This is a genomic window from Mesorhizobium sp. CO1-1-7, assembly GCF_020164885.1.
GTDB lineage: Bacteria > Pseudomonadota > Alphaproteobacteria > Rhizobiales > Rhizobiaceae > Mesorhizobium > Mesorhizobium australicum.
The window spans coordinates 113762-170360 of the sequence record NZ_JAIUHA010000010.1 but is presented as its reverse complement, the minus strand read 5'-3'; the positions used below and the strand labels follow the sequence as shown (position 1 = coordinate 170360).

The following is a 56599-nucleotide window of genomic DNA, read 5'->3' as shown; positions in this document are numbered from 1 at the left end:
GACAAAGCTCGATGTGAAGATCAGCGAGCCGCCGCCGCGCTCCAGCATGGCCGGTATCTGATACTTCGCGCCGAGAAAGGCGCTGGTCAGATTGGTATCCATCGTCCCGTGCCATGTCTGTGCCGACATGTCGGGGACGGAGCCCATCAATCCGACGGAGCCGGCATTGTTCAACGCGATGTCGAGCCCGCCGAAGCTGCCGACCGCCAACTCGACGAGGGCTTTCGCATAGGTCTCGTCGGTGACATCTCCCGCGAGAACGACGGCCGTGCCGCCGGCGTCCTCGATTTCGACTGCGAGTGCATCAAGCGCCGTTTGGCGGCGAGCGGAAATGACGAGCTTGGCGCCTTCCTCGGCGAACAGCTTTGCCGTGGCGCGGCCGATGCCGGAACTGGCACCGGTGACGATGGCGATCTTGTTGGCGAGTGCGAGCATGTTTGGCATCCTTGTCCTTCGCGCCAGCTTCGCCGGCGATCGGATGCTTGGTCGCAAATCGGCAGAACAGCAGCCACCCGAAAGCTGCAGAGATTCGCGCCACTACCGCCGCAGCAGCCATGCCAGACGATCCAGCGAGAACGCGTAGCTGATGACGATCAGCAAGGCCATGATGATGGCCGTAATGGTATGGCCCGCCAAATGGAAACCCGCGGCGCCGCCGAACAGGACGATGAATTCCAGCGCCAGCCTGACAGCGCCCGGTACAGGCACCGGTGCCCGGCCCGACCGGCTTGGATCGTTGAGGACCGCGAAGATACCCCATGCCGCGGCTGCGGCGAGCGGCAAGGCAATGGCGAGGACCCAACGCCACGCTTCGTCCGAAAGGCTCCAGCCTGCCATGCCGAGGCCGAGCAAGGCGGCAAGCTCCAGCAGGAAGCGCAATGTGAGATTCCACCAGGCGTTGCCCATCATCATCCTCCGAATCCCAGCGCCGAGAAGTGTGACTGAAGGCAATCGTGGGAGCCAGGCCGGATAGCTCTTTTTCAGCGCGGCGCAAAACGGCAAGCGCCGTCGCAAACAGCGCAAGGGTGGCAGCGCTGTTTCGCTAGTGATACACCTCGCGCGCCGGGGCTTGATGATGAACGCCCGGCTGCCATTTGCGAGGCTGGAACGTGAAGAAATATTCGGTATTCGCCATCGCCCGCGAGGCCATGCGCGGCCACAAGGGCTGGGAGGAACAATGGTCCTCGCCGGAGCCGAAGAAGGAATACGACGTTATCATCGTCGGCGCCGGCGGCCATGGGCTGGCAACCGCCTATTACCTCGCGACCGTGCACGGCATCACCAATGTCGCGGTGCTGGAAAAGGGCTGGCTGGGCGGCGGCAATACCGGCCGCAACACCACCATCATCCGTTCCAACTATCTCTATGACGAGAGCGCCGGGATTTATGACCATGCGCTGAAGCTCTGGGACGGGCTCTCCCAGGAGCTCAACTACAACGTCATGTATTCGGCGCGTGGCGTCATGATGCTGGCGCACAATGTGCACGACATCCAGGTGCTGAAGCGCCATGTGCACGCCAACCGGCTCAACGGCATTGACAATGAATGGCTGACACCCGAGCAGGCGAAAGCATTCTGCCCGCCGCTCAACACCTCCAAGGACGCACGCTATCCGGTGGTCGGTGCGGCGCTGCAGCGTCGTGGCGGCACGGCGCGCCATGACGCGGTCGCCTGGGGTTATGCGCGCGGCGCCTCGGCGCGCGGCGTGCACATCATCCAGAACTGCGAGGTGACCGGCGTCAAGCGGGCCGCCAATGGCGCGGTGACGGGCGTCGACACGACGCGCGGCTTCATCGGCGCCAAGAAAGTTGGCGTCGTCGCCGCCGGACACTCCTCCGTCATCATGAACATGGCCGGCGTGCGCATGCCGCTGGAAAGCTATCCGCTGCAGGCGCTGGTGTCGGAGCCGATCAAGCCGGTCGTGCCTTGCGTTGTGATGTCGAACACGGTGCACGCCTATATCTCGCAGTCCGACAAGGGCGAGCTGGTGATCGGCGCCGGCACCGACCAGTATGTCTCCTATTCGCAGACCGGTGGGCTGCACATTCTTCAGCATACGCTCGACGCCATCTGCGAAATGTTCCCGATCTTCACGCGCATGAAGATGCTGCGGTCGTGGGGCGGCATCGTCGACGTCACACCCGACCGCTCGCCGATCCTGGCCAAGACGCCGGTGCCCGGCCTCTACGTCAATTGCGGCTGGGGCACGGGCGGCTTCAAGGCGACGCCGGGGTCCGGGCATGTCTTTGCCCACACCATTGCCAAGGACGATCCGCACCCGATCAACGCGCCCTTCACCATCGAGCGCTTCCGCACAGGCCGCCTCATCGACGAGGCGGCGGCCGCGGCGGTGGCGCACTGATGATGATGGCCGAGGTGGCAGTCGCGGTGCCGCTGATGCTGGCGGGGGAACAGGGCATGTTCCATGTTCCGACGGCGCAGGAAGTGCGGCTGCAGCCGATCAGCCGTGCGGGAAACGAGACCGGCTGGCCGTTTTCTGTCGACGAGGGAATGCTCGCCTGCGTCTGGAGTGTCGGCCAGAAAGTGGTGATGTTCTTCGAAGGCAGGCCGCATGGGCTGGATGAAGACGAGGATTTCCAGCCGCGTGGCGTCATCGTTACGACAGATCCGATGCAGCTGACGCTCGGCAACATGGCCAACCGCGATCTGTTCAGCGCGGCGACGAGCGTCGAGGAGCGGCTGCGGCTCGTCGCTCCCTTCATGACCATGGGCCAGAAGCTTTGCGATCAACCGGCTGGCGCGCGCGTCGGCCACGGCGAATTGTAGGAACAAACACGATGCTTCTCATCCGCTGCCCCTATTGCGAGGAAGAGCGCCCGGAACTCGAATTCCGCAACGCCGGCGAGGCGCACATCGCACGCTCGGCCAACATATCAGGCGAGAGCGACGACGACTTCGAGAAGTTCTTCTTCATCCGCTCCAATCCAAAGGGCATTATCTATGAGCGCTGGCGCCACATGCATGGCTGCGCGCGCTTCTTCAACGCGGTGCGTGACACCGTGACTGACAAGTTCGTCATGACCTACAAGGCCGGCGAACCGAAACCCTCCAAGCTGCCCGGAGTAGCGAAATGAGCGGCGCGTTGCGCATTCCCGGCGCCGGACGCCTTAGCCAGGCCAAGACCGCGCGGTTCAGCTTCGACGGCCAGTCCTACGCGGGCATCGAGGGGGACACTCTGGCATCGGCGCTGCTCGCCAATGGCGTGCATCTGGTCGGCCGATCGTTCAAGTACCACCGCCCGCGCGGCATCCTGTCGGCCGGCGCGGAGGAGCCGAACGCGCTGGTGCAGATCGTGCGCGACGACGCGCGCAAGACGCCGAACGTGCGCGCCACCGTGCAGGAGCTCTATGACGGGCTCGCCGCCAATTCGCAGAACCGCTGGCCGTCGCTGTCCTTCGATGTCAGCGCGGTCAACGACCTGGCCTCGCCGCTGTTCTCGGCCGGCTTCTACTACAAGACCTTCATGTGGCCGAAGGCGGCCTGGAAGAGCCTTTACGAACCCAAGATCCGTGAAGCCGCCGGCCTCGGTGTTTCGCCCGACAAACCCGATCCCGACCATTATTCCTCGCGCTACGCCCATTGCGACGTGCTGGTGCTGGGTGGCGGCGCGGCCGGCATCGCGGCGGCACTTGCCGCGGCGGAGACCGGCGTGCGCGTCATACTGGCCGACGAGCAAGCCGAGTTCGGCGGCAGCCTGCGCTTCGAATCTGGTGCGAAGATCGACGGCCAGGACGGCTTTGCCTGGGCACAAGCGGCGATCGCCAGACTGAGCGCGATGGACAATGTCCGGGTGCTGCCGCGCACCACGGCGTTCGGCTATTACGCGCAGAATTTCGTCGGTCTGGTCGAGCGCGTCAGCGATCACCTGAAGGTCCCCGGCCACGATCTGCCGCGCGAACGGCTCTGGCAGGTCCGCGCCAAGCGCGTGGTGCTGGCCTCCGGCGCCATCGAGCGTCACATGGTGTTTGCCAACAATGACAGGCCCGGCATCATGCTGGCGGGTGCGGCGCGCACCTTCCTCAACCATTATGGTGTCGCGGTTGGCCGGAATGTCGGCGTCTACACCGCCAACGATTCGGCTTACGGCGCCGCGATCGACCTGAAGAAGGCCGGCATCAACGTGGCGGCGATCGTCGATTTGCGTGACAACCCGACCGGCCCGGTGATCGATGAGGCCAGGGCCCTCGGCATCGAGATCAATTTCGGCCGTGCAGTGATCCGCGCCGGCGGCAAGCTACGCGTGTCGTCGATGACGGTGCAGCCGAAGAATGGCGGCGGCGAACGCACTATTCCCGTCGATGCGATCCTGATGTCCGCCGGCTGGACGCCGTCGGTGCATCTGTTCTCGCAATCGCGCGGCAAGGTTGCCTTCAACGACGAGACCAAGCGCTTCGTGCCTGGCACCTACGCGCAGGACTGCGTGTCGGTCGGCGCCTGCAACGGCACCGACGGCCTGACGGCGACCGTGGACGAGGCCTATGCGGCGGGCGCCAAGGCGGCGAAAGAAACAGGCGGCAAGGCGTCCAAGGGCACCAAGCCGAAGGTCGAAGCCTCGGAAAGCTGGTCGCGCGGCATGCTGGGTGCTGGCCCCGGCGCCGGGCCGGACACGACGGTGAAAGCCTTCGTCGATTTCCAGAACGACGTGACCGCCAAGGACATCCGCCAGGCGGTGCATGAAGGCATGCGCTCGATCGAGCATGTCAAGCGCTTCACCACCAACGGCATGGCGACCGACCAGGGCAAGACCTCTAACATGCACGGACTGGCGATTGCCGCCGAAACCCTGGGCAAGCCGATCCCGGAAGTCGGCCTGACCACGTTCCGCGCGCCCTACACGCCTGTCACCTTCGGCGCGATCGTCAGCCACGCGCGTGGGCCGCTGTTCGACCCGACACGCAGAACCGCGATCCATCCCTGGGCCGAGGCGCAAGGCGCGGTGTTCGAGGATGTCGGCCAGTGGAAGCGCGCCTGGTACTTCCCCAAGGCAGGCGAGGACATGCATGCGGCGGTCGACCGCGAATGCGTCGCCGTCCGCAACCAGGCCGGCCTGTTCGATGCGTCGACGCTGGGCAAGATCGAAGTGGTCGGCCCCGACGCGGCGAAGTTCATGGAACTGCTCTACACCAATCCGTGGGAGAAGCTGGAGCCCGGCCGCTGCCGCTATGGCATCATGCTGCGCGAGGACGGCTTCATCTATGATGACGGCGTCGTCGGCAGGCTGGCGCCGGACCGCTTCCATGTAACGACGACGACGGGCGGCGCGCCGCGCGTCATGAACCACATGGAGGATTACCTCCAGACCGAGTTCCCGCATCTTAATGTCTGGCTGACCTCAATCACCGAGCAGTGGGCGGTCATTGCCGTCCAGGGGCCGAAGTCGCGCGAGATCATTGCGCCGCTGGTCGAAGGCATCGACATGTCCGACGAGGCGCTGCCGCACATGTCGGTGCGCGAGGGCAAGATCTGCGGCGTGCCGACGAGGCTGTTCCGCATGTCGTTCACCGGCGAACGCGGTTTCGAGGTCAATGTGCCGGCCGACCATGGCCAGGCGGTCTGGGAAGCGTTGTGGGCCGAGGGCCAGAAGCATGGCGCCACCGCTTACGGCACCGAGGCGATGCACGTGCTGCGCGCCGAGAAGGGCTACATCATCGTAGGCCAGGATACGGACGGTACGGTGACGCCAAACGATGCCGGTCTGGACTGGGCGGTCGGCAAGAAGAAGGCCGATTTCGTCGGCATTCGCGGCCTGACGCGGCCTGATCTCGTCGCCAAGGGGCGCAAGCAACTGGTCGGCCTGAAGACCAAGGATCCAAAGGTGGTGCTGGAAGAAGGCGCGCAGATCGTCCAGGATCCCAAACAGGCGATCCCGATGAAGATGATCGGCCATGTCACGTCGAGCTATTGGTCGCAAAATTGCGGCCGTTCCATCGCGCTGGGGCTGGTGGCCGGCGGCCGTGACCGGATGGGCGACACGCTCTATGTACCGATGCCGAACGGGGTCATCGAAGTGGAGGTTACCGGCATGGTGTTCTTCGACGAGACGGGAGGGCGCCTCAATGGCTAAGGCTGCTGCAAAGACGGCCACGATGGCTTCACCATCAGCAGAGCGGCGTCCGGCATTGGCCGGGCGCACTGTCTCCGCAACGGGTGTCAAGGTCGATGTGCTGCCGCCGGCCGAGCGTATCTCGCTGCGCGCCCCGGAGGCTTCAGTCGCCGCTTTGTCGAAGGCGCTCGGCCTGACCTTGCCGAAGAAGCCAAAAACCTCGGCGTCGAAGGGCGGGCGTACGGCGCTGTGGCTTGGCCCGGACGAGTGGCTTGTCATCGACGAGGCCGGCAAGGACCCACTCGCCGATTGCGCAGGAGTTTCCGCCTTGCATTCGTCGGTCGGTATCTCGCATCGCAACATCGCGATTTTAGTCGCCGGTCCGGCGGCGGAAGCCGCGATCAATTCGGGCTGCCCGCAGGACCTGTCGCTCGACGCCTTCCCGGTGGGCGCCGCTTCGCGCACCATTCTCGGCAAGGCCGAGATCGTGCTGCTGCGCACGGCCGACGAGGCCTTCCGGGTCGAGTGCTGGCGTTCCTTCTCGGACTATGTCTTTACTTTCCTGTCCGAGGGAGCCCGCGACGCCGCCGGCTGACCCCGGAACGTTTGCCGCCCGCGTCCGTTGAGCGGCGACAGTCGAGGGAGAGATGCCGATGCCGTCGAAGTCCGCGCCGAAATCGCCGAAAACCGCGGCGGTCCGTTCGCTCGAACATGAGCGGCATTACGAGGCTGACGCCGAAGAGGAACTTGAGGAAGGCCTCGAGGACACGTTCCCGGCCAGCGATCCCGTGTCGATTACCGGGTCGTCCATTCCTGGAGCACCGGCGAAACCCGGCAAGGCCAAGACCGTCCCCGGCCGCAAGACCCGCAAACCCTGATTTCAGAATTTTTGGCTGACGGCCTCTTCCCAAGACCTCGGTGGATGCGATATTCAAAGCGCTTTGGAGAGGAAAAATGCCTGTTAGAGCCGTTGTCTGGGGTGAAAACGTCCATGAACAGACCAATGCCGCCGTGCGCGACCTCTATCCGCTGGGTATGCATGGCACCATTGCCGCCGCACTCAACCAGGACAAGGGCGTCGAAGCGACCACCGCCACCTTACAGGAACCCGAGCATGGCCTGAGCGAGACGCGCCTAGCCGCCACCGACGTGCTTTTATGGTGGGGCCATGCCGCCCACGGCGAGGTCAAGGACGAGATCGTCGAGCGCGTGCAGAAGCGGGTCTGGGAAGGCATGGGGTTGATCGTGCTCCATTCCGGCCACTACTCGAAGATCTTCAAGCGGCTGATGGGCACGCCCTGTTCGCTGAAATGGCGCGAGGCGGGCGAGCGCGAGCGTGTCTGGGCGATCAACCGCGGCCACCCGATCGCGCAAGGCATCGGCGAATGCCTGGAGATCGGCGAGACGGAAATGTATGGTGAGCCGTTCGCGGTGCCGGAGCCGCTGGAGACGGTATTTATCTCCTGGTACGAAGGCGGCGAGGTGTTCCGATCGGGGCTGACCTATCAGCGCGGGGCGGGAAAAATCTTCTACTTCTCGCCGGGCCATGAGACCTATCCGATCTATCACAATAAAGGCGTTCAGCAGGTGCTGCGCAACGCCGTGCATTGGGCGCATAACCCGGCCCCGGCCTGGTCCGGCATCACCAATGCGCCAAACGTGCCGACGGACAAGGCCAAGGAGAAGATCGTCCAGAAAGGCCTGCGCCTGCATGCGGACGGTGACAGGGGGCTGAGCTGATGCACCGCCTGCTCTTGCTCGGCACCGGTTGGATCGCGGCGCATCATATCGAGGAGTTCGGTCAGGTCCCGGGCTGCGCCATCGTCGCATGCGTCGACCACCTGCCGGGCCGCGCGGCGGCGTTCGCAGCCGCCAACAAAATAGGCACTTTCTTTGAAAGCCTCGATGCGGCGATCGCTTGGGGCGAGTTCGATGCCGCCATCAACGCCACGCCCGACCGGGTTCACAAGGCGACGACGCTGGCCCTGCTGGCCGCCGGGAAACATGTGTTCTGCGAAAAGCCGCTGGCGCCGAACCACGCCGATGCGCTTGCGATGAGCGATGCCGCCGAGGCGGCCGGGCTCGTCAACATGGTCAACCTGACCTATCGCAACACTCCGGTGATCCACGAGGCGCGGCGCATGGTGCAAGCCGGCGAGATCGGCGAGTTGCGCCATGTCGAGGCGAGCTACCGGCAGAGCTGGCTGGTCAGCAAGTTCTGGGGCGATTGGCGGATCGACGACAAATGGCTGTGGCGCCTGTCGGGCCGGCACGGTTCGACAGGTGTTTTGGGCGACGTCGGCATCCATATCCTCGACTTCGCGACCTATGGGGCGGCCGAGGATATCGTCAGCCTGCATGCCGATCTGGTGACGTTTCCGAAGGCGGAGGGCGACCGCATCGGCGACTATGTGCTAGACGTCAATGACAGCTTGGCGATAACGGCGCGGCTCGGTTCAGGCGCGCTGGCCACGATCATGGCCAGCCGCTACACGACAGGCCACGGCAATGATTTGTCGCTGGCCCTGCACGGTACCAAGGGCGCGATCAAGGTCGAGACCGACGGCAAGGTTTCGAAACTGTCCGCTTGCCTGGGTGACGACGTCGATCAGCACCGTTGGCGGACGCTGACGCCACCTGGCGTCAAGCACAACGCCCGGCGCTTTGTCGATGCGCTGGACACGGGACAGAACGGCGATCCGTCGTTCCGGCGGGCCGCCGACATGCAAAGGCTGATCGACGCGGCCTTCGAAAGTTCAGCGACCAAGCTGCCGGTCTCGATCGGCTGAAATCATCATCTGGCCGGCTGAGCCGGCCAGAACCGACTCTCCGAAAATCTCAGTAGGCGCTCGGCATGATCCATGGGTTCACCGTGATGCCGAGCCGGGGACCCTTGCCGTCGGTCGTGGCTTCCGTGGAGGCCTTCTTGCCGACCGAGCCGGTCGAAGCGCAATCGAGCTTCACATTGGTCTTGGTGTCGACGCAGGTCGCGGCGGGAACGTGCTTGACCGCGTGGGTGGCGTCGGCGGCAAAGGCGGAGCCCGAAAGTGCCAGCACGGCGGCGAGGGTGAGGAGTGTCTTTTTCATGGTCTGTCTCCGGTTTCGGCGGGTGAATTCTTTTCCGTACATGTACGCTTGTTCGTACAAATACGTCCGTCGATCGCGAAGTTCAAGAGAAAATCGTACGCGTACGGTAGTTTTTTGTTAACCAAGAAACTCGCCGCGGCGGGCTCGGGGCTATGCGGAATCTGGGAGAACAAAGGATATAGCGCTCAGCAGTTGACCGGTGTCTCGGTCAGTGGCGGCACATATTGCGTGCTGAGCGTGGCAAGGGTGAAGTCGCACATCCGCTTCACGAAAGCCTGCGGGTCGCCGAACGGGTAGAAGGGGAAGGTGATCAAAAGCGAGATCGTGCCATGGCCGACGGCCCACAATATGGTGGCGATGGCGCGTGGATCGCCATGCAATTTGCCGGCGGCGACACAGGCCTCGACCCTGCTGATCAGCGCCTTCATTGCGGGGTTGCTTTCCTCCATGTCCTCGTAGCTCCTGCCTTCCGGCAGCTTGGTCTTTTCGGTCATGAAGACGGTGCGGTATTCGTTGGGGTTGCCGAGCCCGAAGGCGGCATATTCGGTCATGACCGCCTGCAAGGCCTCGATCGGATCGTCGGACGGGTGCTCCTCGATGCGTCGGGCGAGCGTTTCGAACGCGTCCTCGGCCAGGGCGAACAGGATGTCCTGCTTGTCGGCGAAGTAGGAATAGACCGACATCGGCGCATAGCCGACCCGCTTGGCCAGCTTGCGGATGGTCAAGCCTTCATAGCCTTCTTCCTGGACGAGCTTGTGCGCGGCCGCGACAAGCTCCGAGCGCAGTTCGGCCTTTTGTTTCTCGCGGCGTTTCTGGACGCTCAGCGGCAAGTCCGTTGCCCTTGTCTGGTTGGTGCCTGGCTAAATTATATACGCTGTACGGAAACGGACAAGGGCGCCGCGGGTTCCCATGCGGCAGGCGTCAGATCGCGCCGACACCGCCATCGATGGCCAGCGCATGGCCGGTCATGAAGGAATTGGCTGGGTCGGCGGCAAACAGGATGGCCGTGGTGATCTCGTCGACTTCCGCCACGCGCTTCATCGGTATGCCACGGGTCAGCTCGGCCAACGCCTCTGCCTCCGGAATGCCGGAGACGCTCACGAAACCGTCTATCATGCCCGTTCTGGTGTGGGCGGGGCAGATGGCATTGATGCGCAGACCCTTGCTGGCATATTCGACCGCCGCCGACCGGGTCAGGCCGATCACGCCATGCTTGGCGGCTGCATAGACCGAAAGCTTCGGCGCGCCCGAAAGGCCGGCGGCCGAGGCAATGTTGACGATGGCGCCGCCCTTGCCGGTCGCCTTGAACTGCCGCTCCATTTGCGGGATCTGGTGCTTCATGGCGTAGAAGACGCCGAGCAGGTCGATCTCGAGCACCCGGCGGGCTTCGTCCGATGGAACCTGCGGCAGGCGCACGAAACTCTGAACGATGCCGGCATTGTTGACGGCGACATCCAGGCGGCCAAATTTTTCCAAGGCCAGCGCCACCAGCGCTTCCGACAGTGCCTCCTCGGCAATGTTGCCTGCCAGCATCGCGGTCCCGGTATCGAGCGTCTCGGCGAAACTCATCAGGGCCGTTTCATCCAGGTCCGAGAGAACCAGCCGGGCGCCTTCGGCGGCAAAGCCCTTGGCGGCGCCACGGCCGAGGCCGCCGGCCGCGCCCGTGATCAGCACCGTGGTTCCATCAAAGCGGCCCATTGCTTAGTCTTCCTTGTCGATCAGCTCGGCGGCGAGGTGCGACAGCAGCTTCACCGCCTCGCCATAGGTCCTGGCTTTTTCCGGATTGGAAGCATTGCCGTCCAGCGCCCGCTTGTAGACACCCTGGCAGATTGCCGCCAGGCGGAAGAAGGAGAAGGCGAGGAAGAACGTCCAGTTGCCGATGCCGGCGAGGCCGCGCCGCCGGCAATAGGCAGCGACATAGTCTTCTTCCAAGGGCAGGCCGAGGGCCGGGCGATCGATGCCGCCAAGGCCGCGAAAGCCGGAGGCATGCGGCAGGCGCCATTGCATGCATTGATAGGCGATGTCGGCGAAGGGGTGGCCCGATGTCGACAATTCCCAATCGAGCACCGCCAGTACCCTCGGCTGGTCGGGCGCAAAGATCAGATTGTCCAGCCGATAGTCGCCATGCACCAGCGATATCAGGCCGTCATCGACCGGCAGGTGGGTTTCCAGCCAGGCGATCAGCCGGTCCATGTCGGCAATGATACCGGTTTCGGAAGCACGGTACTGGCCGGTCCAGCGTGCCAGCTGCCGCTCGAAGTAATTGCCGGGGCGTCCGAAATCGCCAAGACCCACGGCCTCGACATCGACATCGTGCAGGGCGGCGAGCGTGGCGTTCATGGCGTCGTAGATCGCGGCGCGTTCCTCGTTGCCGTGCGTCTCCGGCAGTGCCGGATCCCAGAAGATGCGGCCGTCGAGGAAATCCATGACGTAAAACATGCGGCCGATGGGCGAATCCTCGGTCGACAGGTGCAGCATTTCGGGCACTGGTACGGCGGTGCCGGAAAGCGCCTTCATCACACGGAATTCGCGGTCTACCTGGTGAGCCGATTTCAGGAGTTGGCCTGGCGGCTTGGCGCGCAGCACGTAACGGCCGCTTGCCGCCGTCAGGAGATAGGTCGGGTTGGATTGGCCGGATTTGAATTTTTCGATGGCCGCGAGTCCGGAAAAACCCGGGATATGCGCGTCGAGGTAAGGCGCGAGCGTCGCCTGGTCGAGCGCGTTGGCGTCGTTCATGCTGTCTCGGGCTGGCGTTCAAGCAAGGTCAGCGTCAGCCAACGGGCGGTGAGCGCCGGTTTTTTGGAGCCTTCGATCTCGATGGTCACGTCGTGCGCCGTCTGCACCCAGCCCGACGGCCTGACCTTGACGTCGGCTAGCACGAAACGGGTGCGGATGCGCGCGCCGGTCTTCACCGGGGCGAGAAAGCGCAGCGAATCGAAACCGTGATTGACGCCCATCTTGCCGTTTTCCAGCGGCGGCATGGTCTCGAACGTCATCGCCGACAGCAGCGACAGCGACAAGAAACCATGCGCGATGGTGCCGCCGAACGGCGTTTCGCGCTTGGCCCGCTCCGGATCGCAGTGGATGAACTGGTGGTCGTCGGTGGCGTCGGCGAACTGGTCGATCATGCGTTGCGTGACCACCCGCCAGGGCGAAACGCCGACCTCCTTGCCGACACTGGCCAGAAGCACATCGAGACTGATTGGTTCCACGCTCATGTCCTCCAGTTCACCTCCGGCTTCTGCGGCCGGAAAATGTCATTCCTTGAACAAGGTCAACCCATGCTGCACCGACTGCCCGCCGTCGATCGGAAGGATGGCGCCGGTGACATAGCTGCCTGCACGGCTGCACAAATAGAGCGTTGCGCCGGCAATGTCATCCGGTGTGCCGATGCGGCCGATCGGGACATGGCCGCCGACATGCCTGGCCTGCTCGTCCGTGCCGGTGGCAAATGCGGTCATACGGCTCTGGAAGGGACCGGGGGCAAAGGCGTTGACGGTGATGCGGCGGCCGGCGAATTCGAGCGCCAGCGTGCGTGTCAGGTGATGAACGGCCGCCTTGGACGCGGTGTAGGAATAGGCGTCGTCGGCCAGCGGCTGCGTTCCCATCACCGAGCCCAGATTGATCACGCGGGCAGGATCTTCGTCGCTGGCGGCGGCATCGAGCAGCGGCAGCAATTCGCGCGTCAGATGGAAGACCGCGGTGACATTGACGCCGAACACCTTGGCCCATGCCGAATAAGGGAAGCTCTCCAGCGGCGCGCCCCAGGACACGCCGGCATTGTTGATGAGGATATCGAGTTTGCCGGTGCGGGCCTTGACCTCGCCGACCAAGGCGGCAATGCCGGCCTCGCTGGAGACGTCGCCGGCAAAGCCTTCCGCTTGGCCCGGAGCGCCAAGCCCGTTCAACTCACTGGCCACCTTGACGCAGTCCTCGCCCTTGCGCGAGGCGATCATTACGCTGGCGCCGGCCTTGATCAGCGCGGTCGCCGCCATGCGGCCGATGCCGGTCGCGGCTCCCGTCACCAGCGCGGTCTTGCCGGTGACCGAAAACAGCTCGTCCAGATAGCTCATGACAATCCTCCGCACGGCCTGCGGGCAAACAGTTCGCGTTGACAAGGCTATCCGAAGTACGGTCATCCTTGCCACTGACAAAATGCCCGGCCTGCATGAAGGGTTAGCGACCGATGACGGAGATGAATCTCGGCATGACCGAGCGGTTGAAGCCGATCCACGCCCGCGTCGCGGCCATGGTGCGCGACGAGATCATGCCGCTCGACAAGGAATTCCTGAGCGAGGTCGGCAAGGCCGGCGACCGTTGGGTCTACAGCAAGCGCCAGGGGGAGATCCTTGAGGGGCTGAAGAAGACCGCACGGGAGCGCGGCCTGTGGAACTTCTGGCTGACCGGCTCGGAGCGCGGCTACGGCCTGTCCACCGTCGAATACGCCTATTTGGCCGAGGAGATGGGCAAGGCCCATCTGGGCGCCGAAACCTTCAACTGCTCGGCACCCGACACCGGCAACATGGAGGTTCTGGAACGCTACGGCTCGGCCGAGCACAAGCGGGAATGGCTCGAGCCGCTGCTGGGCGGAAAGATCCGCTCGGCCTATCTCATGACGGAGCCGGACGTCGCCTCCTCCGACGCCACCAACATTTCCATGCGCTGCGAGCGGCAGGGCGGCGACTATCTGCTCAATGGCGAGAAATGGTGGGCGTCGGGTGCCGGTGACCCGCGCTGCGCCATTTACATCGTCATGGTGCGGACCGCCGGCGATGAAGAGCCACAGCACCGCCGCCATTCGATGATCCTGGTTCCCTCGGGCGCGAAGGGCGTAACCAAGGTCCGGGCGATGCAGGTCTATGGCGACGATGACGCGCCGCATGGCCACATGCATCTTCGCTTCGACAATGTGCGGATATCGACGTCGAACCTGATCCTCGGCGAGGGCAGGGGCTTCGAAATCGCGCAAGGCCGGCTCGGCCCCGGCCGCATCCATCACTGCATGCGCGCCATCGGCCAGGCCGAGATGGCGCTGGAGATGCTGTGCCAGCGTTCCCTACGCCGCGAGGCCTTCGGCCAGAAGCTGGCGAAACTCGGCGCCAATCTCGACATCATCGCCGAATGCCGCATGGAGATCGAGATGGCCCGGCTGCTCTGCCTCAAGGCGGCATGGATGATCGATCAGGGCGACGCGCGGGCCGCGGCCCCCTGGATCAGCCAGATCAAGGTCATCGCGCCGCGTGTGGCGCTCAAGGTCACCGACGAGGCGGTGCAGATGTTCGGTGCGCAAGGCATCAGCCAGGATACGCCTCTCGCCCGCTCGTGGACGCATCTCAGGACGCTGCGCCTCGCCGACGGGCCCGATGCAGTGCATCGGCGGCAGGTGGCGCGCATGGAGCTGAAGAAATACACGCAGGAAAAGGTCTGAGCGCTGCCCGGCAGCGTTGCCGCCGACAAACAAGGAATACCGTCAATGACGATCCCCTCCGAAATGAAGGCGCTGCTCTTGGTCGGTGACGGCTATACGAGGACGCCGAGCGGCAGTGCGCTCGAGGCGATGGAGCCGTATCTCGAGCCGGGCAGCATCCCTGTGCCTGCTCCCGGACCTGGCCAAGTGCTGATCAAGGTCAGCCTCGCTTCGATCAATCCATCGGATGTCGCCTTCATCAAGGGCCAGTACGGCCAGCCGCGCGTTATGGGCCGTCCGGCCGGCTTCGAGGGTGTCGGCACGGTCGTCGCGGGCAGCGAGGAGCCCTATCCCAAGAGCCTTGTCGGCAAGCGCGTCGCTTTCGCCACCGGTCTGAGCAATTGGGGCTCGTGGGCTGAATATGCCGTCGCCGAGGCGGCGGCCTGCATTCCGCTTCTCGATACGGTTCGAGACGAGAATGGCGCTGCGATGATCGTCAATCCGCTGACCGCGATCGCCATGTTCGACATCGTCAAGCAGGAAGGCGAAAAGGCCTTCGTCATGACCGCCGGTGCGAGCCAGCTCTGCAAGCTGATCATCGGGCTGGCGAGGGAGGAAGGGTTTCGGCCTGTTGTCACGGTGCGCCGTGACGAGCAGATCGCGTTGCTGAAACAACTTGGAGCGGCGCATGTCCTCAACGAGAAGGTGCCTGATTTCGAGGCCACGCTGCGCGAGGTGATGAAGGCCGAACAGCCGCGCATCTTCCTCGATGCCGTCACCGGGCCGCTGGCGTCAGCCATCTTCAACGCGATGCCAAAAAGGGCGCGCTGGATCATCTACGGCCGGCTTGATCCCGAGGCAACGATCATCCGCGAGCCTGGCCAGCTGATCTTCCAGCACAAGCACATCGAAGGCTTCTGGCTGAGCGAGTGGATGCGGCAATCCAGGGATCGGCGAGGTCCGGCGGTCCTCGAGGCACAGAAGCGTTTTTCCGACGGACGCTGGTCGACCGACGTGACGGCGGTCATTCCGCTGGCCGAGGCAATGGCGCGAATGCCGGCGGAACTGGCCAAGCCCAACGGCAAGGTGTTCATCCGGCCCTGATGCCGTCTTATGCGGCGCCGGAAGGGCGATCGCAGGCTTTCTGGACGCTTTTTCCAGTTCGGTCGACCATCCTTGACAATCCCCGAAATTGATCGCCGCGTCTTTCGGCCCCTATGCCTCGTCGCTTTGTCCGTGATATGTCGCCGCCATCGAATGCCGGGACGGCGCCAAGGCTGAGGCGTCTTCCCCAATGGCGTGCGGGGTGAATTGATGACGATTTCCAAGCCGGTTTTCGATCGTTTGGGGCTGGGCATGTGGATCGGGGCATTCCTGATCGTTCTCGGCCTGGTGCTATGGTCGCCCGGCACGCGCACGGTGACGCAGGCCTATGGATATGGCAGCGAAGCGTTCCTGACCGGGCGGCCGCTGTACAATCTTCAATCCGAGATGGGGTACCTGTATGCGCCAGCCTTCGCCGCGCTTTACCTGCCGGTGCTGAAGCTCGGACCCTATCTGGGCGGCGTGGTGTGGCATGTGGTGGGCTTCGCAGCGCTCACCTTCGCGGCGATGCGGCAAGTGCGCAAAATCGGCGGTGAGGAATTGCCATGGCTGCTTTCCTTCGGCCTCTTCCTTGCACTGCCGATGGCGCTGGGTGCCATCCGCAACGGCCAGGCGACGATCCTTTTGACCGCGGCCTGCTGGCTCCTGACCCTGTCGGCGCTCGAAGGGCGGCGCGCCGAGACCTTCTTCTGGGCTTCGGTCGCCATCATCGCCAAACCGACCGCGATCATCATGCTTTTGCTGGTGGGAGCCCTGCGCCTGCGGCTGATACCCGTGCTCGTGCTGGCAGTGCTGTTGGTACTGGCCATACCGTACGCGTTCGCGCCTGCCGGCTACCTCAACCAGCAGTACGGTGATTTCGCCCGCATGTTGACCTCCATGGCCGTCGACAAGTCCGGCCACTTTGTCCCTACCGACTTCACGGCGCCTTTCACCTCGGCCGGGCTGCCCATGCCTGAGTTCGCCGCCACGATCGTGCGCATCGTCGGGGCATTGCTTACGCTGTCGACCGTCCTCTGGTTCGACCGCAAGCTCCAGCCTGGAATAGGCGGACTGGCGATCTTCCTGGCGGCTGCCTTCTACATGTGCGTCTTCAATCCGCGTGTCGAGCCAAATACCTATGCCATGATCGCCGTGCCCGCCGGCCTCGCTATCGCCACACTATGGCGGGAGGAGCGTGGCGGCGTCCTGGCCTCGGTGCTGTCGACGGTATTGTTCCTCACAGGTTTGACCAGCGTCGAGCGCCACATGCATGATTTCTTCTATCCTTGGTTCCGGCCGATCGCGGTCACCTTCATCGCCTGTTCGCTGATCTGGTGGTTCTGGGCCAAGGCGCGCGAAAAGATCGTGAGCGTCGGACCCGTTGCACATGGCTGATCCGCGTCAAAAACTCGACATCGTGGCGCCCTTCTTCAACGAGGCGCAATCGGCGCCGGCCTTTGCCGCCCTGCTCGACAGGCTCGAGGAAGCGGTATCAAGCCGTTTCGGCATGGCCGTCCACAAGATCCTGGTCGACGACGGCAGCCTCGACGATGGCGCCAGGCGATTTTCGCAAGCCCTGTCGGGATCGTGGGAGATCGTTCGCCTCAGCCGCAATTTCGGCAAGGAGGTCGCGGTGCTCGCCGGCCTCGACCAGTCGCGGGGCGACATGGTGCTGATCATGGATTCGGATCTGCAGCATTCCATGGATATCAGCTTGAAGATGATCGCCGAGCTGGTGGAAAGCCCAGACATCGACGTCGTATACGCGCAGAACGACCGCCGCGAGGCGAGCTGGCGGCGCAGCCAGCTGGCGCGACTTTTCTACAGCCTGATCAACAGCAGCCAGCGTTTCGACATTCCGGAGAACGCCGGTGATTTCCGCGTCATGCGCGGTCCCGTGGTGCGCGCGCTGACCAGCCTGCGCGACAAGCGGCGCTTCAACAAGGGCCTGTTCGCCTGGGCCGGTTTCCGTCAGAAAGCCATATCCTATTCGCCGGAAAACCGCGCCATCGGCACGTCGAAATGGAGCCGGCTCAACCTGATCGCCTTTTCGCTGGAAGGGTTTACATCGTTTTCCGTCATTCCGCTGCGCATCATCAGCTTGAGCGGGATGCTGGCGGCGCTGGCGGGCGTCGTTTACGGCGCCAAAGTGTTCTTCGAGGTGATGTTCTACGGCGTTGCCGTGCCTGGTTACCCCAGCCTGATGGTCGCCGTCGTGCTGCTCGGCGGTCTCAACCTCACCTTGCTCGGCCTGATCGGCGAATATGTCTGGGTCACGCTGTCGGAGAGCAAGGACCGGCCGGTCTATCTGGTGCGCGATGTGGTGCTCAGCGAGACCGCTCACGACAAGCCGCCGGGCGCGTCCCGCGGATGACGCGGCGCATTCGCCTGATCGCCGATGACTACGGGCTGGCACCAGGGGTTTGCGCCGGCATTCTCGACCTGCTCGACCGCGGACGCCTGACCGGCACCAGCTGCATGACCGGTTTTCCGGAATGGGCCGAGGCGGCGGCGCGCATAAAGCCGCTGCGCGGCCGCGCGGCGATCGGGCTGCACCTGACCCTTACGGACCAGCCAGCGGTCACAGGCAAATCGAGCCTGGCGCCCGGGGGCCGGTTGCCGCCGCTTCGTTCGCTCGCCCTGCCGGTCCTGCGCGGGCGAGTCGACGAGCGCGACGTCCATGCCGAACTCGACGCGCAATATAGCCGTTTCGTCGAGGCGCTGGGCCGCAAGCCCGACTTCATCGACGGTCATCAGCACGTGCATTTCCTGCCTGTCGTGCGCGGCTGGCTGCGGACACGTTTTCCCGACACTGCCGGCAGGCCGGTGTTGCGCGGCGCTCCGGCGCTGAGCGATGCCGCCGCCGCACCGAAAATCGCGGCAATCGCTGCCGTGGCCGCCGGCTTCAACCAATCGATGCAGCGCGCCGGCTTTGCCGTTTTGAAGCCGCTCGCCGGCATCTATGACTGGCGGCAACCCGAAAAGTTCGCCCCCCTGCTGGAGGCTGCCGTCGAGGCGCTGTCGGACCGTGGGCTGTTCATGTGCCACCCCGGCCATGTCGACCAAACGCTCTGCGCGCGTGACCCGATGCAAGGCGTGCGCGAAGTGGAATTCGGCGTTCTGGCTTCGGATGCGTTCGGCGCGAGCCTGGCCCGAGCCGGTGTCGAGATATTGGACGGCAGGGAATGAATGGCGTTCAGCCACGGCGTTCGACCGGCAGTAAGATCGTCCGTTTTGCGCTGGTCGGACTGGCAAATACGGCCATCGACCTTGCCGGTTTTTTCCTGCTGCTCAAGCTGCACGCCCCGCCGCTGTCCGCCAATGTCATCTCGTGGTCGATTGCCGTCGTCTTCTCTTTCGTGGCGAATGGCTTCTGGTCGTTCGAACGCAATCACGCCATTCGGCTGCATGATGCCTTCCTGCGCTTCGTCTCGGCTGGGGCGTTGATTTCGCTCGGCGTGTCCAGCCTGTCGATCGCACTCTTCGCCGGCATCGGCGGTGTGTGGCCGGCAAAGATCGGCGGGGTCATCGTGGCGGCCGTGCTGAACTTCCTTGCCGCGCGTTGGTCGATCGAGGGCCGGCTGCTGAAATAGGTATCTCTATTCCGCCGGTTCCACGTTGGTGTAGGCGGCTTCCTCGAGTTCGCGCTTCAGCCGTGCTTCCTCATGGGTCTTCGGCGTGACGAAGCGGCCAAGCAGGAGATAAGCGACCGGGGTCAGGAACAGTGTCGAGATGGTGGCCAGGCCAAGCCCGCCGACAATGACCCAGCCGAGCGCCACGCGTGCCTCGGCGCCCGCGCCGGCGGCCAGCACGAGCGGCACACCGCCAAGTATGGTGCAGATCATCGTCATCATCACCGGCCGCAGGCGGATGGTGGAAGCCTGCTCGATCGCTTCGCGCACGCCCAGGCCCCGATCTCGTAGCTGGTTGGCGAATTCGACGATCAGGATGCCGTTCTTGGCCATGACGCCGACCAGCAGCACCAGGCCGATCTGGCTGTAGGCGTTGAGGCTGGTGCCTGAAAGCAGCAGCGCGAAAATGGCGCAGGCAAGGCCGAGCGGCACCGTCGCCATGATGATGACGGCGCTGACGAAACTCTCGAACTGGGCGGCCAGCACCAGGAGGATGATGACCAGGGCGAAGCCGAAGATGGTGACCATGGCGCTGTTGGTTTCACCCAAAGTCGCAGCCTCGGCCAGGGGCAGGATGCGGCTTCCAGGCGGCAGGAGCGGCGTGGCGATCTGCTCGGCGCGTGTCAGCGCATCGCCAAGCGCGAAATTGCCTGAGAGGTTGGAGGTGATCGCCACCGATGGCTGCTGCTGTTCGCGCGACAGCGACGGCGGCACGGCGCGCTCGGTCAGCGTGGCGATGGTCGACATCGGCACGAAGCGGCCATCCGCCGTCTTGAGAAAGACATTTTCCAGGTCGGTCGGGTCGTTGATCGGATTGGTGGTCGAGACCAGCTCTACGCCGTAGCTGCGGTCGGCGATGTAGACATCGACGACGTCGTTGCCGTCGAGCATGGCTTGCATGGTGTTGGCGAGCCCCGTGATGTCGATGCCGAGATCGGAGGCGCGCTCACGGTCGATGGCCACGGCCAGTTGCGGCTGCGTCGGGTCGATCGACAGGCGCGGCGTCTGAAAGCGCTCATCCTTCTGCATTTCGGCGATGATCTTGATCGCTGCATCGCCAAGCGCCTTCCGGTCGTTGCCAACCAGAGCGAATTGCAGGCCGTTGCCGGCGCCGCGGATGCCGAGACTGTTGGGTTGGACCGGGAAGATCCGCACGCTGGGCACCTGCCTGGTCAACTGACTGATCTCGGCCATGATCTCCTGCTGGCTGCGGCTGCGCTCGTCCCACGGCGCCAGCGTCATCACCATGAAGCCCGAATTGTAAGAGCCGTTCTGGCCGGCGTTTTCGAAGGTCGAGCGGATCTCGCCGGAATCGCGCATCGGCTGGATCAGCCGCTCGATCTTCTGCATCTGCTGCGTCGTGTAGTCGAGGCTGACGCCTTGCGGGGCGTTGATACGCAACAGCACGGCGGCGCGGTCCTCGGTCGGCGTCAGTTCCTGGCGGATGGTGCCGAACAGCGCGAAGGCGACGCCGGCAAACAGCACCGCGACCAGAACCACGATCCAGGGCGCGTCGAGGCAAGCGTGCAGCGCGCGCTTGTAGCCGGCATTCAAGACGCCGCCGATGCGAGCGCCGACGCCTTGGCCGCCTTCGTGGTGAAGCGGCGCGCTGGTCAGCATGCGCGAGGCAAGCATCGGGCAAAGCGTCAGCGCGACCACGCAGGACAGAAGCACCGACATCGCAAGCACGAAGCCGAATTCGCGGAACAGGCCGCCGGTCTGGCCGGGCAGGAACGAGATCGGCACGAAGACGGCGACAAGCGTCAGTGTCGTGGCGACGACGGCGAAGAACACTTCCTGCGCGCCGAGCACGGCCGCCGCACGCGGCCCCATGCCTTCGTTGCGCCGTCGCACGATGTTTTCCAAGACGACAATTGCGTCGTCGACGACAAGGCCCGTCGCCAGCACCAAAGCGAGCAGCGTCAGGATGTTGACCGAGAAGCCGGCTAGATAGATGGCGGCGATGGTGCCGATCATGGCGACCGGCATCGACAGGCCGGGGATGAGCGTGGCGCGCCAGTCGAGCAGGAAGATGTAGATGACGATCAGCACCATGGTGACCGACAGGCCAAGCGCGATCTCGACCTCGTGCACCGCACCCTTGACGAAGACAGCGTCGTCGCTGGTGATCTTGATCGACATGCCCTTGGGCAGATTCTCCTGCAGCTTGGCGACGGCGGCCTGGACACCCGTCGAAATGTCCAGCGTGTTCGATTCCGCCTGGCGGATAATGCCGAGGCCGATTCCGGTCTTGCCGTCCGAACGCAGCGTCGTCTGGCCAACATCGGGGCCGAGCGTGACGGTCGCGACATCGCGGATGCGCGTCGTGCCGCCGATGATGATGTTTTCGAATTCCGCGGGCGTCGTCACGTCGGCCGTGGTGCGGACGATCAGGTCCTGGTTGGTCGTTGTGATCGACCCGGCCGGGGAATCGAAGGCGACGGAGGCAAGCGCCGCCCGGAGGTCGGCGACCGTGAAGCCGAGGCTGGCGAGCTTGTTCTGGTCGACATCGATGCGAAAGATCTTGTCGCGGTCGCCATAGACCTGGACGTCGGCGACGCCGGGCACGGCGGCCAGTTCGTCCTCGATCTGGTCCTGGACCACCACCGTCATGTCCTGGATCGACATGGTGTCCGAAGTCACCGCCAGCCGCATCACCGCGTCGGAATTGGCATCGGCCTTGACGATGCGCGGCGGATCGGCGGTATCGGGCATCTGGTTGGCGACCCGGCCGACGGCATCACGCACATCCGAGGCGGCGACATTGAGATCGACACCGTCGTTGAACTCGATGGTGACGCGGCTCGAGCCGAAGGAGGAGGAAGACGAGATCGATTTGACGCCGGAGACGCGAGCGACGGCGCCCTCGATCGTGTCGGTCAGTTCGCGGTCGACGGTTTCGGCGGCCGCGCCTTCGAAGGTCGTGGAGACCGTGACGACGGCGCGGTCGACGTCGGGCAATTCGCGGATTTCGACACCGTAGAAGGCAGCGAGGCCGGCAACGGCTATAAGGGTGTTCAGCACGAACGCCATGACCGGCCTGCGGATGAACAGTGCGGTGAAGCCGGTATCGCTGGCGGCGTTGACGGAGCCGGTCATGAGCCTTCCGCGGCGTTGGCGGCGCGCTGCTCCTGGCCCGCGATGCGAACCTCGCCGCCTTCGCTGACACTTTGGGTGCCTTCGGTGACCACCATGTCGCCGCTGTCGATCTCCGCGTCGATCAATACGGTCTCGGTGTTGCGCTGGATGATGCGCACCGGCACGCGCCTGGCCTTGCCGTCCTCGACCTGCCAGACATAGGCGCCGTCCGAACCCCACAGGATCGCCAGCGGGCTGACGGCCGGATAGGTCTCGCCGGGGAATTTCATGGTGATGGAGAACGACATGCCGGCGCGCAGCGAATCGGCCGGATTGGCGATGGTGGCCTTGACCAGAAGCGTGCGGCTCTTTTCGTCGATATGATTGTCGATCGCCGAAACCGTGCCGGTGTACGCGTTGCTCGGATTGGCGATCGGCGTCGCCGTCAATCGCGCGCCGACCTTGACGGCGGCGGCGAAGCGCTCGGGCACCTGGAAATCGACCAGGATAGAGGACCGGTCGTCAAGCGTGGCGATCGCCGACTGGTTGGTGACGTAATTGCCGGCCGAGATCGGCAGGATGCCGACCGTGCCGGTGATCGGCGCCAGGATCGAGCGGCGCTGCAGTGCAAGCTCGGCATCCTGAAGCGCCAGCTTGGCGCCGGCCAGAACCACTTCGGCATCGGCGACCGCGACCGGTGTCGCCGCGTTGGAGGCACGCAGCGACTTGACGCGGTCGAGCTTGGACTGAGCATCCTGCAAGGCGAGCTTGGCGCGGTCCTGTGCGATGATCTCCGTCTCGGAATCGAGGGTTGCGATGATCCGTCCCTTGTCGACATGAGTGCCGGATTCGACCAGCAACTCGGCAAGGCGACCGGAACTGTAGGGATTGACGGTTACCGAGGCGTTGGCGCGGCCGGTGCCGATCGCCTGCAGGCGGTCGTTTATGGTGGCCGTACCGGCAGGCAAGGCGACGACGTTGACCTGCCGGAGTCCATTGCGATTGCCAGCCTGTTTCGCGCCGTCCGCACCGCTTCCGGCGGGAGGCGTTGCCGCGTAGGCCCAATCCATCCCCCAGCGCGCCAGCACTTCCGGCGCGCCTGGATAGAAGCGCGCCCAGGCGGCCGCGGCGGCGACCGCGATCACAAGCGCAACGACAATTTGCTTCCAGGTCCGCATCGACACTCCGGTTTCAGGAATCGTCAGCCATTCCCGAAGGAACGGCACAGCGACGATGCGGGCGGGCGACAAAAATCCGGCCACGCCACACCCCGATATCAGCGGTTTATGGCAATTATCACGCAATCGTGCACATTAAATCTCGGTAACGTGAACCGAGACGGCCGCGAAGCCGATGCAATGATCCGGAGGATTCTGCTTATCGCAGGCCTTCCATCTCGCGGATGCGCCGGGCGCCGTCGGCCTCGAGTCGCCTGGTGACGGCGCCGATCAGCGTTTCGGCGACGACGAAAAGCGCCGCCGAGGAATCCCATGCGGAAGGCACGGCGGTTCGTCCGGCGATGACATGGCGAGCAAAGCGGGCGATCGGCGACAGCCACTGGTCGGTGAACAGTACGATCTGAACGCCGCGCTGATGCGCCTTCTCGGCGAATCGGACGAGGCTGTCCTGGTAGCGCCTGATGTCGAAGATCACCAGCACGTCGCGCTTGCCCATGTCGATCAGCCGGTCACGCCACATGCTCTCCTGGCCGGCGAGGTGAAAGACATCGGGCTGGATGACGGCGAGATGGGCGGCCATGTAGCGCGCCAGGGGGTCGGTAAAGCGGCCGCCGATCAGGAATGTCTTGCCACGCCGCTCGGCCAGCCTGGTGGCAATGTCGGCAAGCTGCTTGTCGGACAGGTGCCTGAAGGTCTCGCGCATATTGTCGAGCGTTGCTTCCAGCATGGGCGACACCGTGCCGCCACTAAGCGAGGGCGGGTTGAGCGTTCGTATCGCCGGCGATTGCAATTGCGCCGCCAGTTCATCCTGCAGGCTCGACTGGAACTCGGGGTAATTCTGGAAGCCCAGCCGGGCGACGAAACGCAGGATCGTCGGCGAGGAGACGCCGGCCGCGGATGAGAATTCGGCGACTGTCTTGAGGCCGATCATCGGATAGCTCGCGATCAGCGTCTGCGCTGCGCGCCGTTCGCCGGCGGGCATCGCGCCGATACGGTCGGCAATCAATTCGGCAATGTTGGAAATCATCTTTTCCCCACCCTTGGCCCGCCGACCGTCTTTTCCCCAGATCGCATTTGACAAAGCCAAACAAACTGTATGAAATCATCCGCCGGGACGCAATGAAACAAAATACGTAACATACGATACAGCGCTCCCAGGGGACGGCAGGACTATGGAGACAGCGCGGCCCGCCAGCCTTGCATCGTCTGATACCGTGAGGGTGACGAACCCCGGCGGATCGAGCCCCTTCGTGCTGACCTGCGATCACGCTTCCAATTTCCTTCCGGCTGAATTCGGCACGCTCGGCCTTGCCGTCGACGACCTGTCCCGCCACATCGCTTGGGATCCCGGTGCTTTGCCGGTTGCGCTGCGGATGGCGCAGGCGCTCGATGCGACGCTGGTCGAAACCCGCATTTCGCGTCTCGTCATCGACTGCAACCGGCCGCTCGATGCGCCGGACCTGGTGCCGCCGGTCAGCGAAACCACTGCCATACCGGGCAATACCGGCTTGTCGGAAAAACAGCGCGCGGCGCGGATCGCCCTGTCATGGCAACCGTTCCATGGCGCCATCGAGCGCATCGTCGAGGACCGGTTGGCGCGCGGCCAGGAGACCCGCCTGGTTTCCGTTCATTCCTTCACGCCGGTCTATAAAGGCCGCAATCGGCCCTGGCATATCGGCATCATCCATGACGATGATCGCCGGCTGGCGTCGCCGCTGATATCGGCGCTGCAACGGCTCTCAGGCATCACCGTCGGCATCAACGAACCCTATTCGCCGGCCGACCGCGTCTATTTCACGCTGGAACGGCATGCGCGCTCGCGCGGGCTACCCTGCGCGATGATCGAAATCCGCAACGATGAAATCTCCGGCGAAACCGGGCAGCGGAAATGGGCGGATATGCTCACGGGCATTTTTTCGGATCTGGAGCCAGAGGAGGCCAAGGGCTCTCGACGAAGCGCAGTCGGAAAGTCAGTTCAATCGGCCAGCTAAGAACCAACAGGGGAACTCTGACATGACAACACCTGATCACTCTGACAAGTCGGAGGACACAAAAATCCTCCACAGTATGGGCTACGCCCAGGAACTAGCGCGCCGCATGAGCGGCTTCTCCAACTTCGCCATTTCCTTCTCGATCATCTGCATTCTGGCGGGCGGCATTACGTCTTTCCCGCTGGCCATGGCGACCGGCAGCGGTTTCGAGGCGACCATCGGCTGGGTCATCGGCGGCGTCTTTGCGCTCGTGGTCGCGGCGTCTCTCGGCCAGATTGGATCGGCCTATCCGACAGCCGGCGGCCTCTATCACTGGTCCTCGATCCTGGGCGGACGCGGCTGGGGCTGGGCCACGGCCTGGATCAACTTGCTCGGCCTGATCTTCGTCGTCGCTTCGGTGAATGTCGGCGTCTACCTGCTGTTTCAGGGGCTCGTTGCTGGCCCGATCTTCGGCTGGGACACATCGGCCTGGGGCTTCTGGCAACAGACGGCGGCAGTCGTCTTGATTACAGTTACCCAAGGTCTGTTCAATCATCTCGGCATCAAGACGACGACGATGTTGACCGATTTTTCCGGCTACCTCATCCTCGTTGTCGCGGTCGTGCTGACGCTGACCTTCCTGATCTGGGGCGCGCATGGCTTCGACCTCGCGCGGCTGACGACTTTCGTCAACACGACCGGCGATCTCGGTGGTGGCTATGTTCCGACGGCCCGCACCGCACTCGTGGCCTTCCTGATTGGCCTTCTCTACCCGCTTTACACGATCACCGGCTTTGACGCCTCCGCGCATACCGCCGAGGAAACGCACAATGCCCGCGTCGCTGTGCCCAGAGGCATGATCCACGCGGTCCTCTGGTCTCTCGTCTTCGGTTTCGTCATGGCGGTCTCCTTCGTCCTTGCCAGCCCCGATCTCGTGGCGACCGCCAAGGACGGCGGCAATGCCTGGTTCAACCTGTTCAACAATCTGCCGGCGCCAACCTGGCTCAAGGCTCTGCTCGGCATCGCCATCGTGCTGTCGAACTATCTGTGCGCGCTAGCAGGGCTCACTTCGACCTCGCGCATGATCTTTGCCTTTTCGCGTGACGGAGGTCTGCCAGGGTCTTCTTTATGGAAGCAGGTTTCGCCGACCTGGCGCACGCCCGTTCCGGCCATCTGGCTCGGCGTCGTTCTGTCGATTGCCGCCACGCTCTATTCGCCGGCTTTCGCGGCGCTGGCAGCCGGCTGCGCACTCTTCCTCTATGTCTCCTACGCCATGCCGATCGCGGCCGGACTTCTTGCGGAAGGAAAGAGCTGGACCGAGTTCGGACCATTCCGGCTCGGCATCTGGTCAAAGCCGTTCGCCGTCATCACCGTGCTTGGTGTTCTGGTGTTGATGTATGCCGGCATCCAACCGCCCTTCGACATCTTGATCAACTATGCGATCGGATTGATCGTTCTGCTTGTCGTTTTGTGGTTTGCCGTCGAGAACCGCCGCTTCCAGGGGCCGCCCATCGGCGAGACGGCAATCGCCAAGCGCAGGGCGATCATCGCAGCGGCCGAAAAGGCCGTCGGCGAATCCGCCTAAACAACCAATCAAGCCGTGGCGGGTTCGCCCGCCACGGTTTTTTGTTCTCGTTCAATATGACAAGCCCGAAACGCCAAGCACTGGAGTGCCAAAGGAATGGCCGGAAGTTTCTCGTTCGATCAGTTGAAGAAAGCGGTCTCCAGCGGCGAGATCGACACGGTGCTGGCATGCATTGTCGACATGCAGGGCCGGTTGGCGGGAAAGCGGTTCCTGGCGCAATACTTCGTCGATTCCGCGCATGACGAGACGCATGGCTGCAACTACCTGCTGGCGGCCGACATCGATATGGAGCCGGTGCCGGGCTACAAGGCGGCAAGCTGGTCGAAGGGCTATGGCGACTTCGTCATGAAGCCGGACCTGGCGACGCTGCGGCGCATTCCCTGGCTGGAAAAGGCGGCGCTCGTCATTTGCGACGTGCTCGACCACCACACCCATGACGACCTGCCGCATTCGCCGCGCGCCATCCTCAAGAAGCAAGTCAAGCGGCTGAGTGAGCGCGGCTATATCGGCTATTTCGCTTCCGAGCTCGAATTCTATCTGTTCAACGAGACCTACGATTCCGCCCGAAAGAAGCATTGGCAGGGGCTCGATACAGCCTCGCCCTATATTGGCGACTACCAGATCGGCATCACCACCAAGGAAGAAGGCGTCATGCGCCGGCTTCGCAACGAGATGGAAGCCGCCGGCATTCCGATCGAGAATTCCAAGGGCGAGTGGGGTCCGGGCCAGGAAGAGATCAATGTGCGCTACGCCGAGGCGCTCGACATGGCAGACCGCCACGTCATCCTGAAGAACGGCGCCAAGGAGATTGCCGAGTCCGAAGGCAAGGCGATTTCCTTCATGTCCAAGTATAATTACGGTCTCGCCGGCAATTCGAGCCACATCCACAATTCGCTGTGGAGCGCGGACGGCAAGACGCCGCTGTTCTTCGACAGACAAGCCGACTGGACCTTGTCGACGCTCGGCCAGCAATGGGCGGCCGGGCAGCTGAAATACGCCAAGGAATTCACCTGGTTCCTGGCGCCCTACATCAATTCCTACAAGCGCTTCCAGGCCGGCACTTTCGCGCCGACCAAGATCATGTGGAGCGAAGACAACCGCACCGCGGGCTTCCGCCTGTGCGGCGAGGGCACCAAGGGCATCCGCATGGAATGCCGCATCGGCGGCGCCGACCTCAATCCCTATCTCGCCTTCGCGGCGCTGATCGCGGCCGGCCTCGCCGGTATCGACGAGAAGCTGGAATTGCAGAAGCCTTTCGTCGGCGACGCCTATCAGGCTTCTCGTTTGCCGGAAATTCCAAAGACGCTGCGCGATGCGACCGAGACGCTGGCGAAATCGAAGATGCTGAAACAGGCGCTCGGCGAGGATGTGCTCGAGCACTATGTCCACACAGCGAAGTGGGAGCAGTTCGAATACGATCGGCGTATCACGGATTGGGAACTGCACAGAGGGTTCGAGCGTTACTAAAGCTTTATGCAGCTTTATTGTTGACAATGTAGTTAATGTAGCTCATATGAAGGCTGCAAGCTGCAATTGTTGGGGAGTTCGCAATGTCCAAATATGCGCCGCTGAAGGAATTTCTGGTCGCCCAGAATGCCGACCGTGTGCCTATGTCGTTCGATCAGATCGAAAGCGTGCTTAGTCTGCCGTTGCCGGCATCGAAGCGATACCCCGCGTGGTGGAGCAACAATCCGAGCAATAATCCCATGACCAGGGAGTGGCTCGAGGCCGGGTTCGAAACCGAATCCGTCAACGTAGGCGCTGGCAAGCTTGTCTTTCGCCGCGTTCGCAAGATGCCGACCGGTGACGCCGCACCCGCTGTGCGTACGCACCGTCACCCTGGATTTGGTTTCATGAAGGGCTTGATAGCAATCGAGGCCGGGTTTGATGTCACCAAACCGTTCGATGATGAGCCTTGGGATCGGGGTTATCTGGGCGGTGAAACTCAGGCGCAGCATGGTAAACACGTGATGCGCAAATGAGTGAAGAGCCGAGCCTGCTGCTGGACACGTGCGCGATGATCTTCATTGCAAACGACAGCAAAATCGACCCTCAGGCAAGTCAGAAGATTTCCGACGCGGCCTATGATGGCCGCCTCTATCTCTCGCCGATGTCAGCATGGGATATCGGCATCGGTGTGGCCAAGGGCCGGCTCAACTTGCCCATAGCGCCGCTCGATTTCGTAGAGCGATTCATTGAGCGCATGTCCGCAAAACTCAGCGCGATTTCGCCGGCTATTCTGATCGCGTCCTCCAACTTGCCGGGTTCGCCCCATGGCGATCCTATGGATCGAATACTGATTGCCACTGCAAGGGCCTTGGACATGGTTCTTGTGACGCGAGACGAGCCCATCCTTCGCTACAGCCGCAACGGCCATCTGCGTACATTAGCCTGCTAAATGGAGCACCTTTTGGAAACCGTAGAACTCAAATCCCCCATCGACGGCTCGATCTATGCGGAGCGGCCGGTCGCTACCGACCAGGCGATCAACGCCGCGGTCGAGCGTGCCAAGGCGGCGCAGGAGAAGTGGGCGCAGACGCCGATCGTCGAGCGCGGCAAGTACATGCTGGCGATGCTGGAAGCACTGGTCGCGATGACCGACGAGATCGTGCCGGAGATCGCCTGGCAGATGGGGCGTCCCGTTCGTTATGGCGGCGAGTTCGGCGGCGTCAAGGAGCGTACCAACTACATGGTCGAGATCGCGGAAGCGGCGCTCAAGTCCGTGCCGGCCTCCAACCCGAAGGACGGCTTCCGGCGCTATGTGAAGAAGGATCCGCTTGGGGTGGTCATGGTGATCGCGCCATGGAACTATCCCTATCTGACAGCGGTCAACACCATCGTGCCGGCGCTGATGGCCGGCAACGCCGTCATCCTGAAACATGCCGCGCAGACGTTGCTGGTCGGCGAGCGCTTTCAACAGGCTTTCGACAAGGCCGGCCTGCCAAAGGGCGTGTTCCAGAATGTCGTGCTCAACCATGCACAGACGGAAAAACTGCTGGGTTCCGGCAAGATCGACCATGTCAATTTCACCGGCTCGGTCGCTGGCGGCCGTGCTATCGAAAAGGCGGCGGCAGGCACCTTCATGACGCTTGGGCTCGAACTCGGTGGCAAGGATCCGGCCTATGTGCTGCCCGACGCCAAGATGGACCATGCCGTGGCCAATCTGGTCGACGGCGCCTTCTTCAATTCCGGCCAGTGCTGCTGCGGCATCGAACGCGTCTATGTGCACGAAAAAGTCTATGACGAGTTCGTCGAAGGCTTCATCGCCGAGACCAGGAATTATGTCGTCGGCAATCCGCTGGAGCAGACGACGACGATGGGACCGATGGCGCAGGCGCGCTTTGCCGACCTGATCCGCGAGCAGAAGGCCGAAGCGCTACGCAAGGGTGCCAAGGCGCACATCGACATGAAGGTGGCTAACGACAAGGCCGGCTCGCCTTACCTGGCGCCGGAAGTGCTGACGCAAGTCGACCACCAGATGAGCGTCATGCGTGAGGAAAGCTTTGGCCCGATCGTCGGCATCATGAAGGTGCGCAACGATGAGGAGGCGATCGCTTTGATGAACGACAGCCCCTACGGGCTGACGGCCTCGATCTGGACGCGCGACACCGAGCATGCGGTGGCGATCGGCGACCGCGTCGAGACCGGCACGGTGTTCATGAACCGCTGCGACTATCTCGATCCCGCGCTGGTCTGGACCGGCGTCAAGGACACCGGCAAGGGCGTTGCCCTGTCGGCGCTGGGCTATGACAATCTGACCCGGCCGAAATCCTTCCATCTGCGTGAAGCCATCTAATTTTCGAAAGACAAAAATGTCCAAGCTCATCTCCAAATGGAACTACCCCACCACCGTTCGCTTCGGCGCCGGGCGCATCAAGGAACTGCCGGAGGTGCTCGCGGCCACCGGCATCAAGCGGCCGCTTTTCGTCACCGATCCGGGATTGGCGAAACTGCCGGTCGTCGCCTCGACGCTCAGGATTCTCGACGAGGCCAAGGTGCCCTATGGCGTGTTCTCCGAGGTGAAGCCGAACCCGGTCGAGTCCAATCTCACCGCTGGCATCGCGGTGTTCAAGAAGGGCAAGCATGACGGCGTCATCGCCTTCGGGGGCGGCTCGGCGCTCGACCTCGGCAAGCTGATCGCCTTCCAGGCCGGCCAAGTCAGGCCGGTCTGGGACTTCGAGGATGTCGGCGACTGGTGGACGCGCGCCAACTCCGACGCCATCGCGCCAATCATCGCGGTGCCGACCACCGCCGGCACCGGCTCGGAGGTCGGCCGCGCCGGCGTCATCACCAACGAGGAGACGCATACCAAGAAGGTCATCTTCCATCCGAAGTTGTTGCCGGCGATCGTCATCGCCGATCCGGAGCTGTCGGTCGGCATGCCTTCCTTCATCACCGCCGGCACCGGCATGGACGCGCTTGCCCATTGCCTCGAAGCCTATTGCGCGCCGGGCTACCATCCGATGGCCGACGGCATTGCCGTCGAAGGCATACGCCTGGTGTTCGAGAACCTGCCGAAGGCTTATGCCAATGGCAAAGACCTCGTCGCCCGCGCCCACATGATGAGCGCGGCCGCCATGGGCGCCGCGGCCTTCCAGAAGGGGCTGGGTGCCATCCACTCGCTGTCGCATCCGATCGGCGCGCTTTACGACACCCATCATGGCATGACCAATGCCGTGTTCATGCCATATGTGCTGGCCTTCAATCGCGACTCCATCGAGGAGCGTATCGCCCGGCTCGCCGCCTATTGCGGCATCAAGGGCGGTTTCGACGGCTTCGCCAAGGCTGTTATCAAGCTGCGCAAGGAGTTGAAGGTGCCGCACGCGCTGCCGGGCCTGATCAAGGGGCTCGACATGGACAAGAAGCGCAAGGGCCTGATCGCCGACATGGCGGTGGTCGATCCGACGGCCGGCGGCAACCCGGTCAAGCTGACCAAGAAGGCGGCGCTGACACTGCTCGAAAACGCCATCGCCGGGACGGTCTGAGGCCGGTTCCTGGATGCGGAAGTTGATCGGGAAACGAGGGGAAAGGAGAGGGGAAGGGGCGATATAGGGGCGGATTAATGATTAGCCGGAAAATTAAGTGATGGCTAATTGCTACAGTCCGTTAAAAAGAGTTAACTTTTCACGCTGCGAGGCGCCGGTTTCACAAAGCTTTCATCTGGCTGTCACACGAAAACGATACCGCATCGCAGACGTCCAACGGCGTCAGTTCAATGGAGAGAACACATGTTCAAATTCACGGGGAAAGTGCTTTCCCTTTCGGCCGCGACCCTGATGGTGTCGTCGGTGATTTCGTCCGCCGCTTCGATGGACGATCTCATCAAGGCCGCCAAGGCCGAAGGCCAGCTCACCACGATCGCCTTGCCGCATGACTGGTGCGGTTACGGCGACGTCATCGCCGGCTTTAAGGCGAAGTATCCGGAAATCACCGTCAACGAACTCAACCCCGACGCCGGCTCCGGCGACGAAGTCGAGGCGATCAAGGCCAACAAGGACAACAAGGGCCCGCAGGCTCCTGATGTCATCGACGTCGGCCTGTCCTTCGGCCCGACCGCCAAGGCCGATGGCCTGTTGATGCCATACAAGGTGTCGACCTGGGACTCGATCCCGGACAGCGCCAAGGATGCCGATGGCGCCTGGTACGGAGACTATTATGGCGTTCTCTCGTTCATGGTGAACAAGGACCTGATCAAGGAGTCGCCGAAGGACTGGGCCGATCTCCTCAAGCCCGAATTCGCCAACGCGGTCGCCGTTGCCGGCGATCCGCGCGCTTCGAACCAGGCCATCCAGGCCGTCTACGCCGCAGGCCTTTCCGGTGGCGCGGCTGCTGGTGAAGCCGCTGGCACCGCCGGCCTCGACTTCTTCAAGAAGCTCAACGCCGCCGGCAATTTCGTGCCGGTCGTCGGCAAGCCGGCAACGCTTGCCCAGGGCCAGACCCCGATCCTGATCAACTGGGACTACAACGCGCTCGCCGGTCGCGACACGCTGAAGGGCAACCCGCCCGTCGACGTCATCGTGCCGAAGACCGGCGTTGTCGCTGGCGTTTACGTGCAGGCGATCAGCGCGTTCGCGCCGCATCCGAATGCAGCCAAGCTGTGGATGGAATATCTCTATTCCGACGAAGGCCAGATCGGCTGGTTGAAGGGCTATTGCCACCCGATCCGCTTCAACGATCTTGCCAAGAACGGCAAGATCCCCGCGGACGTTCTGGCCAAGCTGCCGCCGGCGGAATCCTACGCCTCGGCTGCCTTCCCGACGCTCGACGAGCAGGGCAAGGCGAAGGAGACCATCAGCAAGAACTGGGACGCCGTTGTCGGCGCCAACGTCAAGTAAGGCTTGAAATCCACCGGGCGGCCGCGAGGCCGCCCGGTTTCCCCTCGAAGACGGTAGCCGGCGCATGACCGATCTTACGCTTTCAAATCAGTCCGTCACCACCAAGCCCGCGCCGCCGAACGAGGCGACCACTTTCCGCTTTCCGATGCAGTGGATTGGCGTGGCGCCTTTCTTCATCTTTGTCCTGATGTTCCTGATCCTGCCGACGATCTATCTCGTCCTGGGCGCTTTCCAGAATGGCGACGGTCAGCTGACGCTTGATAATATACTGCAGCTGGTCAGCGATCCCTCGATCAGCGCTTCCTACTGGGTTTCGATCAAGATCAGTTTCTGGTCGGCGGTCATCGGTGCCTTTGCCGGGCTCGCGATTGCCATCGCCATCGTGCGCGGCGGGCTTCCTAACTGGACCCGCTCGGCGACCTTGACTTTTTCGGGCGTCGCCTCGAATTTCGCCGGCTTGCCACTGGCCTTCGCCTTCCTGGCGACCCTCGGCCGCGTCGGCATCGTCACGACGCTTCTGCGTGACGTTCTCAATGTCAACATCTACGCGATGGGTTTCAATTTCCTCACGACATCGGGCCTGATCGCGGTCTATCTGTTCTTCCAGATTCCGCTGATGGTGGTCATCATCGTGCCGGCCATCGACGGCTTGAAGAAGGAATGGGGCGAGGCCGCCGCCACACTCGGGGCCACCCAGTCGCAGTATTGGCGCATGGTGGTCATCCCGGTCTTGTGGCCGAGCTTCCTCGGCACCGTTATCCTGTTGTTCGCCAATTCCTTCGGCGCCATCGCCACGGCTTATGCGTTTGCCGGCCCGGCACTCAACATCGTTCCCATCAAGCTCTATTCGCAGATCAACGGCGACGTGCTGCACAACCCGCAGCTCGGCTATGCCATCGCCTTCGGCATGATCGTCATCACGGGCTTGGCTAACGTCTTCTACATCTGGTTCCGGACCCGGTCCGAAAGGTGGCTCAAATGAAGTCGGGCAAATTCTGGGCCTGGGTCGTCTTCATTGTCGGCGCGGCCTATTTCTTCATTCCGCTGATGGCGACTGTCGAGTTCTCGTTGCGCATGCGCCGCGGCGTCCATTCCTTCGATGCCTACCAGATCGTGCTGGGCGACGCTCGCTTCCAGTCGACCTTCCTGTATTCGGTGGTAGCGGCCGTCTTCACCATCATCCTCGGCGTGCTGATCGTGGTGCCGGCGGCATACTGGATCCGGCTGCGCCTGCCGCAGCTCAGGCCGATCGTCGAATTCATCACGCTGTTGCCGCTGGTCATTCCGGCCATCGTCATCGTGTTCGGCTATATCAGGATGTACGGCTCGAATTCCCCGCTGCCGTTCCTGGGCAGCAATATGGGCGCCAATGCGCTGCTGGTGATCGGCTATGCGACGCTGGCTCTGCCCTACATGTATCGCGCCGTCGATACGGGGCTGCGCACCATCGATGTGCGGACATTGACCGAAGCAGCGCAGATCCTGGGCGCCGGCTGGGGCACGATCATTGGCCGGGTGATCCTGCCCAATGTCCTGATCGCCGTGCTGTCGGGCGCCTTCCTGACCTTCGCCATCGTCATCGGCGAGTTCACCATGGCGAGCCTTCTCAACCGTCCGGCCTTTGGCCCGTATCTGCAAAACGTCGGCGCCAACCGCGCCTATGAACCGGCAGCCCTTGCCATCATCGCCTTCGCCATTACCTGGGGCTGCATGTCGCTCATCCAGATCCTGTCTCGCTTCGCGCCGAAATCGGCGAACCGCCCGAATTGATCGAAAAGCACTGACCTGAGAGAAAAAGCCATGGCCGAGCCATTCCTGTCCATCCAGCATGTGCGAAAGTCCTACGGGTCCAACACCGTGGTGCAGGATTTCAGCCTCGACGTCGAGCCGGGCGAGTTCGTCTCGTTCCTGGGGCCATCCGGATGCGGCAAGACGACGGTGCTGCGCATGGTCGCCGGCTTCGAGGAGCCGTCGGCCGGCAAGATCGTCGTCGCCGGCAAGGACATCACGCGGCTGAAGCCCAACCAGCGCAACGTCGGCATGGTGTTCCAGGCCTATGCGCTATTCCCGAACCTGACGGTGGCGCAGAACATCGCTTTCGGGTTGAAGGTTGCCGGCATGCCGAAGGCCGACGCGGACAAGCGCGTCGCCGAGATGCTCGACATGATCAGGCTGCCGCAGATGGCGGACCGCTATCCCTACCAGCTCTCCGGAGGCCAGCAGCAGCGCATCGCGCTGGCGCGTGCTATCGCGCCGAAACCAAAGCTCCTGCTGCTCGACGAGCCGCTGTCGGCGCTGGACGCCAAGGTGCGCGTGTCGCTGCGCGAAGAAATCCGCTCGATCCAGAAGAAGCTCGGCATCACCACCATCTTCGTGACCCATGACCAGGAAGAGGCGCTGTCGATCTCCGACCGCATCGCCGTCATGTATGGCGGCAAGGCCGAGCAGGTCGCGACGCCGTTCGAGATCTACAACCGGCCAGCGACCAAGTTCGTCGCCAATTTCGTCGGCACGCTGAACGTGCTCGAAGGCAAGGTCACCGACGCCGCCTCCGGCAAGGTGCAGGTCAACACGCAGGAAGTCTCGCTCAAGGGCAAGCTCAACGGCTCGAAGTCCGGCGACACGCTGTCTCTGGCGCTGCGACCCGAGGCGATTTCGCTCGGCCGCCAGCCCGGCCGCGACTCCAGCCTGACCGGAGAGATTTCCGAAGTGCACTTCCTCGGCTCGGTTATCCGGGTCCGTGTCGGCATCGGCGGCAACACGGTGTCGCTCGACACGTTCAACAACTCCGCCACCCCGCCGCCCGCAGTCGGGGAGAAGGCCGAGATTTCGTTCTCGTCGAGCGATATGCTGGTGCTGCACTAGGTAGTCCGCTGTCGGAAGGCGCTCCCAAACGGGCGCTCCAGCCGTCGGGATTTCTCATGCTGCCGGCGGCGACACGGCCCGTGCCAGAGATGTCCCTGTTGTTTCACGACCATGACTTTGGCACTGCCAATCGCCTCGTTCGGCGGCTACGATAGAGCATGGCTCTTTTCGAACTGACGCTTATCCTCCTGTTGATTGCAGTCGCGCTGACGGCGCTGTCGCGGCGGCTGCAAGTTCCCTATCCGTCGCTGCTGGCGCTGGCGGGCGCGGGCATCGCCTTCCTGCCCGGCATGCCCACCATCGAAATCGACCCGGAACTGGCGCTGGCCTTGTTCATCGCGCCGGTGCTGCTCGACGCCGCCTATGACACCTCGTTGCGCGACCTCAATCGCAACCGGCTGCCGCTCGCCCTGTTGGCCTTGGGGGCTGTCGTTTTCACCACCGCAGCGGTTGCGCTGCTCGGCTGGAAGATGGCAGGCCTGCCGATCGCCGCGGCCGTCGCCCTTGGCGCCATCGTAGCGCCGCCCGATGCCGTCGCGGCGTCGGCCGTGCTCGGACAATTCAAGGTGCCGCATCGCATCACCACCATCCTGCAAGGCGAGAGCCTGCTCAACGATGCAACCGCGCTGCTGATCTACCGTATCGCTGTCGCCGCCGCCCTCGGTCCGTTCCTGTTGAGCAGCGCCGCGCCCATGGTCGTCTTGTCGACCGTTGGTAGCCTGGTGGCCGGCTATGTACTCGGTCGGCTGTCGCTTGCCACGCTGAGCCGCATCGAGGACGCGGCCAGCGGTACCGTGGTGCAGTTCGCCGGCACGTTCGGTGTCTGGATCCTGGCGGACAGGTTGGGTCTGTCGGCGATCATCACCATCGTCGTCTACGCCATGACCATCGCACAGACCGCGCCGCGCCGAATGTCAGCAAGAAAGCGTGTCAGTTCCTATTCGGTCTGGGAGACGGCTGTGTTCGTGCTCAACGTGCTGGCCTTCGTGCTGATGGGTCTGCAGGCTCGGTCGATCGTCGGACGGCTCGCCGGTACGGGAGAGCTCGACGCGTTCGTCTTTGCCGCGGCAGTGCTGGCGGTCGTCATCGTTTCGCGCCTGATCTGGGTGCTGGGCTGCGGTGTAGTCATCAGGTGGTTTGCCCGCTTTGGCGGCGCCGAGCATCAGCCGGATACGCCGTCCTTTCGCGGCGGCGTGCTCATCGGCTGGTGCGGCATGCGCGGACTGGTAACCCTTGCCGCGGCATTCGCCTTGCCGGTCGAATTTCCTGCTCGCGACCCGATCGTGCTCGCCGCCTTCACGGTCGTGCTCGGCACCCTGGTGCTGCAAGGAATGAGCCTGAAGCCGCTGCTGCGCGTCCTGAAGCTGGATCCCGACGAAACGGTCGACCGGGAGGTAGCGAAGGCGCGCGTCGTGGTCATGCAGGCCGCGCTTGATGTATTGAGCGGCAAGACCTCGAGCGCCGCAGCCGCGGTGCGCGAGCAATATGCCGCCCAGCGCAAGATCGCCAAAAATCCCGAGGATGCCCAGGCCGCGACCGAATATGACAGGCTGCGTCTCTATGCCATCAAAAGCCAGCGCGATGCCCTGGAGCAGCTGCGCCGCAACGGCACCATCGGTGACGAAGCCTATCACCGTCTGGAGGAAGAGATCGACTGGACGGAACTTGCGGCATCGCCGGCAGGCCGGTTCCAGCCGCTGACCACCGACTAGCAGATACCGCGTCTCGGCCGCTGCCCTGCTGGCCCAAGCCCCGTCCGTCCTCCTGCACATTGCAAGCGATCGGCCGAACCGTTACTGCCAACACCGAAAAGTGAGCCGGATAAGCAATGAAGCTGGTCAGCTACAACATCCAGTACGGATTCGGCAGCGACGGGCGCTACGATCTTTCGCGTGCGGCACGCCTTGTCGCCGGCGCCGACATCATCGCCTTGCAGGAGGTCGAGCGGCACTGGCAGCGCAGCGATTTCGACGACCAGCCGGAGCGGCTTTCCCAATTGCTGCCTGGGTATCATTGGGTCTACGGCCCAGCCTTCGACATGGATGCCAGCGAGCTGCGCGACGGCCGCCTGGTCAACCGCCGCCGGCAGTTCGGCACCATGGTTATGTCGAAGCTGCCGATCGTCTGGTCGCGACTGCACGCGCTGCCGATGCGCCGCACGCTGCGGCCGCTCAACACCCGCAACGCCGCCCTCGAATGCATGATCCGCACGCCGGCCGGGCCGGTCAGGGTGCTGTCGCTGCATCTCGCGCACATCGCGGCGGAAGAGCGGCTGGAGCAGATCGACTATCTCATGGCCGAGCACCGCCGGGCACCATCGGAAGGCGGACCGTGGAGCGGCGCGGACGATGAACCTTCGCGTAACTGGACACATGGGGAAGTCGAGCCGGAAAATCCGCTGGCGACGATCTGGATGGGCGATTTCAACATGGAACCCGGCAGCGCCGAATATCGCCGCATTGTCGGCAGCACGCCCTATCATCGGGGCGCTGCCTATCTCGACGGCTTCGTCGATGCCGCTTCTGTCGCCAGCGAGCCGGTGGCGGATTTCCATACGCATGAGAAGATCATCGACGGCAGACTGGCAAAGCGCCGGCTTGATCATTGCTTCGTCGGCGGCATGCTGGCCGGGCGTGTGCGTTCTGTTGGATCAGACATGGGCGAGGTGGCTTCCGACCACTTCCCGGTCCGGGTCGACATCGATCTCGAGACGCCCTTCGGCTTGGGAGGTCGATGAGCTCCCCATGACGCTTTTCGTCTTTTTCGCGGTGCTTGCCGCGGCCGCCATGCACGCGATCTGGAACGCACTGGTCAAGGTGCATCTCGACCGCTTCCTGTCGATCACGCTGATGACGCTCGGCATGGGCACTGCTGCCCTCGTCGTGCTGCCCTTCGTCGAGGTGCCGAAGGCGGAGGTCTGGCCCTACATCATCGCTTCGGTGATCTTCCACGTGGGCTATCGCACCTTCCTGATCGGCGCCTACCAGGCCGGCGATTTCGCCCAGACCTATCCGCTGGCGCGTGGCACGGCACCCCTGCTGGCCGCGATTGGCGGCATGTTCGTCGTCGCCGAAGTGCCAGCGCCGCTTGCCATCCTTGGCATCCTGCTGTTATCGGCCGGCACGCTTGTGATGTCGTTTCGCGGTGGCGCGCATCTGGAGAAGCTGAACCTGCGCGCGGTCGGCTATGCGCTGGGCACGTCGATCTTCATCGCCAGCTACACGCTGTCCGACGGCAGCGGCGCGCGGCTGGCGGCAACGGCGCAAAGCTATGCCGCCTGGTTGTTCATCTGCGATGCATTTGGCGCGCTGGTGCTGTGCCTCGTTTTCCGAGGGCCCAAAGCGCTTCCCGTCCTGGCGCGCGACTGGAAAACGGGACTGTTCACCGGGGTGCTTTCCGGCGCCGCCTACTGGATTGTCATGTGGGCGATGACCAAGGCGCCGATCGCCTCGGTGGCGTCGCTGCGCGAGACCTCGATCCTGTTTGCCATGATGATCTCGGTCTACGCCCTCGGCGAGAAGATGACAGGCTGGCGCGGCGCTGCCGCGCTCAGCATTGTTGCAGGCGTCATCGCGTTGAGGATGGGTTGACCTCTCAGCCGAGCACCGTCATTACCTGGCCGCGCCGCTCCGGACTGAAGCGGATGACGACGATGATGCAGACGGCGACCACACCGGCAAAAAGCGCCAGCGCATAGCCATAGCTGCCGCCGGGGGCTTCGGCGATCCCGGCCTGATATGGACCGCCATAGGAAGCGGCGAGATTGCCGGCCTGATAGATGAAGCCGGGCAAGGTGGCGCGCACCGCACCGGGAGAAAGCTCGTTGAGGTGGACCGGGATGACACCCCAGGCGCCTTGCACCGCGACCTGCATGACGAAGGCGCCAATGGCCAGCATGAAGGGCGTGGAACTGTAGGCCCATAGCGGGATCGCCGGCAGGGCGATGATGCAGGCGAGTGTAATGGCGTTGACGCGGCCGATCTTCTCCGACAGCGCACCGAATGCCAGGCCGCCGACGATGGCGCCGATGTTGGCAACGATGGTGATCCAGCTCACCGTGTGTGGGTCAAAGCCGTGCTGTTTCTTCAAAAAGGTCGGGTAGAGATCCTGCGTGCCATGGCTGAAGAAGTTGAAGAACATCATCAGCACGACGGCATAGAGCGCGACGCCCCAGTGCTTCTGCAAGGTCTCCAGCATCCCCGGTCGAGCGGTTTTCTGTGCCTCGACGAAGGCAGGAGATTCCGGCACATGCGAGCGGATGAACAGGACGACCAGCGCCGGGACGAAGGAGAGCAGGAACATGGCGCGCCAGCCGATCGTGTAGCCGCCGATCGTCTGCTGGTAGAGCAGGCCATAGACCACCGCCGCCAGCAGGTAGCCGGCCGGATAGCCGCATTGCAGGATGCCCGAGACGATGCCGCGGGCGCTCGGCGGGACGGATTCCATGGCGAGTGAACTGCCGAGGCCCCATTCGCCGCCCATGGCGATGCCGAACAGCGCGCGCAGCGCCAGGAAGATGCCGAGATTGGGCGAGAAGGCGGCCAGCGCCCCGATCACCGAATAGCTGACGATGTTGAGCATGAGAATGGGCTTGCGCCCGTATTTGTCGGCTAGCATGCCAAAGAAGAACGCGCCGATGAAGCGCGTGGCCAAGGTCAGGAACAGTGCCTTTGACACTGCCGGGACATCCGTCTGGAATTCAGTCGCAATATCGGTGAGCAGGAATGTCAGAAGGAAGAAATCGAAAGCATCGAGCGTCCAGCCCAGGAATGAGGCCAGGACGGTTTTCTTCTGCTCGGTAGTGAGGTTCAAGGCGTCCTCCTTTGCATCCCCCAAAGGAACGATATGTCGCCCTGTCGGCAAAAGAGAACAGCGATCAGCCGGCTTTCGAAAGGCCGGCGGTCACTTTTTCGTAAGATCGAGATCGAAGACCATCAATCCGTCCGCGCCGCCTTCGAGAGCCGCGACCAGGCGAGCGCCGGCACGCTGATGCGCCTCATGCACGAGATAGGCGTCGCGCGCCGCGGCATCGCGGAAATCGATGGTGAAGCCATGGGTGAACCCGCGCGCGAAAGGCTCTGGGCTGACATTGGTGCTGAACTGGACGGTGTCCATGCCTTCGACCACCTGTCGCAACGCCTCGAGGCCGGCGTGGATGGCCGTGCGCTCGGTCGACGACACATCGCTACGAAATCTGGCGAAAACGCAGTGCCTGATCATTTTACCACTCCTTAAGCAGCACGATTGCCGGAAAACACCGCCGGCGGCAGCGGCTCGCGGCCGAGGATCAGGTCGGCACCCTTTTCGCCGACCATGATCGTCGGCGCATTGGTGTTGGAGGAAGGCACGCGCGGCATCACAGACGCATCGCAGACGCGCAGGCCCTCGATGCCGCGCAGTCTCAGGTCCGGCGTCACCACCGCCATCTCATCATGGCCCATGCGGCAGGTGCCGACAGGATGGTGATCGGTCTTGGAGGTGCGGCAGGCATAGTCGATCAGCTCATCATCGCTGGCGAGCGACGGGCCGGGCAGCACCTCGCGCAGCACGTAAGGGGCAAGCGCCTTCTGCCGCATGATCTCGCGCGCCAGCCGCAGCCCTCTCAGCGACATGTCGCGGTCATAATGATCGGACCAGTAGTTGGGGTCGATCAGCGGGTGGTCGGCGGGATCAGCGCTTTTCAGCCGCACCGTGCCGCGCGAGCGCGGGCGCAGGAAGGCCGAGTTCAAGGTGACGCCCGGGTTTTTCAGCTTCTCGACGCCAGCCTCGATGCCGGAGCCAAGACCCAGGTGGAACTGGATATCGGGCGAGGCGGCGGTCGGGTCGGCGTACCAGAAGCCGCCGGTCTCGAACAGGCTGGACGCCACCGGCCCCTTCTTCAACAGCAGATATTGCAGGCCAGCCCAGGCCGTGCGGTGCAGCTTGGCGTAATTGTCGTAGGTGTGGTCGCCGGTGCATTCGGCGATGACGAACAGGTCGAGATGGTCCTGCATGTTGGAGCCGACGCCGGGCAGGTCATGCACCGGCGTGACGCCGACCGATTTCAGATGGTCGGCCGGGCCGATGCCCGACTGCATCAAAAGCTTAGGCGAACCGATGGCGCCGGACGAGACGATCACCTCACGGTCGGCGCGCAGGATTTTTGTCTCGCCGCCCGGCCTGTCGACCACCTCGACGCCGATGGCGCGGCCGTTCTCGACGACGATGCGGGTCACCAGTACGTCGGTCCTGACGGTGAGGTTCTTGCGAGCGCGGATCGGCCTGAGATAGGCGACCGAGGCGGAGGAGCGCCGGGCATCCTTCTGGGTCAACTGGTAATAGCCGACGCCTTCCTGGGAAGCGCCGTTGAAGTCCGGATTGAAGGGAATGCCCATCTCCTGGCCGGCGCGGAAATAGGCCTCGCAGATCGGCAACGGCGCAATCGGGTTCGATACGCCGAGCGGGCCCTGGTCGCCGTGGAAGTCGTTGGCGTAGCGCTGGTTGTTTTCGGCGCGCTTGAAATAAGGCAGTACGTCGCGGTAGCCCCAGCCGGCCAGCCCTTCCTCCTTCTCCCAGGCGTCGTAATCGCGCGCATTGCCGCGCGTGTAGATCTGGGCATTGATGGAGGAGCCGCCGCCGACCACCTTGGCCTGCGTGTACCAGAAGACGCGGTCGTTCATGTGTTTTTGCGGCACGGTCGACCAGCCCCAGGACGCAATGCCCTTGGTCATCTTGGCAAAGCCCGCCGGCATGTGGATATAGGGGTGCCAATCCTTGCCACCGGCTTCGAGCAGCAGCACGGAATTGGAGGGATCCTCGCTCAGCCGGTTGGCCAGCACGCAGCCGGCAGGGCCGGCGCCCACGATGATGTAGTCGGTCATTGTCTCATCCGTTCATAGCCGGGGCACGGAGAGCGCGCCGTCGACATTGATGATCGAGCCGGTCGAAAAGCCCAGTCTCCCGGCAGCGAGCGCGGCCACCATGGCGCCGATGTCGGACGCTTCGCCCCAGCGTTTCGCCGGCACCAGGCCGCTGTCTATCAAAGCGTCATATTTGGCGGTCACGCCCGCCGTCATGTCGGTGCGGATAATGCCCGGTCGCAGCTCGAACACGCCGATGTTTTCCGGGGCGAGCCTGAGCGCCAGATTCTTCACCCACATCGAAAGCCCTGCCTTCGACATGCAATATTCGGAGCGTTCCGGCGAGGCCATCTCGGCGCTGACCGAGGTGATGGTGATGATCGATTTCGCTTCATCGCTGGGCTGGCGGAGCATCGCCTTGGCGACCGCCTGGCTGAGAAAGACGGTGCCCCGCAGGTTGACGCCGATCGCGCGGTCGAAATTGTCGGGTTTGAGGTCGAGCAGGTCGCCCCGCACCACGGCGCCGACGCCGGCATTGTTGACCAGGCAATCGATGCGGCCGAAGGCGCGCATGGCGGTTTCGACCAAGGCGGCGTGGCTGGAAAGATCGGCGATGTCGCAGCTGACATAGGCGAATTTGGCGCCGCGTTTGGCGACGTCTTGCGCAAGCTCGTCAGGGGGTTTCGCGGCAACATCGGCGACAAGGATGTCAAAGCCGGCATCAGCGAGTGCCTGAGCGCAGGCAAGACCAATTCCGCGCGCGCCCCCTGTGACGATGGCCGCCGGGCGGATCATGCGGCGAGGTCCGTCTTGCGGATGTGCTCGGCGACGCGCAGCGCCTGGGCGGCGATCGACAGCGCCGGGTTGACGGCGGCCGAGTTCGGCAGAAAACCGGCGTCGACGACGAACAGGTTCCTATGATCGAAGGCACGGCAGAACGGGTCGAGCGGCGACGTCGCCGGATCATCGCCCATTTTCACCGTGCCGCACTGGTGCGAGGGCGTGCGTTTGTCGAAAGGGCGCGACAGCACCAGGGGATAACCGCAGGCGCGAAAATTCTCGCGCATCACCTTGGTCAGCCCGTCGAGCGACTGCATGTTGGAGCGCCGCCATTGCATGACGATGTCCTTGCCGTCGACCATGATGCGGCTTTCGGGGTCGGGCAGGTCCTCGCACATCAGGTACCAGTCGACCGCATGGCCGGCCATGAAATCGAGCGCGAATTTCGGCACCCGTTTCACATTGGCCTTGAGCATGTTGCCGTCGATCTTACCGAGAAGCTGGACATTGCCGAGCGGTTTGCCGCCCTTGCCGCCGGAGAGGTAATAATCGTTGAGCATCAGCGTCTTCTGGTAGACGGCATCGTTCCTGCGGCGCGGATTGATCGCCAGCATGGCGCTCGAATTGTGGTTCATGAAATTACGGCCGACTTGGTCGGAGCGGTTGGCGAGGCCCCTGCCGCCCCCCTTGCCATTGCCGGGAGAAGGCGAGCGCAGCAGGATGACCGCTGAATTGACCGCGCCGGCCGACAGGATGACCAGTTTTGGCGACAGCTTTTTCAGCTCGCCGTTCTGGTGGTAATGAACCGCTGATATGGTTTTACCGTCCGGAGCAGTCTCGAGATATTCGACATGGGCGCCGGTTTCGAGCTTGATGTTAGGATCGTTCAGTGCCGCCGCCAGCGGTGCGGTCTGGGCGTCCATCTTTCCCTGGCCAGTGTTCGGAAAAGCGTCCCAGCCGGTCCTGCCTTCCCTGAGCCAGGTGTCGATATCGACGCCGAGCGGCAGCGAGGCCGGATGCAGGCCCAGCCCCTTGAGCTCGGCGCGGGCACGGGCGATCGGCGCCTCGTCGGGCACGGGCTTGTAGGCGTAGGGGATCGAGTGGAACGGCTCGGTCGGGTCCTCGCCAAGCGTGCCGCGGACGCGGAACAGTTGCTCAGCCTTGGAGTACCAAGGCTCGAATTCGTCATAGGAAAACGGCCAGGCCGGAGAGACGCCGCCGAAGTGCTCCATGGCGGAGAAATCCTCTTTGCGGTAGCGGATCAGCACCGCGCCGAAGAATTTCGAATTGCCGCCTACATAGTAGTAATTGCCCGGGTTGAATGCAGCGCCACCGGCCTCGCGCCACATCTCCTTCGGCCGGTAGTGGCCGTCAACGAAGATCGAGCGCGTGTCGCGCGCATGAGGCGTTGCCGGCAAAGGCTCGCCGCGTTCCAGCATCAGGATCGAGGCGCCACTGCCGGCTAAGCCGGAGGCGATCGTGGCGCCGCCGATGCCGGAGCCGATGATGACGATATCCGGGTTTGTCATGGCCTAAAGCGCGCCGCTTTTGAATGGACACATGCGACGCGCTTTAGGTCTATTGTCTTGATGCATGTCGTTGCCCCAAAACCGAACCCACTTTTGGGCGACGCGCATCAGCGAATACGGCTCTCGGTCGCCGGATCGAAGAACACCGCCTTGGTCAGGTTGAAGGCGAGCGGCGTGTTGGTGCCGGGCTGGATGTTGGCATCTGCGCGCAGCCGCGCCACCACGCCTTTGCCGCCGAGGTTGGTGACGGCGAAGGTATCGGAACCGGCCGGCTCCACCACCTCGATATGGCAATCGGCGGTGGCGATTTGCGAGGCGTTGCGCTCCGCGCCTTCCGGATCGGTGAGCGCCTCGGGGCGAACGCCGAAGATGACCGGCTTGCCCTTGAACGCCGACAATCCGGCCGGGGCGTTGGCCATCGGCAGAGTGATCGGCTGGCGTGCCTCGCGATCGAGCACGACGGCCAGGTCGCCGCCATTGCCGTCGATGGTCGCCGGGATCAGGTTCATCGCCGGCGAACCCATGAAGTCGGCGACGAAGACATTGCTGGGGTTGTTGTAGATCTCGGCCGGCGTGCCGAATTGCTGCACCTCGCCATCGCGCATGACGGCGATTTTGGTCGCCAGCGTCATCGCCTCGATCTGGTCGTGGGTGACATAGACGATGGTTGTGCCGGTGGTGGCATGCAGGCGCTTGATCTCGATGCGCATGTCGACGCGCAGCTTGGCGTCGAGGTTGGACAGCGGCTCGTCGAACAGGAACAGCTTGGGGTCGCGCACCAGCGCCCGGCCCATGGCGACGCGCTGGCGCTGGCCGCCCGAAAGCTGGCTCGGCTTGCGGTTCAGCAGATGGCCGATCTGCAGCACCTTGGCCACCTTGTCGATCGCCTTCTGGCGTTCGTCGATCGGCACGCCGCGCATCTCCATGCCGAAGGAGATGTTCCCGGCGACCGTCATGTTCGGGTAAAGCGCGTAGCTCTGGAACACCATGGCGATGTCGCGCTTGGACGGGTGCAGATCGGTGATGGTGCGGCCATCGACGCGGATGTCGCCAGAGGTGATCGTCTCCAGTCCGGCGATGGTGTTGAGCAAAGTGGACTTGCCGCAGCCGGAAGGGCCGACCAGCACCAGGAAGCCGCCCTTTTCCAGTTCGAGATTGATCCCCTTCAGGATCTCGACCTGGCCGAAACGCTTCCTCAGACCATCAATTTCCAGAAAAGCCATTGGGTTATCCTTTGACCGCGCCCGCCATCAGGCCACGCACGAAATAGCGGCCGGCGAGCACGTAGACGAGAAGGGTGGGCAGTGCCGCGATCATCGCGGCCGCCATGTTGACGTTGTATTCGACGACGCCTGTCGAGGTGTTGACGACGTTGTTGAGCGCCACCGTCATCGGCATGGCGTCGCCGGTGCCGGCATAGGCGGAGGCGAACAGGAAGTCGTTCCAGATGTTCGTGAACTGGTAAATGACGGTGACGACGAAGATCGGCATCGAATTCGGCAGCATGATGCGCCGAAAGATCTGGAAGAAGGAGGCGCCGTCGACCTGCGCGGCCTTGACCAGTTCGGTCGGGAACGCCTCGTAATAGTTGCGGAAGAACAGCGTGGTGAAGCCGATGCCGTAGACGACGTGGACGAACACCAGGTTCACCGTCGGGTTGCCGAGGCCGAAGCTGGTTCCGACCGTGTTCTGCAGCGACACGCCAAACCGTCCGAGGCTGCCCAGGATCGTCGCCATCGGCAACAGTACCGACTGGAACGGGATGAAGCAGGCAAAAAGCATCAGCCCGAACACCAGGGTCGCGCCGCGAAAACGCCATTTGGTCAGCACGTAGCCATTGAGCGCACCGAGCATGGTCGAGATCAGCACGGCCGGAACCACCATCTTTATGGAGTTCCAGAAATAGCCCTTGATGCCGGCGCAGGTGAGGCCTACGCAGGTCTCACCCCAGGCCTTCAGCCAGGGGTCGAAGGTCGGCGCCTTTGGCAGCGCCAGCATGTTGCCGTTCTGGATCTCGTCCATGGTCTTGAACGAGGTCACCAGCATGACGAACAGCGGCATCAGGTAGAACAGCGCGAACAGCGCCAGAAGCCCGTAGATGACGATGCGATTGACAATCTTGACGTTGACGCCGCCGCTGACCCGGCGGGCGGGAGTGGTCACGGCGCTCATCGCGACTTCTCCCTGAGTTCCGAATAGAGATAGGGCACGATGATGGCGACGATGGTCATCAGCATGATCACGGCGCTGGCCGAGCCGACGGCCATTTCGTTGCGCTTGAAGGTGTATTCATACATGAAGTTGGACGGCAGCCAGGCCGAGCCGCCGGGACCGCCGCTGGTCAGTGCCACGACCAGGTCATAGGATTTGATGGCAAGGTGCGCGAGCACGATGAAGGCCGACAGGAAGATCGGCCGCAAGAGCGGAATGACGATGCGGCGATAGAGCTGGAAGGTGGTGGCGCCGTCGATCTGCGCCGCCTTCATGATCTCGCCGTCAATGCCGCGCAGGCCGGCCAGGAACATCGCCATGATGAAGCCGGAGGCCTGCCAGACGCCGGCGATGACCACGGTGTAGATGACGAAATCCTTGTTCTTGATCCAGTCGAAATGGAAGCTCGTCCAGCCCCATTGATGCAGCGTCTGTTCGAGACCGAGGCCGGGGTCGAGGAACCATTTCCAGGCAACGCCGGTGACAATGAAGGAGAGCGCCATCGGATAGAGGTAGATGGGACGTAAAACGCCTTCGCCGCGAATCTTCTGGTCAAGCAGGATGGCCAGGAACAGGCCGAGCGCCAAGCAGATCAAGATGTAGAGAAAGCCGAAAATGCCCATATTGGTGATCGACGTGTACCAGCTCGATGGCGGGTCGGTGTCGAAGGTCCAGCCCCACAATCGCTGATAGGCGCGTGCGCCTGTTATGGCATAGGACGGGAAGGTCTTGGAGTTGGTGAAGGACAGATAGATCGTCCACAGGATGAAGCCGTAGACGAAGACGATGGTGATGGCGAAGCTCGGCGCCAGCACGATCTTGGGCAAGGCATCCTGCAGGCGCGAGCGCACCGAGGTGCGCGACCGCTCCGGCGTCAGCTTGATCTGGGTTGTCGCTACACTGCTCATGGGGTTCCTCCCGTCGGCATCCGGCCGATCGGCCTCACGGACCGGAAACCTTCCCCGCCGGAGCGGGGAAGGTGTTTGTGGCCGGCGCTTACTTGGCGTCGTCGATCGCCTTGACCAGTTCGGTCACGGCTTCGTCCGAGGTCTTGATCTGACCGTGGACAAACTTCGAGATGACGTCCTTGTAGGCATTGGCGACAGCCGGAGGCGCGCCATAGCCCTGGGCCAGCGAGCCGAACAGCGTGCCGCCTTCATTGGCCTTCTTCAGGTCGGCGATACCCTTCTTGCCGCAAGCGTCGAAGTCGGTGTCAGGCACGTCGGTGCGGGCCGGAACCGAACCCTTGACGACGTTGAAGGCCGACTGGAAGCTCTTCGACAAGGTGGCGGTGGCCAGAGCGATCTGGGCGGCCTTGCGGTCGTCCGGAACGTTGAACATGCCGAACATGTCGGAGTTGTAGATCACCGAGCCGTCGGTGCCCGGGAAGCGATAGCAGAGGAAGTCCGTACCCGGTGTCTTGTTGGCGGCGTGGAACTCGCCCTTGGCCCAGTCGCCCATGACCTGCACCAGCGCATCGCCCTTGATGACCATCGCGGTGGCCAGGTTCCAGTCGCGGCCAGAGAAGTTCGGGTCGACATAGGTGACGAGCTTGGCCAGATTGTCGAACGACTTCTTCATCGTGTCGGACTTGAGCGACGCGTCGTCGAGGTCGTTCATCGCCTTCTTGTAGAACTCAGGTCCGCCGGTCGACAGCACGACGGAATCGAACATGGTCGCTTCCTGCCAGTTCTGGCCACCAAGCGCGAGCGGGGTGACCCCAGCCGCCTTGGCCTTGTCGAGCAGGGCGATGAAATCGTCGAAGGTCTTAGGCTCGGTGCCGCCGATCTTGTCCATCACCGCCTTGTTGATCCACAGCCAGTTGACGGAGTGGACGTTGACCGGAGCGGCAACCCACTTGCCGTCATAGACGGAGAACTTCTGCAGCGCGGCCGGAACCGACTTGTCCCAGCCTTCCTTCTTCGCCGTCTCTGTGAGGTCGCCCATCACGCCGGCAGCGGCATAGTCGAGCACGGTGTAGCCGAGCATCTGCGAGGCGGTCGGATAGTTGCCGGCCGCGACCATCGCCTTGAGCGCGGTCATGGCGGCATCGCCGCCGCCGCCGGCCACGGGAACGTCCTTCCAGGCATAGCCTTCCTTGGCCAGATCGCCCTTGAGCACGTTGAGAGCAGCTGCTTCGCCGCCCGACGTCCACCAATGCAGCATCTGCACTTCCTTGACGTCCTCGGCATGGGCCGCGAAAGCCAGGCCCGAAGCGAGCGCCGTTCCGATAAGCAGTTTGCGCAACATGTACTTCCTCCCTTGTTGCATTACACGACCGGTGGCAGCCCACCGGGTTCTTCCCAACTCAGCCGACCCACCAACCGGTGCGCTGGCCGCGATGAAACTGGATTGTCTTTTCCTCGGTATAGTCCTCAACAGCGCGCTTGCCGAGTTCGCGGCCCAAGCCCGACTGCTTGTAGCCGCCGAACGGCAGTTCTGGATAACCTTCCATGAACGTGTTCACCCAGACAGTCCCCGAACGCACGCCCCGCGCCACCGACATGCAGGTGTCGATGCTGGCGCTCCACACACCCGCCGACAGACCATAGGGCGTGTTGTTGGCGATGCGCAACGCCTTTTCAATCGATTCAAAAGTCAGCACCGAGAGCACCGGCCCGAACACTTCCTCGCGCGCGACCGTCATGTTTTCGGTGACGTTGCGTAAGATCGTCGGATCGAGATATTGGCCGGCATTGGAAGGGCGTTGCCCGCCGCCGCTGTAGATACTGCCGCCTTCACTCGCGGCAGCCGCGACGTAACCCGTCACCTTGGCCAGATGGTCTGACGAAATCATCGCGCCGACCTTGGTTAGGTCGTCGAGCGGATCGCCCACGGTTACCCTGGCGGTCAATGCCTTCACGGCGCCCAGGAAGTCGTCGGCGATCGCCTCATGCACGATCAGCCGGCTGCCGGCATTGCAGCACTCGCCGGCGTTGAAGAAGCCGCCGAATACCGCGGCATCGGCAGCGGCTTTAAGATCGGCATCGGGGAAGACGATCTGGCCGTTCTTGCCGCCGAGTTCCATCGAAACTCTCTTAAGGGAATTCGAGGCCGCAGCCATGGTCATCTTGCCGACGCGGGTGGAACCGGTAAACGAAACCATCTCGACCAGCGGATGGCTGACCATCGGCGCGCCGACATCGGCGCCGAGACCTGCGAGGATGTTGACGACTCCAGCGGGAACGCCGGCTTCCAACAGGATATCGCCAAGCACGAAAGTCGAGGCCGACGTCATTTCGCTTGGCTTGACCACGGCCGTGCAGCCGGCGGCGAGCGCGAAAGGCAGTTTCTGGCTGACGATGAGGAATGGGAAATTCCACGGCGTGATGATCGAGACGACGCCGATCGGCTCACGCAGGACGACGCCCAGCATGGCATCGCCAAGATTGGCGTAGCTTTCGCCGTGCAACGTTCGGGCCAGTGAGGCGGCATAGCGCCAGATGTCGACGGCGCCGCCGATCTCGCCGCGCGCCTGGGCGATCGGCTTGCCGGATTCCAGCGCATCGAGCCGGGCGATGTCTTCCAGCCGGATCTCGATCAGGTCGGCGGCCTTAAGCAGGATCGCGGCGCGTTCGGACGCTTGCATGCGCGGCCAGGGGCCGGTCTCGAAGGCCCTGTGCGCCGCCTGCACCGCGGCTTCCACTTCGGCGGCACCCGCCTGAGCATAGTGTGAAACCATGAAGCCGTGGCCGGGGCTCTTGCGTTCCAGCATGCGGCCATCGCGGGCATCGACATGCTTGCCGTCGATCAGAAGCTTGTATGCCTTGGGGGCCACGGAGGCCTCGGCAGGCATGGAAATCTTCAGAGGTGCATTCATGTGATTTCCACTCTGTCCTACGAACGCGAAAACACGGGCTTCTGCTTGGTCTTGAAGGAGCCGACGCCGGCCTTGAGATCGCCGGTGAGCGCCATGAAGCCGCTGGCCAAGGCTTCTGTCGCAGCGGCACTTTCCTCGCCTTCCGCCACCGCAATCATCAGCTTGGCGGCTTCGGTGGCCAGTGGTCCGCGTTCGGCGATTTTTTCAGCCCAGATCCTGGCTTCATCCGACGCCTTGCCGGTTTCGACGACGCGATCGACGACACCCAGCGCAAGCGCTTCCGGCGCCAGAAAAATCTCGCCACCGACAGCCATGCGACGCACCGTCTGGGCGCCGAAGCGACGCACCGCGCGCTGCGTGCCGGACCAGCCGGGGACAACGCCGATCGAGGTCTCGGGGAAGCCGAGCTTCACCTGCGTTTCCGCGACGCGGAAATCACAAGCCACGGCCAGTTCCAGCCCGCCGCCGAGCGCATGACCGGACAGAACGGCGATGGTCGGTTGCCGCAGCCGCGCCAGCCGGTCGAAGACACGGTGGCCGTAGCGCACCCATTGCACCTGGAAATCGGCGGCACTCATGCTCCCCCAGGCCTCGACGTCGCCGCCGGCGCAAAATCCCTTGCCTTGGCCGCATATGAGGACGACGCGGACATGCTGAGCGCTTTCCGCCTCGTCCAGCGCCGCTTCCAGCGCGCGCAGCATCGGGATATCGAGCGCATTGAACTTTTCCGGACGGCGCAAGGTGACAATGCCGATCGCGCCATCCTGCTCGAAGGTGACGAGGCGCTCAGCCATGCGCGCCTCCGAGCGAGGCGCCGCCATTCAGCGACAGGCCGATCGGCCGATCCTGGTAGAGTGCCGCCGACGTCACCTTGAGGTCGTTGGCTACGTTGAGCGGGATCTCGGCCTGCGCCAGCACATCGCGCTCGAGGTCGATGCCCGGCGCCAGTTCCATCACCATCAGCCCATCGGGCGTCAGCTTCATGACGCAGCGCTCGGTGACATAGGTGATGTCCTGTCCGTGCGCGACGGCGCGCTTGCCGGAGAAGGAGATGTGCTCGACCTCCTCGACGACTTTCTTGACCTTGCCTTCCGCGTCGATGCGGATGCCGCCATTGGCGAGCGACAGCTTTGCCCCGGCATTGAAGAAGCCGGAAAAAACGATCTTCTTCGCCCGTGACGTGATGTCGACGAAGCCGCCGGCGCCGGCGGTGACATGCGGCCGCGCCGAAAGCCTGGACACGTTGACCGAGCCGTGGCGATCGATCTGCAGGAAGGAGAGCAGCGAAGCGTCGAAGCCACCGGCCTGGAAATAGATGAACTGGTGCGGCGAGGGCATGATCGCCTCGGCGTTGGAGGCGCAGCCGAACTTGAAGTCGAGCAACGGCACGCCGCCGACCGCGCCCTGTTCGATCAGCCAGGTGACCTTGCCGTGCTGGCCTTCTTCCAGAAGAATACGCGGCACGTTGGCCGAAATGCCGAAGCCGATGTTGACGGCCATGCCGTCGCGAAGCTCCATGGCGACCCGGCGCGCGATCACCTTTTGGACATTCATCTCGGCATTGCGGAAGCTCGACAGCGGCCGGAAGATCTCGCCGGAGATTGCGGGATCGTAGGGCGTCAGCGTCGTCTGCAACTGATCCGGCGCAATGACGATATGGTCGACCAGCACGCCCGGCACGCGCACATCATGCGGCTTCAACGTGCCGTTCTCGACGACGCGTTTGACCTGCGCGATGACGATGCCGCCATTGTTGCGGGCGGCGAGCGCCTGCTCCAGCCCGCCGAGATAGGCCCCCTCATGCTCGTAGGTAAGGTTGCCGCGCTCGTCAGCCGTGGTGGCACGGATGATCGAGACCTGCGGCACGATGGCGCGGAAGTAGAGCCATTCTTCGCCGTCGAATTGCTGCACCGACACGATCGGCTCGGCGGCGGCGGCGTTCATGGCGCAGCCCTGGTGGCGCGGGTCGGCGAAAGTGTCGAGGCCGACCTTGGTCAGCACGCCCGGTCGCTTGGCGGCGGCCTCTCGGTGCATGTCGAACAGGATGCCGGACGGCACGTTATAGGCGGCAACCGCATTGTCGCCGATCATCTTCCAGATTTGCGGCGGCTCGGCGGAGGAGGGACCTGACGGATAGGAGCCGCACAGCGTACGCTTCAAGAGGCCGGGCTTCGCCAGATGATCGATGCCCTTGATGCCATACATGTCGCCGGCGGCGATCGGGTGCAGCGTGGTGATATCCTTCGGATGGCCCTCGCCATCGAAGCGTTCGCCGATCGCGGCGAGCACGGCGTCTGGACAGCCGAGGCCGCTCGACGAGGACACCGAGACGACCATGCCGTCCTTGATCAGGCTGGCGGCCTGCGCCGATGAGACGACCTTGCTCAATTCATGCTCCCGAGTTTCGGGTCGATCTTGACGGTCTTGCCGGAAGCCGCCGATTGCAATGCCGCCTCGGCCGCGGCGAGCGACCAGATGCCGTCTTCTCCGGTGGCGGAAGGCTGGCCCTCGCCACGGACCGCGGCATGGAACCCGCGTACCGACCTGGCGTATAGATCCTCGCGGTCGAAGCTCAACTGTTCTTCGCCGCTGGCGGTGCGCAGGAGGACCGAGCCGGCCGGCTTCTGCGTCATCACATCGCGGGCGATGAGCGAGCCCTGCGAGCCGTGCACCTCGAAGCCGGTGTCGGCAAACCTGGTGGTGAACCCCTCATGCGATTGCGCGATAAGGCCCGATTTGAAGCGCCAGACGCACATGGCGCCATCTTCCAGCCCGCTCCCGGCCATGCCGGCGGATTGCGTGAAAGCGGAAACCTCGACCGGATCGTCGCCAAGCACGAAGCGCAGCGTGTCTGCATCGTGCACGGTGATGTCGAGCACCACCCCGCCGCCCGCCTCGGGCCTGGCGATGCGCCAGCCCTGCAGGTTTTCGGGCAGGTAGACGGAATGGAAGACACGCGCGGCAATGGGGTTGCCGATGCGGCCCGCGGCAACGGCGTCGCGCATGGCGCGGTGCGCACCGGCATTGCGCAGATGATGATTGGTACCGAGCACGACGCCAGCCGCCTTGGCCGCGGCGACCATCTTGCGCGCGTCGTCGCTGGTCAGCGCCAGCGGCTTCTCGCACAGCACATGCTTTCCCGCCTTGGCAGCGGCCAGCGCCTGTTCGAAATGCAGTTCATTGGTGGTGGAGATGTAGACGGCGTCGATGTCGGATCCGAGCAAGGCGTCGAGATTCGATACGGCGGCTGGAATGCCATTTTCCCTTGCATAGGCCGTGGCGCGTTCCGCGCTGGAACTCATTACAGCCGCGATCTCGCCATCGGGTTGAGCGCGAATGGCATCGATCATGAATTGCCGGGCGATCGTGCTGGCGCCGATCAGCCCCCATTTGACGCCCATGTCGCGGTTCCCGTTGACGCTCATGTCGCGGTTCCCGCCGCCACGGGCCTTTTTCGCGTGCGGCGATCCGGGCCGCAGCTTTCCCTGACCACGAGATTGACGGCGCCGATATGATCCTCGGCCCGCGTGGTGCGCGACTGGATCATCTTGATCATGACGTGGGCCGCGCGTTCGCCGAGACCGGCGGAGTCCACCGCTACGCTGGTCAGCGGCGGCATATAATGTTCGGCCTCGACCACATCGTCGAAGCCGACGACAGCGAAATCCGCGCCCGGCTCAAGTCCGCGCTTGCGCAGCGCCAGCATGACGCCAAAGGCAACGGCATCGTTGAAGCAAAGGGCCGCGGTTGGCGGCTCGGCCATTGCGAGCGACGTTTCCAGGCAGGCCATGCCGCCCTTGCGATTGGTCTCGCCCTCTATGATGAGCGCGTCGCGGACGTCGATGCCGAGCGTCTCGCAGGCCTCGCGAAAGCCGCCCAGGCGCTCATGATAAACGACGAGGTCGGACGAACCGCCGAAGAAGGCCAGGCGGCGATGCCCCTTGCCAACGAGATGCGAAGTCGCGAGATAGGCGCCCCGATGATTGTCGGGAGCAATCACCGGAATGCGGCTTTCAGGCAGCCGGCGCATGGCGAAGGCAATCGGCAGACCGGCTATTTCCAGCCGCCGGAACGCCCCTGGCGTCGTGCCGCGCGCCGGGGAAACGATGAGCCCGGCGACGCCCTGTTCCATCAGAGACTTCAGCACTTCTTCCTGGCGCACCGGATTTTCGGCAGTGTTGGCGATGAAGGGCACGATGCCGGCCGACTGGAAGACCCGCTCCATGCCGACCGCCATCTCGGCGAAGAACGGATTGGTGAGGTCGTTGATGACCATGCCGATGACGTTGGAGTGGGCCTTGCGCAGATTGGCGGCGCCGCGGTTATAGACATAGCCGACATCCTCGATCGCCTTGCGCACCTTGACCGCGGTTTCGGGGCGGATCAGGCCGCTGCCCTGGAGCACGAGCGACACCGTCGATTTGGACACGCCTGCTTCGCGGGCGATGTCGAAGATCGTCGCCTTCGGCCGGCTGGCCATCCAGATATCCTCCCCGGTTTTTCAATCGAATTTATTGGAACGTTCTAATCCTTGCTCCGAGGATGAGTCAATCAGGATTTTTCTCTAGCAAGAGCAGCAGGTCATATGTGGTCAAACGATTGCTACCCAAGGGGTCGTTGTGTTGCAACGCAGCATCGCTGGCCGTCCATCTCAAACCTTAAAGGTTCTTGATTTATTGGAACGTTCCATTTAGGAGACACGAAAGGGAGAGATCCATGGACATTGCCTTGCCTGGCGAGGGTGGCCGCAGCACACCCTACGCGCTTGTCGGACAGCCGGTCCAGCCGGTGACCGGCGCGCGGTTTTCGCGCATCGCCTATGCCGCCGCGCATGTCGTCGCCGATCCGCTGGGAATGACAGATCCATGGTCGCGGCCCGTTGTCGATTGGGACAGGACGATGGCGTTTCGTCATCATCTATGGCGGCTCGGCTTCCGCATCGCCGAGGCAATGGACACGTCGCAGCGCGGCATGGGTTTCGATTGGACGAATGCGCAGGAATTGATCCGCCGTTCAATCGCGGAGGCGCGGACCGTCGCTGGCGCCGATCTCGCCTCGGGTGCGGGCACCGACCATCTGGCGCCGTCGAAGGCCCGGACGGTCGACGACGTGGTCGCCGCCTATGAGGAGCA

The 56599-nt window shown here is 63.5% G+C and carries 54 protein-coding genes (2 of these 54 cut by a window edge); 29 read left to right on the top strand and 25 right to left on the bottom strand.

From position 1 onward, the window contains the following. Together LB516_RS22385 and LB516_RS22380 are read right to left on the bottom strand one after the other, a co-directional pair. Positions 1–435, bottom strand: partial view of an SDR family oxidoreductase gene (locus tag LB516_RS22385; protein ID WP_140713330.1) — the 5' portion only. Its footprint begins 324 nt before the window's first position; only the first 435 of its 759 coding nucleotides appear in the window; its start codon is at positions 433–435; its stop codon lies off the left edge, out of view. Positions 436–537: 102 nt separating this feature from the next. Further along, positions 538–912: a DUF2568 domain-containing protein gene (locus LB516_RS22380; protein WP_224583250.1), complete on the bottom strand. Its 375-nt coding sequence runs from the start codon at positions 910–912 to the stop codon at positions 538–540. 197 nt (positions 913–1109) lie between these two features. Between LB516_RS22380 and LB516_RS22375 the strand changes: the two genes are divergently transcribed. From LB516_RS22375 to LB516_RS22340, 8 genes are all read left to right on the top strand, one after another. Next, entirely contained in the window at positions 1110–2363 is a 1254-nt protein-coding gene (locus LB516_RS22375) for a sarcosine oxidase subunit beta (protein ID WP_140661744.1), read from the top strand. A gap of 2 nt (positions 2364–2365) precedes the next feature. Next, a complete protein-coding gene (locus tag LB516_RS22370; protein WP_140619005.1) occupies positions 2366–2788 on the top strand; it encodes a hypothetical protein in 423 nt (140 codons plus the stop codon). A gap of 11 nt (positions 2789–2799) precedes the next feature. After that, complete coding sequence (locus LB516_RS22365; protein WP_015315781.1) at positions 2800–3096, top strand: sarcosine oxidase subunit delta; 297 nt, start codon at positions 2800–2802, stop codon at positions 3094–3096. After that, the gene (locus LB516_RS22360; protein WP_224720388.1) at positions 3093–6086 is read left to right on the top strand and encodes a sarcosine oxidase subunit alpha; all 2994 of its coding nucleotides are present in this window, start codon (positions 3093–3095) and stop codon (positions 6084–6086) included. Before LB516_RS22365 ends, LB516_RS22360 begins: the two co-directional genes overlap by 4 nt. Next, positions 6079–6660: a sarcosine oxidase subunit gamma gene (locus LB516_RS22355; protein ID WP_224683515.1), complete on the top strand. Its 582-nt coding sequence runs from the start codon at positions 6079–6081 to the stop codon at positions 6658–6660. The genes LB516_RS22360 and LB516_RS22355 overlap by 8 nt, the downstream gene beginning before the upstream one ends. Before the next feature lie 58 nt (positions 6661–6718). Continuing rightward, entirely contained in the window at positions 6719–6943 is a 225-nt protein-coding gene (locus LB516_RS22350; protein WP_041163323.1) for a hypothetical protein, read from the top strand. A gap of 76 nt (positions 6944–7019) precedes the next feature. Further along, positions 7020–7805 carry a ThuA domain-containing protein gene (locus tag LB516_RS22345; protein WP_224720387.1) on the top strand — a complete coding sequence of 262 codons (786 nt, stop codon included), beginning with the start codon at positions 7020–7022 and terminating at the stop codon, positions 7803–7805. Continuing rightward, entirely contained in the window at positions 7805–8854 is a 1050-nt protein-coding gene (locus LB516_RS22340; RefSeq protein ID WP_140875156.1) for a Gfo/Idh/MocA family protein, read from the top strand. The genes LB516_RS22345 and LB516_RS22340 overlap by 1 nt, the downstream gene beginning before the upstream one ends. A 49-nt stretch (positions 8855–8903) precedes the next feature. Here the strand turns inward: LB516_RS22340 and LB516_RS22335 are convergent, their stop codons facing one another. The 6 genes from LB516_RS22335 to LB516_RS22310 form a co-directional block, all read right to left on the bottom strand. Next, the gene (locus LB516_RS22335; protein ID WP_140875158.1) at positions 8904–9152 is read right to left on the bottom strand and encodes a DUF680 domain-containing protein; all 249 of its coding nucleotides are present in this window, start codon (positions 9150–9152) and stop codon (positions 8904–8906) included. 185 nt (positions 9153–9337) lie between these two features. Then, entirely contained in the window at positions 9338–9982 is a 645-nt protein-coding gene (locus tag LB516_RS22330) for a TetR/AcrR family transcriptional regulator (RefSeq protein ID WP_140618770.1), read from the bottom strand. Positions 9983–10073: 91 nt separating this feature from the next. Next, positions 10074–10850 carry an SDR family NAD(P)-dependent oxidoreductase gene (locus LB516_RS22325; RefSeq protein WP_140618768.1) on the bottom strand — a complete coding sequence of 259 codons (777 nt, stop codon included), beginning with the start codon at positions 10848–10850 and terminating at the stop codon, positions 10074–10076. 3 nt (positions 10851–10853) lie between these two features. Further along, entirely contained in the window at positions 10854–11888 is a 1035-nt protein-coding gene (locus LB516_RS22320) for a phosphotransferase (protein ID WP_140721272.1), read from the bottom strand. Further along, positions 11885–12370: a MaoC family dehydratase gene (locus LB516_RS22315; protein WP_023770549.1), complete on the bottom strand. Its 486-nt coding sequence runs from the start codon at positions 12368–12370 to the stop codon at positions 11885–11887. Before LB516_RS22315 ends, LB516_RS22320 begins: the two co-directional genes overlap by 4 nt. Positions 12371–12409: 39 nt before the next feature. Further along, positions 12410–13225, bottom strand: a complete 816-nt coding sequence (locus LB516_RS22310; RefSeq protein WP_224720386.1) for an SDR family oxidoreductase — start codon at positions 13223–13225, stop codon at positions 12410–12412. A 113-nt stretch (positions 13226–13338) separates the two neighbouring features. Between LB516_RS22310 and LB516_RS22305 the strand changes: the two genes are divergently transcribed. From LB516_RS22305 to LB516_RS22280, 6 genes are all read left to right on the top strand, one after another. Next, positions 13339–14580 carry an acyl-CoA dehydrogenase family protein gene (locus LB516_RS22305; protein WP_224720385.1) on the top strand — a complete coding sequence of 414 codons (1242 nt, stop codon included), beginning with the start codon at positions 13339–13341 and terminating at the stop codon, positions 14578–14580. Positions 14581–14625: 45 nt separating this feature from the next. Further along, the gene (locus tag LB516_RS22300) at positions 14626–15663 is read left to right on the top strand and encodes a zinc-binding dehydrogenase (RefSeq protein WP_224720384.1); all 1038 of its coding nucleotides are present in this window, start codon (positions 14626–14628) and stop codon (positions 15661–15663) included. 210 nt (positions 15664–15873) lie between these two features. After that, positions 15874–17040: a glycosyltransferase family 87 protein gene (locus LB516_RS22295; RefSeq protein WP_224720383.1), complete on the top strand. Its 1167-nt coding sequence runs from the start codon at positions 15874–15876 to the stop codon at positions 17038–17040. After that, positions 17033–18019, top strand: a complete 987-nt coding sequence (locus LB516_RS22290) for a glycosyltransferase family 2 protein (RefSeq protein WP_015315796.1) — start codon at positions 17033–17035, stop codon at positions 18017–18019. The genes LB516_RS22295 and LB516_RS22290 overlap by 8 nt, the downstream gene beginning before the upstream one ends. Then, a complete protein-coding gene (locus LB516_RS22285; RefSeq protein ID WP_224720382.1) occupies positions 18016–18834 on the top strand; it encodes a ChbG/HpnK family deacetylase in 819 nt (272 codons plus the stop codon). The genes LB516_RS22290 and LB516_RS22285 overlap by 4 nt, the downstream gene beginning before the upstream one ends. Beyond that, positions 18831–19238 (top strand): GtrA family protein, encoded by a 408-nt coding sequence (locus LB516_RS22280; protein WP_140661756.1) that lies wholly within the window; start codon positions 18831–18833, stop codon positions 19236–19238. Before LB516_RS22285 ends, LB516_RS22280 begins: the two co-directional genes overlap by 4 nt. Positions 19239–19244: 6 nt before the next feature. Here the strand turns inward: LB516_RS22280 and LB516_RS22275 are convergent, their stop codons facing one another. The 3 genes from LB516_RS22275 to LB516_RS22265 form a co-directional block, all read right to left on the bottom strand. Beyond that, positions 19245–22376, bottom strand: coding sequence for an efflux RND transporter permease subunit (locus LB516_RS22275; RefSeq protein WP_224720381.1), 3132 nt, complete (start codon positions 22374–22376; stop codon positions 19245–19247). Continuing rightward, on the bottom strand, positions 22373–23533 hold the full coding sequence (locus tag LB516_RS22270) for an efflux RND transporter periplasmic adaptor subunit (protein WP_224720445.1): 1161 nt from the start codon (positions 23531–23533) through the stop codon (positions 22373–22375). Before LB516_RS22270 ends, LB516_RS22275 begins: the two co-directional genes overlap by 4 nt. Before the next feature lie 199 nt (positions 23534–23732). Next, positions 23733–24560, bottom strand: coding sequence for a MurR/RpiR family transcriptional regulator (locus LB516_RS22265; protein ID WP_224720380.1), 828 nt, complete (start codon positions 24558–24560; stop codon positions 23733–23735). 145 nt (positions 24561–24705) lie between these two features. Between LB516_RS22265 and LB516_RS22260 the strand changes: the two genes are divergently transcribed. The 14 genes from LB516_RS22260 to LB516_RS22195 all read left to right on the top strand — a co-directional run bounded on the left by LB516_RS22260 (position 24706) and on the right by LB516_RS22195 (position 39878). Next, the gene (locus tag LB516_RS22260) at positions 24706–25524 is read left to right on the top strand and encodes an N-formylglutamate amidohydrolase (protein WP_224720379.1); all 819 of its coding nucleotides are present in this window, start codon (positions 24706–24708) and stop codon (positions 25522–25524) included. A 22-nt stretch (positions 25525–25546) separates the two neighbouring features. Beyond that, positions 25547–27088, top strand: coding sequence for an amino acid permease (locus LB516_RS22255; protein ID WP_015315803.1), 1542 nt, complete (start codon positions 25547–25549; stop codon positions 27086–27088). 96 nt (positions 27089–27184) lie between these two features. Next, positions 27185–28555, top strand: a complete 1371-nt coding sequence (locus tag LB516_RS22250) for a glutamine synthetase family protein (protein ID WP_224720378.1) — start codon at positions 27185–27187, stop codon at positions 28553–28555. 83 nt (positions 28556–28638) lie between these two features. Then, positions 28639–29070, top strand: a complete 432-nt coding sequence (locus LB516_RS22245) for a hypothetical protein (RefSeq protein WP_140618744.1) — start codon at positions 28639–28641, stop codon at positions 29068–29070. Further along, entirely contained in the window at positions 29067–29486 is a 420-nt protein-coding gene (locus LB516_RS22240) for a type II toxin-antitoxin system VapC family toxin (protein ID WP_224720377.1), read from the top strand. The genes LB516_RS22245 and LB516_RS22240 overlap by 4 nt, the downstream gene beginning before the upstream one ends. Next, positions 29487–30884, top strand: coding sequence for an aldehyde dehydrogenase family protein (locus LB516_RS22235; RefSeq protein WP_224720376.1), 1398 nt, complete (start codon positions 29487–29489; stop codon positions 30882–30884). A gap of 16 nt (positions 30885–30900) precedes the next feature. Next, a complete protein-coding gene (locus LB516_RS22230) occupies positions 30901–32073 on the top strand; it encodes an iron-containing alcohol dehydrogenase (RefSeq protein ID WP_023770536.1) in 1173 nt (390 codons plus the stop codon). Between the two features lie 243 nt (positions 32074–32316). Then, entirely contained in the window at positions 32317–33423 is a 1107-nt protein-coding gene (locus tag LB516_RS22225; protein ID WP_015315809.1) for an ABC transporter substrate-binding protein, read from the top strand. A gap of 64 nt (positions 33424–33487) precedes the next feature. Next, the gene (locus tag LB516_RS22220; RefSeq protein ID WP_140619323.1) at positions 33488–34405 is read left to right on the top strand and encodes an ABC transporter permease; all 918 of its coding nucleotides are present in this window, start codon (positions 33488–33490) and stop codon (positions 34403–34405) included. Next, on the top strand, positions 34402–35193 hold the full coding sequence (locus LB516_RS22215; protein WP_015315811.1) for an ABC transporter permease: 792 nt from the start codon (positions 34402–34404) through the stop codon (positions 35191–35193). The genes LB516_RS22220 and LB516_RS22215 overlap by 4 nt, the downstream gene beginning before the upstream one ends. 30 nt (positions 35194–35223) lie before the next feature. Beyond that, the gene (locus LB516_RS22210; protein ID WP_015315812.1) at positions 35224–36288 is read left to right on the top strand and encodes an ABC transporter ATP-binding protein; all 1065 of its coding nucleotides are present in this window, start codon (positions 35224–35226) and stop codon (positions 36286–36288) included. A 158-nt stretch (positions 36289–36446) separates the two neighbouring features. Next, complete coding sequence (locus tag LB516_RS22205) at positions 36447–38000, top strand: cation:proton antiporter (protein WP_224720375.1); 1554 nt, start codon at positions 36447–36449, stop codon at positions 37998–38000. 116 nt (positions 38001–38116) lie between these two features. Beyond that, positions 38117–39025 carry an endonuclease/exonuclease/phosphatase family protein gene (locus tag LB516_RS22200; protein WP_015315814.1) on the top strand — a complete coding sequence of 303 codons (909 nt, stop codon included), beginning with the start codon at positions 38117–38119 and terminating at the stop codon, positions 39023–39025. A 7-nt stretch (positions 39026–39032) separates the two neighbouring features. After that, positions 39033–39878 (top strand): EamA family transporter, encoded by an 846-nt coding sequence (locus LB516_RS22195; RefSeq protein WP_224720374.1) that lies wholly within the window; start codon positions 39033–39035, stop codon positions 39876–39878. A gap of 4 nt (positions 39879–39882) precedes the next feature. On the opposite strand, the gene LB516_RS22190 is transcribed toward LB516_RS22195, so the two are convergent. The 14 genes from LB516_RS22190 to LB516_RS22125 all read right to left on the bottom strand — a co-directional run bounded on the left by LB516_RS22190 (position 39883) and on the right by LB516_RS22125 (position 55947). Then, positions 39883–41100 carry an MFS transporter gene (locus tag LB516_RS22190; RefSeq protein ID WP_015315816.1) on the bottom strand — a complete coding sequence of 406 codons (1218 nt, stop codon included), beginning with the start codon at positions 41098–41100 and terminating at the stop codon, positions 39883–39885. A 90-nt stretch (positions 41101–41190) separates the two neighbouring features. Beyond that, entirely contained in the window at positions 41191–41508 is a 318-nt protein-coding gene (locus tag LB516_RS22185) for a Dabb family protein (protein ID WP_224720373.1), read from the bottom strand. Between the two features lie 11 nt (positions 41509–41519). Next, on the bottom strand, positions 41520–43148 hold the full coding sequence (locus LB516_RS22180; RefSeq protein WP_224720372.1) for a GMC family oxidoreductase: 1629 nt from the start codon (positions 43146–43148) through the stop codon (positions 41520–41522). Between the two features lie 12 nt (positions 43149–43160). Continuing rightward, entirely contained in the window at positions 43161–43922 is a 762-nt protein-coding gene (locus tag LB516_RS22175) for a 3-ketoacyl-ACP reductase (protein ID WP_224720371.1), read from the bottom strand. Continuing rightward, a complete protein-coding gene (locus tag LB516_RS22170) occupies positions 43919–45436 on the bottom strand; it encodes a GMC oxidoreductase (RefSeq protein ID WP_224720370.1) in 1518 nt (505 codons plus the stop codon). Before LB516_RS22170 ends, LB516_RS22175 begins: the two co-directional genes overlap by 4 nt. 107 nt (positions 45437–45543) lie before the next feature. Continuing rightward, complete coding sequence (locus tag LB516_RS22165) at positions 45544–46659, bottom strand: ABC transporter ATP-binding protein (RefSeq protein ID WP_224720369.1); 1116 nt, start codon at positions 46657–46659, stop codon at positions 45544–45546. A gap of 4 nt (positions 46660–46663) precedes the next feature. Continuing rightward, positions 46664–47608, bottom strand: a complete 945-nt coding sequence (locus tag LB516_RS22160; protein WP_224720368.1) for a carbohydrate ABC transporter permease — start codon at positions 47606–47608, stop codon at positions 46664–46666. After that, positions 47605–48555 (bottom strand): carbohydrate ABC transporter permease, encoded by a 951-nt coding sequence (locus LB516_RS22155; protein ID WP_015315823.1) that lies wholly within the window; start codon positions 48553–48555, stop codon positions 47605–47607. Before LB516_RS22155 ends, LB516_RS22160 begins: the two co-directional genes overlap by 4 nt. An 88-nt stretch (positions 48556–48643) precedes the next feature. Then, positions 48644–49897, bottom strand: coding sequence for an ABC transporter substrate-binding protein (locus LB516_RS22150; protein ID WP_140789006.1), 1254 nt, complete (start codon positions 49895–49897; stop codon positions 48644–48646). 58 nt (positions 49898–49955) lie between these two features. Then, positions 49956–51467: an aldehyde dehydrogenase family protein gene (locus LB516_RS22145; protein WP_140875190.1), complete on the bottom strand. Its 1512-nt coding sequence runs from the start codon at positions 51465–51467 to the stop codon at positions 49956–49958. A gap of 17 nt (positions 51468–51484) precedes the next feature. After that, entirely contained in the window at positions 51485–52261 is a 777-nt protein-coding gene (locus LB516_RS22140) for an enoyl-CoA hydratase/isomerase family protein (RefSeq protein WP_140875191.1), read from the bottom strand. Continuing rightward, positions 52254–53855: an acyl CoA:acetate/3-ketoacid CoA transferase gene (locus tag LB516_RS22135; protein ID WP_224720367.1), complete on the bottom strand. Its 1602-nt coding sequence runs from the start codon at positions 53853–53855 to the stop codon at positions 52254–52256. The genes LB516_RS22140 and LB516_RS22135 overlap by 8 nt, the downstream gene beginning before the upstream one ends. After that, positions 53852–54868, bottom strand: a complete 1017-nt coding sequence (locus LB516_RS22130) for a Gfo/Idh/MocA family protein (protein ID WP_224720444.1) — start codon at positions 54866–54868, stop codon at positions 53852–53854. The genes LB516_RS22135 and LB516_RS22130 overlap by 4 nt, the downstream gene beginning before the upstream one ends. Before the next feature lie 20 nt (positions 54869–54888). Further along, a complete protein-coding gene (locus tag LB516_RS22125; protein ID WP_140823111.1) occupies positions 54889–55947 on the bottom strand; it encodes a LacI family DNA-binding transcriptional regulator in 1059 nt (352 codons plus the stop codon). Between the two features lie 236 nt (positions 55948–56183). Between LB516_RS22125 and LB516_RS22120 the strand changes: the two genes are divergently transcribed. Then, positions 56184–56599, top strand: partial view of a dihydrodipicolinate synthase family protein gene (locus tag LB516_RS22120; protein ID WP_224720366.1) — the beginning only. It continues 739 nt past the right edge of the window; 416 of the gene's 1155 nt are visible here — the first part of the coding sequence; it begins with the start codon at positions 56184–56186; the stop codon falls past the right edge of the window.

What these genes read in the sequence shown, in the direction of transcription:
- LB516_RS22255 (WP_015315803.1), top strand. Translation starts at nt 25,547, where the DNA reads ATGACAACACCTGATCACTCTGACAAGTCGGAGGACACAAAAATCCTC.
- LB516_RS22220 (WP_140619323.1), top strand. Translation starts at nt 33,488, where the DNA reads ATGACCGATCTTACGCTTTCAAATCAGTCCGTCACCACCAAGCCCGCG.
- LB516_RS22160 (WP_224720368.1), bottom strand. Translation starts at nt 47,608, where the DNA reads ATGAGCGCCGTGACCACTCCCGCCCGCCGGGTCAGCGGCGGCGTCAAC.
- LB516_RS22355 (WP_224683515.1), top strand. Translation starts at nt 6,079, where the DNA reads ATGGCTAAGGCTGCTGCAAAGACGGCCACGATGGCTTCACCATCAGCA.
- LB516_RS22365 (WP_015315781.1), top strand. Translation starts at nt 2,800, where the DNA reads ATGCTTCTCATCCGCTGCCCCTATTGCGAGGAAGAGCGCCCGGAACTC.
- LB516_RS22180 (WP_224720372.1), bottom strand. Translation starts at nt 43,148, where the DNA reads ATGACCGACTACATCATCGTGGGCGCCGGCCCTGCCGGCTGCGTGCTG.
- LB516_RS22325 (WP_140618768.1), bottom strand. Translation starts at nt 10,850, where the DNA reads ATGGGCCGCTTTGATGGAACCACGGTGCTGATCACGGGCGCGGCCGGC.
- LB516_RS22165 (WP_224720369.1), bottom strand. Translation starts at nt 46,659, where the DNA reads ATGGCTTTTCTGGAAATTGATGGTCTGAGGAAGCGTTTCGGCCAGGTC.
- LB516_RS22130 (WP_224720444.1), bottom strand. Translation starts at nt 54,868, where the DNA reads ATGGGCGTCAAATGGGGGCTGATCGGCGCCAGCACGATCGCCCGGCAA.
- LB516_RS22310 (WP_224720386.1), bottom strand. Translation starts at nt 13,225, where the DNA reads ATGAGCTATCTGGACGAGCTGTTTTCGGTCACCGGCAAGACCGCGCTG.
- LB516_RS22250 (WP_224720378.1), top strand. Translation starts at nt 27,185, where the DNA reads ATGGCCGGAAGTTTCTCGTTCGATCAGTTGAAGAAAGCGGTCTCCAGC.
- LB516_RS22200 (WP_015315814.1), top strand. Translation starts at nt 38,117, where the DNA reads ATGAAGCTGGTCAGCTACAACATCCAGTACGGATTCGGCAGCGACGGG.
- LB516_RS22305 (WP_224720385.1), top strand. Translation starts at nt 13,339, where the DNA reads ATGACGGAGATGAATCTCGGCATGACCGAGCGGTTGAAGCCGATCCAC.
- LB516_RS22265 (WP_224720380.1), bottom strand. Translation starts at nt 24,560, where the DNA reads ATGATTTCCAACATTGCCGAATTGATTGCCGACCGTATCGGCGCGATG.
- LB516_RS22140 (WP_140875191.1), bottom strand. Translation starts at nt 52,261, where the DNA reads ATGGCTGAGCGCCTCGTCACCTTCGAGCAGGATGGCGCGATCGGCATT.
- LB516_RS22225 (WP_015315809.1), top strand. Translation starts at nt 32,317, where the DNA reads ATGTTCAAATTCACGGGGAAAGTGCTTTCCCTTTCGGCCGCGACCCTG.
- LB516_RS22370 (WP_140619005.1), top strand. Translation starts at nt 2,366, where the DNA reads ATGATGGCCGAGGTGGCAGTCGCGGTGCCGCTGATGCTGGCGGGGGAA.
- LB516_RS22230 (WP_023770536.1), top strand. Translation starts at nt 30,901, where the DNA reads ATGTCCAAGCTCATCTCCAAATGGAACTACCCCACCACCGTTCGCTTC.
- LB516_RS22290 (WP_015315796.1), top strand. Translation starts at nt 17,033, where the DNA reads ATGGCTGATCCGCGTCAAAAACTCGACATCGTGGCGCCCTTCTTCAAC.
- LB516_RS22240 (WP_224720377.1), top strand. Translation starts at nt 29,067, where the DNA reads ATGAGTGAAGAGCCGAGCCTGCTGCTGGACACGTGCGCGATGATCTTC.
- LB516_RS22275 (WP_224720381.1), bottom strand. Translation starts at nt 22,376, where the DNA reads ATGACCGGCTCCGTCAACGCCGCCAGCGATACCGGCTTCACCGCACTG.
- LB516_RS22380 (WP_224583250.1), bottom strand. Translation starts at nt 912, where the DNA reads ATGATGATGGGCAACGCCTGGTGGAATCTCACATTGCGCTTCCTGCTG.
- LB516_RS22295 (WP_224720383.1), top strand. Translation starts at nt 15,874, where the DNA reads ATGACGATTTCCAAGCCGGTTTTCGATCGTTTGGGGCTGGGCATGTGG.
- LB516_RS22125 (WP_140823111.1), bottom strand. Translation starts at nt 55,947, where the DNA reads ATGGCCAGCCGGCCGAAGGCGACGATCTTCGACATCGCCCGCGAAGCA.
- LB516_RS22335 (WP_140875158.1), bottom strand. Translation starts at nt 9,152, where the DNA reads ATGAAAAAGACACTCCTCACCCTCGCCGCCGTGCTGGCACTTTCGGGC.
- LB516_RS22215 (WP_015315811.1), top strand. Translation starts at nt 34,402, where the DNA reads ATGAAGTCGGGCAAATTCTGGGCCTGGGTCGTCTTCATTGTCGGCGCG.
- LB516_RS22360 (WP_224720388.1), top strand. Translation starts at nt 3,093, where the DNA reads ATGAGCGGCGCGTTGCGCATTCCCGGCGCCGGACGCCTTAGCCAGGCC.
- LB516_RS22340 (WP_140875156.1), top strand. Translation starts at nt 7,805, where the DNA reads ATGCACCGCCTGCTCTTGCTCGGCACCGGTTGGATCGCGGCGCATCAT.
- LB516_RS22300 (WP_224720384.1), top strand. Translation starts at nt 14,626, where the DNA reads ATGACGATCCCCTCCGAAATGAAGGCGCTGCTCTTGGTCGGTGACGGC.
- LB516_RS22315 (WP_023770549.1), bottom strand. Translation starts at nt 12,370, where the DNA reads ATGAGCGTGGAACCAATCAGTCTCGATGTGCTTCTGGCCAGTGTCGGC.
- LB516_RS22245 (WP_140618744.1), top strand. Translation starts at nt 28,639, where the DNA reads ATGTCCAAATATGCGCCGCTGAAGGAATTTCTGGTCGCCCAGAATGCC.
- LB516_RS22320 (WP_140721272.1), bottom strand. Translation starts at nt 11,888, where the DNA reads ATGAACGACGCCAACGCGCTCGACCAGGCGACGCTCGCGCCTTACCTC.
- LB516_RS22210 (WP_015315812.1), top strand. Translation starts at nt 35,224, where the DNA reads ATGGCCGAGCCATTCCTGTCCATCCAGCATGTGCGAAAGTCCTACGGG.
- LB516_RS22150 (WP_140789006.1), bottom strand. Translation starts at nt 49,897, where the DNA reads ATGTTGCGCAAACTGCTTATCGGAACGGCGCTCGCTTCGGGCCTGGCT.
- LB516_RS22175 (WP_224720371.1), bottom strand. Translation starts at nt 43,922, where the DNA reads ATGATCCGCCCGGCGGCCATCGTCACAGGGGGCGCGCGCGGAATTGGT.
- LB516_RS22345 (WP_224720387.1), top strand. Translation starts at nt 7,020, where the DNA reads ATGCCTGTTAGAGCCGTTGTCTGGGGTGAAAACGTCCATGAACAGACC.
- LB516_RS22270 (WP_224720445.1), bottom strand. Translation starts at nt 23,533, where the DNA reads ATGCGGACCTGGAAGCAAATTGTCGTTGCGCTTGTGATCGCGGTCGCC.
- LB516_RS22170 (WP_224720370.1), bottom strand. Translation starts at nt 45,436, where the DNA reads ATGACAAACCCGGATATCGTCATCATCGGCTCCGGCATCGGCGGCGCC.
- LB516_RS22205 (WP_224720375.1), top strand. Translation starts at nt 36,447, where the DNA reads ATGGCTCTTTTCGAACTGACGCTTATCCTCCTGTTGATTGCAGTCGCG.
- LB516_RS22145 (WP_140875190.1), bottom strand. Translation starts at nt 51,467, where the DNA reads ATGAATGCACCTCTGAAGATTTCCATGCCTGCCGAGGCCTCCGTGGCC.
- LB516_RS22280 (WP_140661756.1), top strand. Translation starts at nt 18,831, where the DNA reads ATGAATGGCGTTCAGCCACGGCGTTCGACCGGCAGTAAGATCGTCCGT.
- LB516_RS22285 (WP_224720382.1), top strand. Translation starts at nt 18,016, where the DNA reads ATGACGCGGCGCATTCGCCTGATCGCCGATGACTACGGGCTGGCACCA.
- LB516_RS22185 (WP_224720373.1), bottom strand. Translation starts at nt 41,508, where the DNA reads ATGATCAGGCACTGCGTTTTCGCCAGATTTCGTAGCGATGTGTCGTCG.
- LB516_RS22260 (WP_224720379.1), top strand. Translation starts at nt 24,706, where the DNA reads ATGGAGACAGCGCGGCCCGCCAGCCTTGCATCGTCTGATACCGTGAGG.
- LB516_RS22195 (WP_224720374.1), top strand. Translation starts at nt 39,033, where the DNA reads ATGACGCTTTTCGTCTTTTTCGCGGTGCTTGCCGCGGCCGCCATGCAC.
- LB516_RS22235 (WP_224720376.1), top strand. Translation starts at nt 29,487, where the DNA reads ATGGAGCACCTTTTGGAAACCGTAGAACTCAAATCCCCCATCGACGGC.
- LB516_RS22155 (WP_015315823.1), bottom strand. Translation starts at nt 48,555, where the DNA reads ATGAGCAGTGTAGCGACAACCCAGATCAAGCTGACGCCGGAGCGGTCG.
- LB516_RS22350 (WP_041163323.1), top strand. Translation starts at nt 6,719, where the DNA reads ATGCCGTCGAAGTCCGCGCCGAAATCGCCGAAAACCGCGGCGGTCCGT.